The organism is Paraburkholderia dilworthii (genome assembly GCF_000472525.1).
GTDB lineage: Bacteria > Pseudomonadota > Gammaproteobacteria > Burkholderiales > Burkholderiaceae > Paraburkholderia > Paraburkholderia dilworthii.
In genome coordinates this window covers 399,188-455,738 of sequence record NZ_AWZT01000002.1, presented here as the reverse complement: position 1 = coordinate 455,738, position 56,551 = coordinate 399,188, and the positions used below count along the sequence as shown (strand labels likewise).

The 56,551-nt window shown below is 61.2% G+C and carries 53 protein-coding genes and 3 pseudogenes (2 of these 56 cut by a window edge); 40 read left to right on the top strand and 16 right to left on the bottom strand.

Translation table 11 applies throughout. The features are described from left to right. From F759_RS0105870 to F759_RS45400, 3 genes and pseudogenes are all read left to right on the top strand, one after another. Positions 1-586, top strand: the 3' portion of a protein-coding gene (locus tag F759_RS0105870) for a lactonase family protein (RefSeq protein ID WP_036023585.1). Its footprint begins 476 nt before the window's first position; only the last 586 of its 1,062 coding nucleotides appear in the window; its start codon lies off the left edge, out of view; the stop codon is at positions 584-586. 66 nt (positions 587-652) lie between these two features. After that, positions 653-1,462: an MFS transporter gene (locus F759_RS37290; RefSeq protein WP_244438787.1), complete on the top strand. Its 810-nt coding sequence runs from the start codon at positions 653-655 to the stop codon at positions 1,460-1,462. A 137-nt stretch (positions 1,463-1,599) separates the two neighbouring features. Beyond that, positions 1,600-1,832: pseudogene (locus F759_RS45400) on the top strand (hypothetical protein); the annotation flags it as partial. Between the two features lie 339 nt (positions 1,833-2,171). On the opposite strand, the gene F759_RS0105855 reads toward F759_RS45400, so the two are convergent. Together F759_RS0105855 and F759_RS0105850 are read right to left on the bottom strand one after the other, a co-directional pair. Continuing rightward, a complete protein-coding gene (locus tag F759_RS0105855; protein WP_027799034.1) occupies positions 2,172-3,380 on the bottom strand; it encodes an acetyl-CoA C-acyltransferase in 1,209 nt (402 codons plus the stop codon). 164 nt (positions 3,381-3,544) lie between these two features. Next, entirely contained in the window at positions 3,545-4,312 is a 768-nt protein-coding gene (locus tag F759_RS0105850; protein WP_027799033.1) for a 3-hydroxyacyl-CoA dehydrogenase, read from the bottom strand. A 363-nt stretch (positions 4,313-4,675) separates the two neighbouring features. On the opposite strand from F759_RS0105850, the gene F759_RS0105845 reads away from it, so the two are divergent. Both F759_RS0105845 and F759_RS0105840 read left to right on the top strand, forming a co-directional pair. Continuing rightward, on the top strand, positions 4,676-5,698 hold the full coding sequence (locus tag F759_RS0105845) for an AraC family transcriptional regulator (protein ID WP_027799032.1): 1,023 nt from the start codon (positions 4,676-4,678) through the stop codon (positions 5,696-5,698). A gap of 550 nt (positions 5,699-6,248) precedes the next feature. After that, complete coding sequence (locus F759_RS0105840; protein ID WP_084534205.1) at positions 6,249-8,171, top strand: tannase/feruloyl esterase family alpha/beta hydrolase; 1,923 nt, start codon at positions 6,249-6,251, stop codon at positions 8,169-8,171. A 17-nt stretch (positions 8,172-8,188) separates the two neighbouring features. Here the strand turns inward: F759_RS0105840 and F759_RS0105835 are convergent, their stop codons facing one another. Further along, the gene (locus F759_RS0105835) at positions 8,189-8,383 is read right to left on the bottom strand and encodes a helix-turn-helix domain-containing protein (RefSeq protein WP_027799030.1); all 195 of its coding nucleotides are present in this window, start codon (positions 8,381-8,383) and stop codon (positions 8,189-8,191) included. Positions 8,384-8,857: 474 nt separating this feature from the next. On the opposite strand from F759_RS0105835, the gene F759_RS0105830 reads away from it, so the two are divergent. The 4 genes from F759_RS0105830 to F759_RS0105815 all read left to right on the top strand — a co-directional run bounded on the left by F759_RS0105830 (position 8,858) and on the right by F759_RS0105815 (position 13,845). Then, positions 8,858-10,216, top strand: coding sequence for an MFS transporter (locus F759_RS0105830; protein WP_027799029.1), 1,359 nt, complete (start codon positions 8,858-8,860; stop codon positions 10,214-10,216). Between the two features lie 125 nt (positions 10,217-10,341). After that, complete coding sequence (locus tag F759_RS0105825) at positions 10,342-11,067, top strand: nitroreductase (protein ID WP_027799028.1); 726 nt, start codon at positions 10,342-10,344, stop codon at positions 11,065-11,067. 14 nt (positions 11,068-11,081) lie between these two features. Then, positions 11,082-12,734: an acyl-CoA synthetase gene (locus tag F759_RS0105820; protein WP_027799027.1), complete on the top strand. Its 1,653-nt coding sequence runs from the start codon at positions 11,082-11,084 to the stop codon at positions 12,732-12,734. A gap of 112 nt (positions 12,735-12,846) precedes the next feature. Then, a complete protein-coding gene (locus F759_RS0105815) occupies positions 12,847-13,845 on the top strand; it encodes an NADPH:quinone oxidoreductase family protein (protein WP_027799026.1) in 999 nt (332 codons plus the stop codon). A gap of 422 nt (positions 13,846-14,267) precedes the next feature. Here the strand turns inward: F759_RS0105815 and F759_RS0105810 are convergent, their stop codons facing one another. Both F759_RS0105810 and F759_RS37280 read right to left on the bottom strand, forming a co-directional pair. Further along, positions 14,268-16,520 (bottom strand): two-partner secretion domain-containing protein, encoded by a 2,253-nt coding sequence (locus F759_RS0105810; RefSeq protein ID WP_027799025.1) that lies wholly within the window; start codon positions 16,518-16,520, stop codon positions 14,268-14,270. A gap of 1,014 nt (positions 16,521-17,534) precedes the next feature. Continuing rightward, entirely contained in the window at positions 17,535-18,080 is a 546-nt protein-coding gene (locus F759_RS37280; RefSeq protein WP_051377118.1) for a nucleoside 2-deoxyribosyltransferase, read from the bottom strand. A 224-nt stretch (positions 18,081-18,304) separates the two neighbouring features. Between F759_RS37280 and F759_RS37275 the strand changes: the two are divergent. After that, a pseudogene (locus F759_RS37275) lies at positions 18,305-18,741 on the top strand (SET domain-containing protein). 858 nt (positions 18,742-19,599) lie between these two features. Further along, the gene (locus tag F759_RS0105790) at positions 19,600-20,829 is read left to right on the top strand and encodes an NAD(P)/FAD-dependent oxidoreductase (protein WP_027799023.1); all 1,230 of its coding nucleotides are present in this window, start codon (positions 19,600-19,602) and stop codon (positions 20,827-20,829) included. 234 nt (positions 20,830-21,063) lie between these two features. Here the strand turns inward: F759_RS0105790 and F759_RS42980 are convergent. Both F759_RS42980 and F759_RS0105785 read right to left on the bottom strand, forming a co-directional pair. Then, a pseudogene (locus F759_RS42980) lies at positions 21,064-21,318 on the bottom strand (hypothetical protein); the annotation flags it as partial. A gap of 170 nt (positions 21,319-21,488) precedes the next feature. After that, entirely contained in the window at positions 21,489-21,866 is a 378-nt protein-coding gene (locus F759_RS0105785; protein ID WP_027799022.1) for a DUF3022 domain-containing protein, read from the bottom strand. A 725-nt stretch (positions 21,867-22,591) separates the two neighbouring features. Here F759_RS0105785 and F759_RS0105780 point away from each other — a divergent pair. From F759_RS0105780 to phnE, 4 genes are all read left to right on the top strand, one after another. Further along, a complete protein-coding gene (locus tag F759_RS0105780; RefSeq protein WP_027799021.1) occupies positions 22,592-24,037 on the top strand; it encodes a DEAD/DEAH box helicase in 1,446 nt (481 codons plus the stop codon). 980 nt (positions 24,038-25,017) lie between these two features. Beyond that, positions 25,018-25,929: a phosphonate ABC transporter ATP-binding protein gene (gene phnC / locus F759_RS0105775; protein ID WP_027799020.1), complete on the top strand. Its 912-nt coding sequence runs from the start codon at positions 25,018-25,020 to the stop codon at positions 25,927-25,929. 41 nt (positions 25,930-25,970) lie between these two features. Beyond that, the gene (phnD, locus tag F759_RS0105770) at positions 25,971-26,942 is read left to right on the top strand and encodes a phosphonate ABC transporter substrate-binding protein (RefSeq protein ID WP_027799019.1); all 972 of its coding nucleotides are present in this window, start codon (positions 25,971-25,973) and stop codon (positions 26,940-26,942) included. A 95-nt stretch (positions 26,943-27,037) separates the two neighbouring features. Then, entirely contained in the window at positions 27,038-27,772 is a 735-nt protein-coding gene (phnE, locus tag F759_RS0105765; protein WP_152530592.1) for a phosphonate ABC transporter, permease protein PhnE, read from the top strand. Positions 27,773-27,827: 55 nt separating this feature from the next. Here the strand turns inward: phnE and phnN are convergent, their stop codons facing one another. The 3 genes from phnN to phnF are packed head-to-tail and all read right to left on the bottom strand — an operon-like array spanning position 27,828 to position 29,859. Next, complete coding sequence (gene phnN / locus F759_RS0105760; protein ID WP_027799017.1) at positions 27,828-28,388, bottom strand: phosphonate metabolism protein/1,5-bisphosphokinase (PRPP-forming) PhnN; 561 nt, start codon at positions 28,386-28,388, stop codon at positions 27,828-27,830. Further along, complete coding sequence (locus F759_RS37270) at positions 28,385-29,104, bottom strand: DUF1045 domain-containing protein (RefSeq protein WP_036023582.1); 720 nt, start codon at positions 29,102-29,104, stop codon at positions 28,385-28,387. Before F759_RS37270 ends, phnN begins: the two co-directional genes overlap by 4 nt. Then, a complete protein-coding gene (gene phnF, locus F759_RS0105750; protein WP_027799016.1) occupies positions 29,101-29,859 on the bottom strand; it encodes a phosphonate metabolism transcriptional regulator PhnF in 759 nt (252 codons plus the stop codon). The genes F759_RS37270 and phnF overlap by 4 nt, the downstream gene beginning before the upstream one ends. A gap of 183 nt (positions 29,860-30,042) precedes the next feature. On the opposite strand from phnF, the gene phnG reads away from it, so the two are divergent. From phnG to F759_RS0105715, 7 genes are read left to right on the top strand one after another with little or no spacing between them, the layout of a single operon-like run. Beyond that, the gene (phnG, locus tag F759_RS0105745; RefSeq protein WP_027799015.1) at positions 30,043-30,534 is read left to right on the top strand and encodes a phosphonate C-P lyase system protein PhnG; all 492 of its coding nucleotides are present in this window, start codon (positions 30,043-30,045) and stop codon (positions 30,532-30,534) included. Continuing rightward, on the top strand, positions 30,534-31,190 hold the full coding sequence (phnH, locus tag F759_RS0105740; RefSeq protein ID WP_036023580.1) for a phosphonate C-P lyase system protein PhnH: 657 nt from the start codon (positions 30,534-30,536) through the stop codon (positions 31,188-31,190). Before phnG ends, phnH begins: the two co-directional genes overlap by 1 nt. After that, positions 31,190-32,287, top strand: coding sequence for a carbon-phosphorus lyase complex subunit PhnI (locus tag F759_RS0105735; RefSeq protein ID WP_027799013.1), 1,098 nt, complete (start codon positions 31,190-31,192; stop codon positions 32,285-32,287). The genes phnH and F759_RS0105735 overlap by 1 nt, the downstream gene beginning before the upstream one ends. Further along, on the top strand, positions 32,284-33,159 hold the full coding sequence (locus F759_RS0105730) for an alpha-D-ribose 1-methylphosphonate 5-phosphate C-P-lyase PhnJ (RefSeq protein ID WP_027799012.1): 876 nt from the start codon (positions 32,284-32,286) through the stop codon (positions 33,157-33,159). The genes F759_RS0105735 and F759_RS0105730 overlap by 4 nt, the downstream gene beginning before the upstream one ends. Beyond that, positions 33,156-33,944, top strand: coding sequence for a phosphonate C-P lyase system protein PhnK (gene phnK, locus F759_RS0105725; protein WP_027799011.1), 789 nt, complete (start codon positions 33,156-33,158; stop codon positions 33,942-33,944). The genes F759_RS0105730 and phnK overlap by 4 nt, the downstream gene beginning before the upstream one ends. A 10-nt stretch (positions 33,945-33,954) precedes the next feature. Beyond that, on the top strand, positions 33,955-34,746 hold the full coding sequence (gene phnL, locus F759_RS0105720; RefSeq protein ID WP_051377116.1) for a phosphonate C-P lyase system protein PhnL: 792 nt from the start codon (positions 33,955-33,957) through the stop codon (positions 34,744-34,746). Continuing rightward, positions 34,740-35,873 carry an alpha-D-ribose 1-methylphosphonate 5-triphosphate diphosphatase gene (locus F759_RS0105715; RefSeq protein WP_027799009.1) on the top strand — a complete coding sequence of 378 codons (1,134 nt, stop codon included), beginning with the start codon at positions 34,740-34,742 and terminating at the stop codon, positions 35,871-35,873. Before phnL ends, F759_RS0105715 begins: the two co-directional genes overlap by 7 nt. A gap of 39 nt (positions 35,874-35,912) precedes the next feature. Here the strand turns inward: F759_RS0105715 and F759_RS0105710 are convergent, their stop codons facing one another. Beyond that, entirely contained in the window at positions 35,913-36,653 is a 741-nt protein-coding gene (locus F759_RS0105710) for a FadR/GntR family transcriptional regulator (protein WP_027799008.1), read from the bottom strand. Between the two features lie 267 nt (positions 36,654-36,920). Between F759_RS0105710 and F759_RS0105705 the strand changes: the two genes are divergently transcribed. From F759_RS0105705 to F759_RS0105675, 6 genes are all read left to right on the top strand, one after another. Then, positions 36,921-38,441 carry a sugar ABC transporter ATP-binding protein gene (locus tag F759_RS0105705; protein ID WP_027799007.1) on the top strand — a complete coding sequence of 507 codons (1,521 nt, stop codon included), beginning with the start codon at positions 36,921-36,923 and terminating at the stop codon, positions 38,439-38,441. Beyond that, a complete protein-coding gene (locus tag F759_RS0105700) occupies positions 38,434-39,462 on the top strand; it encodes an ABC transporter permease (RefSeq protein WP_027799006.1) in 1,029 nt (342 codons plus the stop codon). Before F759_RS0105705 ends, F759_RS0105700 begins: the two co-directional genes overlap by 8 nt. Positions 39,463-39,530: 68 nt before the next feature. Further along, positions 39,531-40,475 (top strand): ABC transporter substrate-binding protein, encoded by a 945-nt coding sequence (locus F759_RS0105695; RefSeq protein ID WP_027799005.1) that lies wholly within the window; start codon positions 39,531-39,533, stop codon positions 40,473-40,475. A gap of 116 nt (positions 40,476-40,591) precedes the next feature. Next, the gene (locus F759_RS0105690) at positions 40,592-41,608 is read left to right on the top strand and encodes an aldo/keto reductase (protein WP_027799004.1); all 1,017 of its coding nucleotides are present in this window, start codon (positions 40,592-40,594) and stop codon (positions 41,606-41,608) included. A 180-nt stretch (positions 41,609-41,788) separates the two neighbouring features. Continuing rightward, entirely contained in the window at positions 41,789-42,118 is a 330-nt protein-coding gene (locus tag F759_RS0105680) for an L-rhamnose mutarotase (protein ID WP_027799003.1), read from the top strand. Positions 42,119-42,232: 114 nt separating this feature from the next. Then, complete coding sequence (locus tag F759_RS0105675) at positions 42,233-43,243, top strand: zinc-binding alcohol dehydrogenase family protein (RefSeq protein ID WP_027799002.1); 1,011 nt, start codon at positions 42,233-42,235, stop codon at positions 43,241-43,243. A 66-nt stretch (positions 43,244-43,309) separates the two neighbouring features. Here the strand turns inward: F759_RS0105675 and F759_RS0105670 are convergent, their stop codons facing one another. Next, on the bottom strand, positions 43,310-43,864 hold the full coding sequence (locus F759_RS0105670; RefSeq protein ID WP_027799001.1) for a hypothetical protein: 555 nt from the start codon (positions 43,862-43,864) through the stop codon (positions 43,310-43,312). Between the two features lie 152 nt (positions 43,865-44,016). Here F759_RS0105670 and F759_RS0105665 point away from each other — a divergent pair, with 152 nt between their 5' ends. From F759_RS0105665 to F759_RS0105630, 7 genes are all read left to right on the top strand, one after another. Further along, a complete protein-coding gene (locus tag F759_RS0105665) occupies positions 44,017-44,946 on the top strand; it encodes a LysR family transcriptional regulator (RefSeq protein WP_027799000.1) in 930 nt (309 codons plus the stop codon). 460 nt (positions 44,947-45,406) lie between these two features. Beyond that, positions 45,407-45,727, top strand: a complete 321-nt coding sequence (locus F759_RS0105660) for a YXWGXW repeat-containing protein (protein ID WP_027798999.1) — start codon at positions 45,407-45,409, stop codon at positions 45,725-45,727. Between the two features lie 223 nt (positions 45,728-45,950). Beyond that, positions 45,951-46,544, top strand: a complete 594-nt coding sequence (locus F759_RS0105650; protein ID WP_084534204.1) for an RNA polymerase sigma factor — start codon at positions 45,951-45,953, stop codon at positions 46,542-46,544. Further along, positions 46,541-46,963, top strand: a complete 423-nt coding sequence (locus F759_RS0105645; RefSeq protein WP_027798996.1) for a hypothetical protein — start codon at positions 46,541-46,543, stop codon at positions 46,961-46,963. Before F759_RS0105650 ends, F759_RS0105645 begins: the two co-directional genes overlap by 4 nt. Beyond that, positions 46,960-47,469, top strand: coding sequence for a periplasmic heavy metal sensor (locus F759_RS0105640; RefSeq protein ID WP_027798995.1), 510 nt, complete (start codon positions 46,960-46,962; stop codon positions 47,467-47,469). The genes F759_RS0105645 and F759_RS0105640 overlap by 4 nt, the downstream gene beginning before the upstream one ends. 72 nt (positions 47,470-47,541) lie before the next feature. After that, positions 47,542-49,056 (top strand): DUF1800 domain-containing protein, encoded by a 1,515-nt coding sequence (locus F759_RS0105635; RefSeq protein ID WP_027798994.1) that lies wholly within the window; start codon positions 47,542-47,544, stop codon positions 49,054-49,056. A 5-nt stretch (positions 49,057-49,061) separates the two neighbouring features. Beyond that, positions 49,062-50,210: a DUF1501 domain-containing protein gene (locus tag F759_RS0105630; RefSeq protein ID WP_027798993.1), complete on the top strand. Its 1,149-nt coding sequence runs from the start codon at positions 49,062-49,064 to the stop codon at positions 50,208-50,210. A gap of 485 nt (positions 50,211-50,695) precedes the next feature. Here F759_RS0105630 and F759_RS42975 read toward each other — a convergent pair whose 3' ends face one another. Together F759_RS42975 and F759_RS0105620 are read right to left on the bottom strand one after the other, a co-directional pair. Further along, the gene (locus F759_RS42975) at positions 50,696-51,505 is read right to left on the bottom strand and encodes a nickel/cobalt transporter (RefSeq protein WP_161633307.1); all 810 of its coding nucleotides are present in this window, start codon (positions 51,503-51,505) and stop codon (positions 50,696-50,698) included. A gap of 308 nt (positions 51,506-51,813) precedes the next feature. After that, entirely contained in the window at positions 51,814-52,446 is a 633-nt protein-coding gene (locus tag F759_RS0105620; RefSeq protein ID WP_084534202.1) for a DUF1007 family protein, read from the bottom strand. On the opposite strand from F759_RS0105620, the gene F759_RS43220 reads away from it, so the two are divergent. Next, on the top strand, positions 52,342-52,560 hold the full coding sequence (locus tag F759_RS43220) for a hypothetical protein (RefSeq protein ID WP_167334005.1): 219 nt from the start codon (positions 52,342-52,344) through the stop codon (positions 52,558-52,560). The genes F759_RS0105620 and F759_RS43220 overlap by 105 nt on opposite strands. On the opposite strand, the gene F759_RS45135 is transcribed toward F759_RS43220, so the two are convergent. Beyond that, entirely contained in the window at positions 52,497-53,030 is a 534-nt protein-coding gene (locus F759_RS45135; RefSeq protein WP_407668517.1) for an aromatic-ring hydroxylase C-terminal domain-containing protein, read from the bottom strand. The two genes, F759_RS43220 and F759_RS45135, sit on opposite strands and share 64 nt — an antisense overlap. Positions 53,031-53,295: 265 nt before the next feature. Between F759_RS45135 and F759_RS0105605 the strand changes: the two genes are divergently transcribed. Next, on the top strand, positions 53,296-54,096 hold the full coding sequence (locus F759_RS0105605) for a DUF72 domain-containing protein (RefSeq protein ID WP_027798991.1): 801 nt from the start codon (positions 53,296-53,298) through the stop codon (positions 54,094-54,096). On the opposite strand, the gene F759_RS44805 is transcribed toward F759_RS0105605, so the two are convergent. Then, a complete protein-coding gene (locus tag F759_RS44805) occupies positions 54,080-54,985 on the bottom strand; it encodes a LysR family transcriptional regulator (RefSeq protein ID WP_027798990.1) in 906 nt (301 codons plus the stop codon). The genes F759_RS0105605 and F759_RS44805 overlap by 17 nt on opposite strands. 98 nt (positions 54,986-55,083) lie before the next feature. Here F759_RS44805 and F759_RS0105595 point away from each other — a divergent pair, with 98 nt between their 5' ends. The 3 genes from F759_RS0105595 to F759_RS0105585 all read left to right on the top strand — a co-directional run. Next, positions 55,084-55,683: an NADPH-dependent F420 reductase gene (locus tag F759_RS0105595; RefSeq protein WP_027798989.1), complete on the top strand. Its 600-nt coding sequence runs from the start codon at positions 55,084-55,086 to the stop codon at positions 55,681-55,683. Positions 55,684-55,757: 74 nt separating this feature from the next. Beyond that, on the top strand, positions 55,758-56,222 hold the full coding sequence (locus tag F759_RS0105590) for an SRPBCC domain-containing protein (protein WP_244438786.1): 465 nt from the start codon (positions 55,758-55,760) through the stop codon (positions 56,220-56,222). Between the two features lie 17 nt (positions 56,223-56,239). Beyond that, a protein-coding gene (locus F759_RS0105585) for an SRPBCC domain-containing protein (protein ID WP_027798987.1) crosses the window boundary here: on the top strand, positions 56,240-56,551 show its 5' portion. It continues 192 nt past the right edge of the window; only the first 312 of its 504 coding nucleotides appear in the window; the start codon lies at positions 56,240-56,242; its stop codon lies off the right edge, out of view.

Here is a 56,551-nt window from a genome sequence, read left to right as displayed (position 1 = left end):
GTTCGTGGTCGTGCCGGATAAGGGGCTCGACCGTGTCTTCACATTCCGTTTCAAGGACGGACAGCTCACGCCCGCCGATCCGGCGTTCGTCGTGTCGCGCGAAACGGCCGGTCCGCGGCACCTCGCGTTTCATCCGAAGGGCGCTCACGCCTACGTCGTCAACGAACTGGATTCGACCGTGACGACCTATCGTTATGCGCCGGCCAACGGCGCATTGACGCCGGTGCAGATAGTGTCGTCGCTGCCCGACACATTCACGGGCAACAGCCGCGCCTCGGAGATCGAAGTCGATCGCACGGGCCACTTCTTGTACGCATCCAATCGCGGTTACGACAGCATTGCCGTATTCCGCATCGACCAGACGACGGGGCATCTCACGTTTGTGCATGCGGAGCCGAGCCAGGGACGCACGCCGCGCTTCATGGCGGCCACGCCCGATGGCCGCTTCATGTACGCGCTGAACGAGGACAGCGACAGCATCGTCGCGTTCTTCATCCATCCGGCCACGGGGCAACTGAAGCCAACTGGCTTTTCCGTCGAGTCGGGCAGTCCGGTTTGCATGGTGTTTTCGGAACACCGCGCGTAATACCGGGCGCAATTCGCCTTGTCGTTTTCAAAGGAACCTGGCGGCGAGCCGCCAGCGGAGAGACACATGCAAGCTACACAAGCCGCAAGGCCCATCGACGAGCGCGTGCTCGTGCGCAAGATCGCCTGGCGCATCATTCCGTTCGTTTTCATCCTGTACATCATTTCGTATCTGGACCGTGCGAACATCGGCTACGCGGCGTTGCAGATGAACCGCGAACTCGCGCTGACGAGCGAGGCGTTCGGTTTCGCGGCGGGCATTTTCTTCATCGGCTACTTTCTGTTCGAGGTACCAAGCAATGTGATGCTTAACAAGCACGGGGCGCGTGTGTGGATTGCGCGCATTCTCGTGACGTGGGGCATCATCTCGATCATTTCGGCGTTCGTGCATAACGCGACGCAGCTCTACGTGCTGCGCTTTCTGCTTGGCGTCGCCGAGGCGGGCTTCTTCCCGGGCATCATTGTCTATCTGACTTACTGGTTCCGCGCAAAAGAACTCGCAACGACGGTCGCACTCTTCACGGCGGCTATTCCTGTTTCGTACATCATCGGCGCACCGTTGAGCACGTGGATCATGGACAACGTGCACTGGATGAACTGGAGCGGCTGGCGCTGGATGCTGGTGCTGGAAGGCGCGCCGGCTCTAATCGGCGGCATCATGTGTTTCCTGTATCTGACCGACCGTCCGGCCGATGCCAAATGGCTCAAGCCCGACGAGCGCGACTGCTGGAACGGAACCCCGATCGGTGAAATTGTGCTCGACGAACTCGGCGCTGAGGATGGGTTTCCAGTTCTGGGTACACAACCGCGTAGCGCGTCATCCGCAAGGCTACCTTTGGGAAGCTGTTCTGGCCACCACGCCGCGCGGCCAGACTGAGCTGCGGATGCCAACCCGGGGCAAAGCTCATCAGCGCACGGCGCGGCTGACTTTGCGTTGCGCGAGCAGTGCGACTGCATTCTCCAAGGGCGCGCGCGAGCCGCCGCTACTTACCCGAGGCGGACGTCTTTGCGATTCATGCAAAGAACGGCAACAAATATCTCGGCCGGGCGTTCATCGAAGCGGCAGCTGGGGCACTTTGTTACCTCCTCAGTCGAGAAGCTTTTATGAGCGGAAGAAGGCCAGCCGCATTCCGGTAGTCGCGATGAAGGCGCTTGCGCACAAGCTGGCGCGTGCGGCCTATTACATGATGCGTGATGGCAAACCCTGCCACCTGGCCAGCATTCGCGTGGACCAGGATGGATACTGATCAGCGTCAGCGCAGATCTGGGGCGGACCATAGATTTACTTCGCTCTGCGAAACCCGAGCGCCAGCTCGCGGGCGTCTTCGCGCTATCCGATTCCTGCCAGTATCTATGTATTGGGGACGACTGTGAAATCGGCCGGAGAGTGCGTCGCCTGCGAGATAAGGCGACGCAACCAGGACGTCATTCAGCCATTTGAGCGCCGTGTGGGCTTCAAGCGCCGACGCCTGGATCAACTTGCTGCCGTTGCCTCGAAACAGTGGCCTGGTGACGCCGTCATGATCCGAATGGCACGACGTAGAGTAGCTGCTATTTGAATCATTCCCGGGTAGCAAGGGTGTCGTTCAGACGACCTCGATCGCCAGGGCTGTGGCCTCGCCGCCGCCGATGCAAAGGCTGGCCACGCCACGCCGGACACCTCGTTGGCGAAGCGCCCCCAGCAACGTCACGATAAGGCGAGCGCCCGTCGCGCCGATCGGATGACCCAGCGCGCAGGCACCACCATGCACATTCACTCGCTCGTGCGGCAGCGACAGTTCGCGCATCGCGGCCATGACCACCACGGCGAATGCCTCATTGATCTCCCACAGTTCTACATCGTCGACCTGCCACCCCACCTTGGCGAGCAGCTTCTGGATCGCGCCCACGGGCGCAGTAGTGAACCGGGCCGGTTCCTGTGAATGCGTGGCGTGCCCACGGATAACAGCCAGCGGTGCCAGGCCACGCTCGTGTGCGGTGGACTCGCGCATCAGCACCAACGCGGCTGCACCATCGGAGATCGAACTGGAGTTGGCCGCCGTGACGGTGCCGTCCTTGCCGAAAGCGGGCTTGAGAGTAGGGATCTTGTCCAGTTGTGCCTTCGCCGGCGCCGCGTCGTTGTCGACGAGTTTTGCGCCGCTGCGGCCCGGCACGGCCACCGGCGCAATCTCCCACCGGAACAGGCCGTCGCGTTGTGCCTGCTGCGCGCGCAGCGTGGAGGTTAAAGCGTAGGCGTCCTGCTCCTCACGCGTGAAACGAAAGTGGCGCGCGCAATCATCGGCGAAGGTGCCCATCAGGCGGCCGTCGGAGGCCGAACCATAGTGATCCTCCAGTCCATCGAAGAACAGGTGGTCCAGCACCTGACCGTGCCCGAGGCGCTGGCCCGAGCGAGCCTTGGGCAGCAGGTACGGCGCGTTGCTCATGGATTCCATGCCACCCGCCACCATCACCCGTTGAGTGCCCGCCAGCAGGAGGTCGTGCGCCAGCATGGCGGCCTTCATGCCGGAGCCGCAGACCTTGTTGACTGTTGCACAGCCCGCCGACAGCGGCAACCCGGCGCCCAGCGCCGCTTGACGTGCGGGCGCTTGGCCCACGCCAGCGGGCAGCACGCAGCCCATCAGTATTTCGTCTACGGCCTCCGGCTGCAGCCCGGCCCGCTGCACAGCGGTACGGATTGCGTTGGCGCCCAGCTGCGGTGCCGTCAGCGAGGCGAAGTCGCCTTGGAAGGCACCCAGCGGCGTGCGGGCGGCACCGACGATGACGACGGGATCGTTGGAAGTACTGGAGGTGGGCATGCGAGTCTCCATCCGCCACTCAAAGGCGGCTTTGCAAGAGGGTGAGGAAAATTTTCGGTGTGGCTGAATCTGGCTGACCACGTTCGAGCCCGGCGACTCAGGTCAACCGCTGCGAGTGGCAACAAGCGGCAACAAGCATCACGATGACTGCTTAGGACGCCGCGTCATCTGGCCGCCATGCGGATGGCCCCATCAAGGCGAATCACCTCGCCGTTGAGGTAGGTGTTTCCGACGATGTGCAGCGCGAGCTCCGCGAATTCGTCGGGTCGTCCGAGGCGCGCGGGAAAAGGCACCATCTTTCCCAGCGCGTCCTGCACTTCCGTGGGCATGCCTTTGAGCATTGGCGTCTCCATGATCCCCGGCGCGATGGCGACCACGCGAATGCCGTGGCGCGCGAGTTCGCGCGTGATGGGCAGCGTCATCGCCACCACGCCACCCTTGGAGGCTGCGTAGGCCGCTTGCCCGATCTGGCCATCGAAGGCCGCGACTGAAGCGGTGCTGATAATGACTCCGCGCTCGCCATCGGCGTCGGGCATGTTCTCGGTCATGCAGGCTGCGGCCAGCCGCACCATGTTGAAGGCGCCGATCAGGTTGATCTGAACGGTGCGCGCGAAACTTTCCAGCCGATGCGGGCCTTCGCGACCAAGCACTTTCTCGGCGGGTGCAATGCCGGCGCAATGGATCAGGCCGTGCAGCCCGCCAAAGGTGTCGCGGAACGCGGCTAATGCATGCTCCACGCTGGCGGCATCGCACACGTCTGCCCTGGTGAAGCGGGCATTGGAGCCGAGTTCCGCCGCGAGCGCGGCACCCGCGTTCTGGTCCAGGTCTACCAGCAGCACTGTGGCGCCGCCCGCGACAAGGCGGCGTGCCGTGGCGGCGCCGAGCCCGGAACCGCCGCCTGTGACGACAAAACCCCTATCCTCAACCTGCATTTCTGTCTCCTGAGTGATGGCCCCGACGCACAGCACACCCGGGCGATACGCGTGCCGGCACGAGTCCGAAGCTCGTGGTGTGCCCGAAGCGATATGTGACATGACTGGCACGTTTCTGCACGGCCTTCGCCGGCAAAATACGTTCGCGATGATCTACTGGCTGGTCATCGTAAGCGGCAGGCGAGAGTTCGCCCATGCCCATAGACATCGTCGTGCATGAGCCTTTTGGACACATCGAAGAGGCCGTCGATCTCGTCAACAATGCAGGTTGGCTCAAGGCTGCCGGCGCTCCGCCCCGTCCCACGTTTCAATTGCGCCTTGCAACGATTAACATCAGGGCACCTCGGTAGGCGGAACCTGACCATGCATGAAGCTCAAGACAAGGGCACGACTTCCATCGGCCTGGTGCGCGAAGCGATTCTCGTCGCTACGCAACGTAATCTGGATGTGCCGGTCGCACTACAGCACGCCGGTATCCCGGCAGAATTGTTGAATGCCCCGAGAGCCCGCGTGCCCGCGCTCGCGTTTTCGCGGTTGTGGGCGGCTTTGGCCGATCTGATGGACGACGAGTTTTTTGGTCTGGACAGCCACCCACTGCGCCGGGGCAGTTACGCGCTCATGTGTCATGCGGTGCTGCACGCTGAAAACCTGGAGCACGCGCTGCGTCGCATGTTGAAGTTTCTGCATGCGGTGCTCGACGACATTCACGGGGAGCTACGCTGCGAAGGCGAGCATGCATTGATCGTCCTGCATGACGATGGGCGCACGCGCCGCCTGTTTGCCTACGGGACGTGGTTCATCCTCGTGCACGGGCTTGCGTGCTGGTTGGCACGCAGACGGATTCCGCTGATCGAGATGAAATTTCGCGCTTCCGCACCAATCGATGACAGCGACTATCGCATGCGGTTTTGCGAGGATGTCACATTCGCCGCAGAGGAGACCCTGATCCGGTTCGATCGCAGTTTCCTCGATCTCAAACTGACGGAGACGGAAACGAGCCTGCGCGCATTCCTGCAGGGCGCACCGGCAAACATCCTGGTGAAGTACCGCAACGAGTCCAGCACTACTGCTCTGATCAGGCGCCGGTTGCGCAACCAGGTTCCCGACGACTGGCCCGACCTCGAGACGCTTTCCCAGTTGCTCAATCAGTCCTCGGCCACGCTGCAGCGCCGCCTGCTGGCCGAGGGCACCAACTACCGGCAACTAAAAGACGAATTGCGCCGGGACATTGCTATCGACCTGTTTTCGAGCAGTTCTCTCACGGTCGCCGAAGTCGCCGCGCGGACTGGATTTCAGGAGGCCAGCGCGTTTCATCGGGCCTTCAGGAAGTGGACCGGGGCCAGCCCGGGAATGTACCGCCATGGCAAGGCGACTTCTTCCGTCTAGAACTGGGAAGGTGGTGGCGATGCAGTTGGCGCGTACAGATGTGCTCGCGGCTGCGATGGGTCGGCAGATCCGAGTGCCATCTTCACACTGTGCGCCGCACAAAAGCCGAGCTGCAGTCTCAGGGCACTCAAGCACAACCAGCCCGCCCCGAACGGACTGGGCATAGCGTGCGGCTCTGAACCCCCCCACTGACACGCACCTGATCCCCAAGGGTGATGGTTCGATCGCGTGCTAACCCCAGGGAGCAGTCTTTCTGTCTACGGGCCTCATTCAGATTGAGGTCGGCGGGCATAGATTGGTGTCCCAACCAGGCTGACACTGCAGTCGTGTTCGGCAAATCCGAATAAGCCTGGCGCCCGGATACGCAATGTAACCGGAGTTGGCTTCATGAGAGCCTCGCACTCGATCGCCATCGCAAAATAAGTGAAGCGTTATCGCTTATTGGGGTAGCAGTTCTCTCGCCAACGCGTCACCGACTCAGCGGCGAGAAAAGAAAAATTGCCATCGATGAGCGGCTCGTTACGGTAGCAAAAAATACACGGAGACGACGATGAGAACCCGCTTAGGAAGCCGCCTACGTTCGGCTATTGTGAGTGCTTTACTTGCAGCATTAGCCGTTGCCGTATCTGGCTGCGGCGGAAATGACGCCGCACTGGCAAACGCGCCCAAGGTCACACTCGCCGAAATGTGCACGCAAGCCTATATGCAACGCATCATGCCTGCGGGAGCAACAGTCAAGGACATACCGAACGCGCTCACGTACCTGCCGGCACAAATGCGAACCACGAAGGGCGGCACGGTGGTGGTGGCGGAGAACGCGCTGGGTGACGGCGCACCTCCCTACTGCGTGGTGACGGGGAGCTTCGTCACCAACAAGGAGTCTGGAAAGACTGCCAACTTTGGCGCTGTCTTCCCTGCACCAGGAAAGTGGAACGGCAAGTATCTGCAATTCGGCTGCGGAGGCAATTGCGGCAGCGTTTTCGAAGCCGGCCCTCCCACGGTGGCGCACATCAACAGTGGCTACGCCATGTGGCATACCGACGATGGCCATGTGGATCGGTCGATTGCCGAAAAGGGAATGTCGGTCGAGGCCGATCCGACCTTCGCAGTGAAGGCGCCGGGCGTGCCAGACACCGATGCATTGGATGATTACCTCTACCGCGCGGTTCATTCCCTGGCTGACCTGGGGAAGCAGGCGACGGCCGCGCTCTACGGCGCCGCGAAGGTGGACCACTCATACTTCCTCGGGTGCTCTGATGGGGGCAGGGAAGCGATGGTCGAGGCAACGCACTATCCGGATGACTTCGACGGCATCGTCGCTGGCGCGCCGTACGACCCACCGGCTGCCCACACCAACTGGATGACGCGGGAGTTGGTTCAATTCCGCAGCCCGGCTGCCGCGCTCAGTGATGCCCAAGTGCAACTTGTAGCAAAGGCAGCCGCGTCGTGCGACACGAGCGACGGCGTGAACGATGGTCTCGACCAGAATCCCAATGCCTGTGCATTCAATGTACGAACGGCGGTGCCGCTATGTGCGGCGGGGCGCGCCAGCGACAGTTGCCTGACCCAGGCGCAGATGGAATCGGTATCGGCCATCCTGTCCGCCGTCAGGGACACGAGCGGCAACACGGTCGCGGCCGGCTGGGCGGCGGCGACGTTAACTTCCAACGAGTCCTTCTTCTATGAGTTCCCCTCGATGCCGGTCACCCTGACGGGCCCGGACCCCTTCGGGCCGGAACCATACTTGTCGATGTTTACTGAGTGGGCTTTCAGCAACTATGTCCTGCGGAATTTCGTGTATGCAGGAGCCTCTGACTACAACGGAACCCGATCGCTGGGCATGTCCTTTGGCCTCGGCGATCCTGCCGACGCTTCGAGTTTTCAAGCCACGATGCCGACAACCACAGTTCAACGCATCACGTCGGCGTTCCAAAAGGGCCTGTGGGACGATCCCGCGGCACTCTCCAGCTTCAGCAGCCGCGGGGCCAAGCTCATCATGTATCACGGCCTGACCGACGCCTTGATGAACGCGAATACGACGATCCGCTACTATCGGGCTCTTGCCGCGGCGAGGGGTGGCTACGGCAACCTCCAGAAGGATGTACGGTTGTTTCTCGCGCCAGGGATGAACCACTGCGTTGGCGGCGACGGGCCGAATGCGTTCTTGAACCAATACAACGCCAAAGGTTGGTTTGCCGGTCCACAGGTTCCGTTCGATACGGACCACGATGCGCTGGCCGCCTTGCAGAACTGGGTCGAAAAAGGCACGCCGCCGAAGAGCATCATCGCCTCCAAGTATGCAGACGACGACGCAAGCAAGAGCGTGCAACGCACCATGCCGCTGTGTCCATTCCCGAGCAAGGCGCACTACAACGGTTCGGGCGCGATCAACGACGCTTCCAATTGGTCATGTCCGGAGAGTGACACCTCGATGCTCGACATCGGCGCTGCTGGAGTACGCGCGGGGATGTGAGCCGTGGGCATGCCGGGCTAGACCTTGCGCGAGTACGCGTGCAGCCCTTCGAGGTCCAGCACTTCGATGGCTCCGTACCGGATGCGCACGAGCCCGGTCTGTTCGAGATCGTGCAGCGCACGGTTGGTGTTCTGTCTCGACGGTCCGGCAATGCGCCCGATCTCGTCCTGGGAAATCGGCAGTCGCGCCTCAGTGGTGCAAATGCGCCGCAAAGGCTCCTCGCCGACTACCTAGGACTAGCCAAACATATTTGAAAGAAATAGCGGCCGCTTCACGGGTGTTGGCAGTACCCGGAGTACACGAGTCGGGCGACCAGGACGCAGCGTCCAGCTTCACGCGCGTACGCAGACGAATAGCCAGTTCGCTGTGGACAGTCGCGACGGCCGTCATGGTTTGTTCGAGGGGCTCCTTCAATCCGTCGTCACGAGAACCGATCTCTCCAAATGGAAGTTGGTGTCCTTGCCTGACGGATTTAGGCTCCCGCCAGTGGCGCAACGCCGCAAACGCGGGTGTTCGGCGACCTCATCCAAGTTGAAGTTGATGGACATGGACTGCCGGTGTCGTCCGGCTGAAACTGCTTACAGCACAGACCAACGGCCAATCGAGTCGCGACAAGACCGCCCCACTGAGGGCGCCGTTGGAGCCCGCGTGGACTTCGCCCACGACGTTAAACCAAAGGAGACAAGATGAACCAGATAGACGTGCACTCACTCGCGGGTGAGGCAAGATTCAATGGCTTTCACACCCTGGTCCTGTTCTGGTGTCTATTGATGCTGATACTCGACGGCTACGATCTTGCCGTCGTGGGTGCAGCGCTGCCATCAATCATGAAGGACATGGGCATCGACGCAACCAGCGCTGGCGTCATGGCCGGATCGGCACTATTTGGCGTGATGCTCGGAGCCATTTTCCTTGGCACGCTGGCTGACCGTTTCGGCCGACCCATGATGATCTGTGTTTGCGTCGCGCTGTTCAGTCTTTTCACCGCAGCGGCTGGGTTGACCAGCGATCCCATCGCCTTCAGCGTGACGCGATTCATCGCTGGTCTCGGCATTGGCGGAGTCTTGCCAATTGTCACCGCGCAGATGGGGGAGTTTTCGCCGAACGCCCTGCGCACGCGGTTGGTGACGCTGGTGTTCGCGGGGTATTCCATTGGCGGAATTCTCGTGGCGCTGACTGCAAAGCAGCTTATCGGCAGCTACGGCTGGCAATCCGTCTTTTTTGCCGCAGGCCTGCCTGTCCTGCTGATTCCGTTCATCATCAAAACGATGCCCCATTCGATGTCCTTCCTGATTAAAAGCGGCCGGCACGAAGAACTGCGCGCGGTGGTGAAGCGGTTGATCCCCAACTATCCGATGAGCGGTCAGGAGCACTTTGCCGGATCGTCGGCGGACAAAGGCAAGGACGCCTCGGTGCGACGCCTCTTTCAGGATGGGCGGGGCTTCAGTACGACGATGATCTGGGTCGCGTTCATGACTGGCCTTTTCATGGTCTACGCACTCAGTTCCTGGTTGACCAAGCTGATGGCAATGGCTGGATTCAGCCTCGGTTCAGCTTTGAACTTCGTGATCGTCTTCAACGTCGGTGCCATCGCCGGTGCGATTTTCGGTGGTTGGCTCAGCGACAAGGTCAACATCAAGAGGGTGCTGATTGCGTTTTACGTCGTCGGGGCGGTTGCGCTGTCGCTGATGGGCTACACGAAGTCGACCGCGTCGTTGTTTGCCGTCGTATTCGTTGTCGGCGCATCGACGCTTGGTACGCAACTGCTTGCCTATGCTTATGCGGGTGACTTCTATCCCCATGGGATCCGATCTACCGGTGTTGGCTTTGCTTCTGGCGTGGGCCGGATCGGCGCCATCGTGGCACCGGTGCTCATCGGTTGGCTCGTCTCCTTGAAGCTGCCGCTTGAACAGAACTTCATGGCAATCGGTCTGGCTGGCCTCATTGGTGCGGCGGCGGTGACGCTCATCAATCAGACACGTGCTGACTCATGCCGCTCAGCCGGCGCGCCTGTCGCCATAGTTCAGGGTAGCGCAGGGCGCTGAGGTCTCTACCGCACGCGGCTTCATGGCCGGGGTTCGTTCGCGTGAGGAGTGCGGCAGTTACGGAACTCTGCACTCGAAAAAACACCACGTCCAGGTCGCAGCAAATTTTCAACATGCCGAGAAAAATGGACCGTCTATCTCCTCCTCCTTTCAGTTCGTTTGCCGACGTGAGTCGAGCCGTCGACTGGGCACTCGTCACCCGGCGCAGCGTCCGTGCTTTCCTGCCCATACCGGTTCCCCGCGAGGAAGTGGAGTCCATCCTCAACGTTGCGCGCTTCAGCGCAACCGGCGTCAACATCCAGCCCTGGCATGTGCATGTTGTGACAGGCCCGTTGAAGTCCCGCCTGTCTGCTGCCATCAACGAGATCAATGATGATCCTGCACGAAGTTCCGACCTGGAAGAGCCCTACGATTACTACCCACGCGAATGGATCACGCCGTATGTGGACCGTCGGCGGGAGGTCGGTTGGAATCTGTACGGCCTGCTGGGCATTCAGAAGGGGGACAAGGAGCGGATGCATGTCCAGCACGGCCGCAACTACAGCTTCTTTGATGCGCCCGTAGGCCTGTTTTTCACGGTTGACCGGGTCATGCGTGAAGGAAGTTTTCTGGACACCGGCATGTTCCTGCAAAGCGTCATGATTGCTGCCCGGGCGCGGGGCCTCGACACCTGCCCGCAGGCGGCTTTCAACAAGTTTCACCGTGTCATCGCCAACGAACTATCCATTCCCGACAATCACATGTTGGTCTGCGGGATGAGTCTGGGTTATGCGGATCCCAGTTGCATCGAGAACTCGCTGGTAACGGAGCGCAGCCCGGTTGGCGAATTCACTACTTTCTACGAAAAATGAATGGAGACAAAGTCATGAGTGCAAAGGCCTACTCTCAAGGACTTGAGAAGAACGCGGCAAACCACGTTCCATTGACGCCATTGACCTTCCTGGATCGAACCGCCGACGTCTATCCGGATCGGACCGCGATCATTCATGGCGACTTCCGCCAGACGTGGGCCGAAACCCGCGAGCGTTGCTATCGTCTCGCGTCGGCGCTCGTTCAGTTGGGGATCGAACCAGGCGATACCGTGTCGATCATCGCGCCGAACACCCCGGCCATGCTTGAGGCTCACTTTGGGGTACCGCTGTCCGGTGCCGTGCTCAACGCCGTCAATTGCCGCCTCGATGCTGACGGCGTCGCATTCATACTGCGCCACGGCGAATCCAGGCTCGTGCTGGTGGACCGCGAGTTTGCTCCGCTGGTCGAGAAAGCGCTGCAGTCAGTCCCCAACCCGCCGCGCGTGATCGACATCAACGATCAGGAAGCGCCAGACGGCCCCGCCATAGGGGAAACTGATTACGAGTCGCTGCTGGCGAGCGGCGATCCCGCATTTGCCGGTCACCACCCGGTCGATGAGTGGACGCCCATTGCCCTGAATTACACGTCGGGTACAACCGGAGATCCGAAGGGCGTCGTTCCCAGTCACCGCGGCACTTATCTGATGAGCCTGTTGCAGATGACGAACTGGCCGCTCCCGCGCGCGCCGGTTTATTTGTGGACGCTTCCCATGTTCCATGCGAATGGCTGGTGCTTCACATGGGCGATTACTGCGGCGGCCGGAACACATGTGTGTCTGCGTAAGGTGAATGCTGCCAATGTTCTTTCGGCCATCGTCAGACAGGGCGTAGATCACTTTTGTGCGGCGCCAATCGTCCTGTCAGGCCTCGCAAGCGTGCCTCATTCAGAACGGCAGCCGCTGCCGCGCCGGGTGCGGGTTCTAACTGCCGGCTCGCCGGCGCCAGCCGCTGTTCTCGAGGCCGTTGGCGCAATGGGTTTCGATGTTGACCACGTCTTTGGGATCACTGAGATTTCCGGCACTCCGATCAGCTGTGCATGGCATGACGAGTGGGATGCGTTGCCGCCGGAGCAGCAAGGGAAATTGAAAGCGCGGCAAGGTGTACGTGCGGCAGCGTTCGAAAAAATGTCGGTCGCCGATCCTGAGACGCTCGAGACGGTATTGGCCGACAGCAAGTCTTGCGGTGAGGTCCTGGTTCGGGGGAATACGGTGATGATGGGATATCTCAAGAATCCTGACGCAACGGCAAAAGCTTTCGCCGGCGGCTGGTTCCATACCGGAGATCTGGCCGTCGTCCATTCCGACGGCTATATCCAGATCACAGACCGCTCGAAGGACGTGATCATCTCCGGCGGAGAGAACATTTCGTCTGTCGAAGTCGAGGAGGTTATATACCGTATGTCAGGCATCCTGAACGCTGCCGTAGTCGCGCAGCCTGACGACAAATGGGGCGAGACGCCTTGCGCATTTATCGAACTGAGGCCCGATGCCCCGGGCATCACGGAGGAGGAGGTAATCTCTTTCTGTCGGGAGCGACTGGCGCATTTTAAGTGCCCGCGTCGTGTGATCTTCGGCGAACTGCCCAAAACCGCTACCGGGAAGATCCAGAAGTTCCGCTTGCGGGAGCAAGCGGGCAGCCGCGCAGCGATTACGAGACTGGCGGGGTGAGGCTGCTGGTCTACCGAACGCGCCACGCGCTGTGAAGTGCGAATACGGTCAAATGCGATGTAGTACTGGTATTCGCGCGGGCTAGTCACGGTGCTCGAAATGGAGGTAAAGCATGCAAAGCTTCTCAGGGAGAGGTTTCGACCTGGACTCCTATGCGTTGATTGACGAGCCGTTGCCAGAGCCTGAAAACGGGCAACTGCGAATTCGTATCGAAGCAACGGCTCTTGGTTTCGTTGACGGGCTGATGATGCAAGGCCGCTATCAGGTCAAGCCGCGCTTGCCTTACGTCCCAGGCGGAGAAATTGCTGGCGTGGTTGACGCCGTCGGGTCCGGCGTGACGGAGCTACTTGTCGGTGAGCGTGTCGTCACATGGCAGCTTGGCGGAGGCCTGGCGGAATATGTAGTGGTTGATGCCGCTGACGTCGACATTGTCCCGGGCGGGCTGCCAATGCCCATTGCCGCAGCCATGCTGGTCGACTATCAGACGGCACACTATGCGTTGTTCGATCAGGGACGATTGACGGCCGCCGATACGTTGCTGGTGCTTGGCGCGGGCGGTGCGGTGGCGTCCGCCGCCATTCAGCTTGCCGTGCACGCCGGGGCTCGTGTGATTGCCGCGGCTTCGAGCGAACTCAAGCGCAAAGCCGCATGCGAGCTAGGCGCAGTGGCCGCGGTCGACTACACCCTTCCGGATTGGCGTGATGCCCTCAAGAAGGTGGCGCCGGAAGGCGTTGACGTCGTGCTCGACCCTGTCGGCGCGAACATGCTTGAGCCAGCGTTCCGCTCGCTGTGCAAAGGCGGCCGCTATCTCGTGATTGGATTCGCGGGTGGAGCCATTCCGTCGCTCCCGGTCAACCTGGCGCTTCTCAAGAACGCCACACTGCACGGAGTCGACATACGGTATTTCCTGGCCAACCGGCCGGAACAGGCGCGGCGTGTACGCACGGCGCTGCTTTCGATGGTTGCCCGCGGCTATCTTCAACCGCCTGCATCCATTACGTTCCCTCTCGCGAACGCAATGGACGCTGTGCTGGCAACCTTCGACCGTGCCAGGCGCGGGAAAATTGTTGTGCTGCCCGGACCGGACGTTGGTCTCAGTTACGCTCGTTGACCCATGCGTAATACCCATGATTTGTCTATCGAACGCCAGTAACCGCGAGAGTCGGTCCTGAAGATTGCCAGTCAGCGATCACGGACCGCTGACTGGCAGGGCGAACAATTGTCGAACCCAACGCTGGTTTTCCGCAGGCCTCCATGAAACCGCGCCATCCAGGTGTACGGGGCGTTCTGGTGCTGGTGACTGCAGCGTCGCGTCCGAATGCCTCATATCGGCGTGACAACGGATCGATAGGATCGCTAACCAAGTGACTCAAACGGGTCGGGTCCGGAAGTTCGGGCCGCGGTCGCCGGGGATGCGCGGCGCTCTAACTGCGATCTTCGGCAACCGGCCAGATACGGTCATTGAACCAACGCCCCTAGGTTGGCGACAACCTCGCGTACTGTGTGAATGCAGCAGCCGATCGCATCTTTCGCTCAATGCTCGACCTGCCAACGCAGCACCGGATGCGTCGCGCCCGCCGGCATCACCCAGGCGCCATCGCTGCCGAAGTTCCAGCCGACAAAGCTCGTCGAGTCACTCATCTGCGCGGTGGTCAGACCGTTCGACGCCGGAAGATTGCCGCCGCTCCTGGCTTGGCCCGTCGTTTCGGTATTCCAGTAGACGTCGCTGCCGAGTCCGGTGCAGTAGTCGCAGATCCCGCCGACCGTTACGAGATTGAACGCAGAGACCTGGCCGGTCGCGAACGACTCCGTAACCGTGCCGTTACCCTGGTGGATAAGGCCGCCCGACGAGCCGCGCGACTCATTCGCCGCGACGATGCCGGTAGCGTATGACTGAGTGATCGTCCCCTCGTTGTCGTAGACCAGGCCGCCACCGCCGGAGTCGGCTTGGACGGTTGCGTTACTGCCGGAACGCGCGATTGTTCCGTAATTCGTCCCGACGAGTCCGCCGATTCTCGCGCCCGACGCGTTGCTGTACCCCGACACGTAGCCCGACGTGAACGTATTGACGATCAGGCCGTAGTTGCTCATGGCCAGAATGCCGTCTGGTTTGTACGACGGCGCGTAAGTGCCGGACACCGCATCGAGGATATTTACGTCCCGCACCACGCCGTTTGCGGCGATGTCGCTGAAGACCGCGTCAGTGTCGGGTTTAATGTGCGACACGCTGTGCCACATGCCGTCGAACTGCCCGCTGAACGCCACTTTGCTGGCGAAGCCCAGCGTCTTGAACGCGTAGCCCGTCGCGTCGATATCGCGGCCCAGCGCGTAGTTGCCGCTCATATCGTTCGCGATGTTTTGCAGGTCATCGACCATGTTGACGAGTTTGTAGCCGGTGATCTGCGTGAGTAGGCCGCTGTATTGCGGCGCGACCCACGCACTGTTCGCGAGCATGATGCCCGCGGTATAGCTGCCGGTCATGTCATACAGCGCGCTGACCGTGCCGGTGCTTCGCGACCAGTCGATCGTGCCGTAGTTGATGACGCTGCCGCCGTTGTTCACGGCCGCCGCGTCTGCGCGCAGCGTCAGCGCGCCGCTGCCCTGGTTGCTCAATGTGACGCCGGGGCTGACCGTCAAGCTACGCGCCGCGTTCAGGGCGAGCGATGCGCCGCCCGTCCATTGAATGCTCTGGTCGGCGTTGATGTCGCCGCTTTGTCCGTTCGCGCCGGTAGTCGTCATCGAAACCGATGTGCCGTCGTTGAGGCTGCGCGTGAAGGAGCGCGCCGCGCCGTTGTCAAACGTGTAGGCGGGCAGCGTGACGTTCCACTGGCCCGCGACGACTTTCGCAAAGTCGCCCCAGAATGTGAAGAGTCCGGTGTCCACGTCGACCGTGCCGCCTTTGCCGCCCGCGTTTCTCGCGGCGATGTTGCCCGCGAGAATGACCTGTCCTTTCGGACCTGCGACGAGCCACACGTGACCGTCGCGCACCGCCGTACCCGTTGCGCGTAAAATATCCGCATTGCCGGCGAGCGCATAGATGTTGCCGTCGACGGCTTGCAGGTTCACCTGCGCCGCTTCGACGGCGCCCGTATTGACGATTGCGCCGCCGCTCGCCGTCTGCACGAACATCTGCTGCGAGCTCGACGAGTCCTGCAACAGCACCTTGTTGCCGACCGCGATCTCGGCCGTGCCGTTCGGCGCGCTGATGTTGCCGTAGTTGTCGACTTCGCTCGCGGCAATCAGCAGCACGTCGCCGTTGGTCGAGCCGATGTTGCCGAGATTGACCACACGCTCCGTGGACTGGCCGGAAAACGTGAGCGGACCGCCGGCCATGAACGACGCGTTGTCGGTATCGAGCGTGGACGCAACGAAGCGCCCGCCCGTCGTCACTACGCCTTGTGGACCGATTACCACGCCCTGCGGATTGATCAGGTAGACGCTGCCCGTTGCGTTGAGCTTGCCGAGAATCATCGACGGCGCGCCGCCTGTCACGCGATTGAGCGTCGCGCCGTTGCCGTTGTTGATGTTGACCGTGTTGTTGTGGCCGATCGAGAAGCGGTTCCAGTCGACCACGCCGCGTGTGGAGCCCGGCTGGGTGACGGTCAGCGTATCGCCGGAAGTAGCGATGGAGCCGCTACCGCTCACATAGGCGCCGCCTCGAGGCAGGACGCCCGCCGCGAGCGCCGGTGCGGCGCACGAAAGACTCAGGAGCGAAACGATGATGGAGACAGCAGGTAGCCTGCGCTCACCATCAGGCGCGCGCAGTGAGAACGTATCGAGCGACATACTTTCCTCTTCTATGCAGGATTGGCATGCCACTCGGCCCGGAGATTTTTTTAGGGCGTGGCCAGAGGAGCATAGACATAAACTGCGCACTCAACGAAGAGCGAACTATCAGCGTTTTGCGACGTGATTCACTGCTTTTGCGCCCACGCAAAGAACTGCCGGACCGGGAGCGCGCAAAGGTGAGGGGCGAGCGGCATAAAGGGCGCAATACTTGCGTGACGTTCGTCGACGCGCCCTTAGGGCGGATCGACGGCGCTCGTTTCATAAATCATCGCTTGCACGCATTGCCAGAAGTCGCATTGGTGCCCGCGCGTGAAATCACAACAGCGGCGGCCGCAGGTTGGAGTGGCGAAATGCAACGACTGCTGGTCAACGTTTGGTGAAACGCGTTCGGGGCGTGCGCCCCGTTCGGGAACCCGTACCTGCGGCCGTATGCCGTCTATAAAAATATCGCGCCAGCGCGCCGCGAAGTTCGGCCGCGGTGAGTCCCGCGCCGAGTAGCAGCGCAACTACCGCCCGGTTGCGGCGCAGGCGGAAATCGTCGCCAGCGTCGGGCTGGGCGTAGGCCTGCAACGCAGCGACTGCGGGCCGGATCGAGGAAGAGCGGTTCTAGCTCATCCTCTGGCCGGGCGGCCGACAGCGCGAAAGGTGCCGCCGGATTGCTGTCACGCAGCCCGACGCCGACAAGATGGCGACACAGCCGGTCGATCAGCTTGAAGTAGAGCGCAGGCGCGTGGTCGTACCCGGCGCACAGCGGTTTTCGATGTCCCCAAAGAATGATGCAAGGTGCTCGGACCCAAACGTCGCGAGTGCCATGCCTCGGGCGACGAGATGGCGAAGGAACAGGTCGAACATCGCTTTGTGCTGCACGATCGAGCGTTGGGAGAACCGGCGGCGATCTGCACCGGCCGCTTCCGTAGTCTGCCATTGCAGATGAGCGGTGTGCGGCGCGGCTGTCCAGAAATGAGACTCGTTGATCACGCGCAGTACTTTATATACTGGATTAGCGTCGCCCTAACACCTTGCGAATCTGCAATTCGCCAACCCGTCTATAGGGAGAGGGGGCATCCCCTTGCGCTGTGCGTCGGCGATCGCGTGCAGACAGGCGAAAGGGCCGCTCTCGACGATCTGCGCCGCGCACGCGAGCATCAGGTTGACTGGAAGTCCGAAGTGCTCGACTAGATAGCCGCGCTCGCAAACATTGCGGAGCGCTGTCGCAATGCACGGCACGCGCTTACGCAGTGGGCTCAGATCGTCGCGATATGCCCATATGGGCTTTCCCAGCGCGGCGGCAAAGCCGATCTCGAACGCGGTGCCAGTATCCGGCTCGCCAACGCCGCGAAAGTCAGCCACATTGGCCGTGACGATATCGGCGCGGCGAATCGCGGCCACGTTGGCGTGGTAGATCCACGTGGCCGTGTCGTGAGGCGACAGGTTCGCCGGCGCGACCGCCTCGAGCGGGTAAAGCCCCTCGGATCCCGGAGTGGCGCAAAGTCGCTGCGGCGAACGACCGTATTCCTGTGCGTCGGCGCGAAAGACGTCGAAAGCCGCGAGATAAATCCGCGCCCCTCGGGCGCCGTCATCAATTTTTCAAGCTTCTCTTTTCCGCGAGCAGTTCCTTGTATCGTGCCATCGACTTGAATTTCCGTTGTGGATGATGGACGATTCTACAGGCGCGAATCGCTGTCAAGTGCCCATCCCTGACTCGCAGGCGGAGATGCGATGTTCGTTCCGGTCCTCGCCAGCGGTAGCTGAACCTCCCACATTCGCAATACCGACTATCGATGAAAAGAATCTCTGTCCGCCGATCGAGCGTTCATGTCGCGGCGTCTTTGCGCTGCGGCCGCTGTGCGCCGGCGAGCTCATCCTCGAGTACACCGGCACGGTTATGAGCTGGAAGCGCGCGATAAGTCGCCATCGCCGGTTCGGGAGCGAGGGCCATACGTTCCTCTTTGGACTTGCCGACGGACGGGTCATTGACGGTTCGCTCGGCGGCAACAGCGCGCGTTGGCTCAACCATGCCTGCGTCGCCAATTGTGAGGCCGTCGAGGATGACGGCAGGGTCTACATTCAGGCGGTGTTGGATATCCAGCCCGGAGAGGAACTGTTCATCGCATACGGTCTTGTGACAGAGAGCCGCGCCTCGGCAGCAGTGCGCGCGCAGTATGCGTGCCGCTGCGGCCACAGGCGATGTCGCGGAACGATGCTCGCCGGTACGTGAGGGTTCGCCGCGACTATCCGTGCAATGGATTGTGTGCAGGGAGTCGGTAGTTGTTGTCGATCCACTGCCTCGCCCATTCGATTCCGCGTTCGTAGGCTTGGGATATGTAGACGCGGTTGCCGAGGTCGGTGAAGACGAACCGCCCGTCACCACGCGAGACGATCACGCCCGAGACAAGGGCCGTTGATTTACCAGAACGGTCGTTGACGCCTCGATCTTCCAGCCTTGGTATCCGCGAACTGGTTCACGCGTTTCATGGCAACCTCCGACTGCTGGAATTGCGTTTTCCTACGTATTCGCGCGCTCGCGCCCTTTCAAGAGGGTCTCGTCTCTCGTTTGTCATACTGGACACTTCCAGTTTTCCGATCAGGTTTGCCGCGCGATCAGCCAGCCATCATGCGGCTCTTTGCAAACTCAGTGCAATCGAAACCAACGTGCAACAACGCGATCGTCGTCATTGGCGCTATCGCATTCGTTGCGATACGCGCGACTGGAATTGCTGCATTTGCCGGGCTATTGCCCGGAATCGGAAAACGTAGCTGTCACAGTGACTGCAACACCGTTGGCAGATCCGCAGCCTCAAGTTAAACAAACTATTGCGAGTCCATGATTCGAAAACCGCGAGAAGCACCGATTGCATGTCTACCGACTCGCGACCAGTGGTTACCGTTCAGCCATATTCTTCGCATTTCCGTTTCGATGTCCTACCATATCAACTGCGATAGGTCCGCACGCATCGGGCTGCCCCGCCTTCATATCTTGCTTCGTGTCCGGTCGCTTTCTGCGAATCTCATCCGCGTTGCCGCGCCGCTTCATCAGGCAAATCGGCCGCGCAAACATCTCTGGTCAGGAGCGGCCATGAAACGAATCGTCGTGATCGGCGGTGGCTTTGCGGGCTTGTGGAGCGCCATCGGCGCGGCCCGTAAGCTTGATGAGCAACGTGCGAGCAATCAGGTCGAAGTCGTCATGGTCAACCCTCACGCCCACCACAGCATCCGGGTGCGCAACTACGAAGCGGATCTCGCGGCGACGCTCGTACCGTTGAGCAATGTGCTAGACCCCGTCGGCGTGCAATGGATCCAGGGCGCAGCCACGGACATCGATGTCGCCGGCAAACAGGTCACGGTGAGCGTCCGCGGACGCACCATGCCGCTATCTTTCGACAAGCTCGTGCTGGCATCGGGAAGCCACCTTGTCGATGCGCCGATTCGGGGGCTTGCGGACCATGCGTTCGACGTCGATACATACGAAGGCGCCGAACGCCTCGAACGACGGCTCCTAAGAATGGTGCGTTCACATGGTGCTGGAAGCCTGACCTTCGTCGTTATCGGCTCAGGTCTCACGGGCGTGGAGGTCGCCTCCGAGTTGCCGCACCGTGTGCGCGACCTCCTGGCAGCTAGCGGTGAGCGCCTACGTGAGCGCGAGCTTCGCGTCATGCTAATCGAGCGTGCGCCGCGGATCGCAATGGCGATGGGCGGCGCGCAACCGGTCATCGAGCAGGCATTGATGCAACTCGGCATCGAGATGATGACCGGCGTTGAGATCGAGCAGATCGACGACACGGGGATGACGCTCGCGGGCGGCAAGCGCATCGACGCATCGACAATTATCTGGTGTGGCGGCATGCATGCGAGTCCGTTGACACGCTGCATCCCCGTCGAGCGCGATGCGCTTGGGCGGGTGCCGGTCGACAAAAACCTGCGCGTAGAAGGTGTCCCCGACGTCTTCGCAGCCGGCGACGTGGCGCGTGCGCTGTTCGAAGACGGCAGGCACGAGTCCGTCATGTCCTGCCAGCACAGCAGGCCGATGGGGCGTTTCGCGGGACACAACGTCGTCTGCGATTTGCTCGGTCTGCCGATGCTGCCGCTCGACATCAACTGGTACACGACCATTCTCGACCTCGGCCCTTGGGGCGCGGTCTACACCGAAGGCTGGGAGCGCAGGCTCGCGGCACAGGGGCAGCAAGCAAAAAACGTCAAACGCGTCATCAACACTGAGCGGATCTATCCGCCCCGCACAGGCAACCGCGCCGATCTTTTCAACGCGGCGGCTCCGGTTGTGCAGGCGCCGCCGCCGATCGGCGGGTGACACGGCACCGGTCCGCCATGAGACGAAAATTCGTCGGTAACGATCAATCCGGATGGTACGCGGTACCGCAAACGAAAAGCGCAGAACGCGGAGTAGTACAGGTGAATGGCATCGCCGTTCCTCTTATGTTCAAGAACGGCGCCGTGCGACGCCGCATTTCCGCACGCGGCCCCTTGCTGCCGTTCGACTTTGAGGTCCGAACCGTCGGTAATCGGTGCTTGCTGTCGGCGAAATTCAATATGGCCCTATGTGATTCGTCAAGCAGTAGGGGGATTTTGGTTGGTAGATCGTGCCGTCGCGCAGCACGGCGAACAATTCGTCGCAGCGTCGTCGAGCGAGAGCGATGCGCCTCATTGTGACGCTTGGCTCGATAAGCCTTGGGCAGGAATGGCGCTTTTTTGAGCACCTTGTTACCCGGTCTGGACGGATGTTCGCCCCGGACGGGTGAGTCCCACTGGCGACTGACCGGGCAAGGCCGCGGTAGGCAGCGCACGGGTCGATATGGAGCCGCCCATCTTATAAGGGCAACTCTACTACGGAGAAAAAGCCGATAAGCCGTCCAATGCAACGGTGTTTCGGGACAAACCCTGCTTTGTTGCCGGAAGAGACGGGCTAGATTCCGGAAAGAGTTTGTCTTCGTTCGCTCACCGGGCGGTCGACTAGGGCTCATCCGGCAGCTTGAGCAGACTGTCGTCGACGGTCACCTCGATCGCACAGTCGCCCTGGCGCGCTGGCGGGCTTTGCAATTCGCCGAAGCGCTTCATCACGGTGGCGACGAGCCGTTGTTGCGCTATCAGGCGTTTTGCGGTGTCCATCTGCGCATACGAGTCGATCTGGGTCTGCGAAAAGCGAAGTGTCACGACGCAACGTGCATCGAGGGTCGTATCGCCGTGTGATTCCAGCACCCACGACAACTGGACATAGAGCGTGGCGCCTTCGTCATAGGTCGTGACAGTCGGTGATTTCGGTGATTCGAAGGCGCTTGCAAGTGCCAACTGGATCTCTTCAATGCGCTGCAGCCTGTCCGTCTTGCGCATGACTGACATCTCCTTATCGTGTGCGATGGCGAAAAGGCATCGCCTAGTCGCCGTCGCCTCATCGTTTGACCGGGTTCAGATGATGATTGCATTGCCGCTATGCGTTGCCATACTCGAGCTGAAATGCAAGTTGCAAGCAATGAACCCGCTGCACCCGCGTATCGGCAACCAAACCCCGGCGGCTCTTCCGGCCAGAGCGGCGCACAAGCCGTTCCTACCGCCGGTTTTTACACGCGATTGCAACATTTATAAGGTTTCGCCAAGTCCAACGATTTCTGTCCTGATGCTTGCTTCCCGAACGAGGCGCGTGCCGTCACGAACCTGATCGGCGACGGTGTGGCGACCATTGTGGTTTGCTCGAGTTTAACGACGAGGCGCCGGCACGCCAGATGCCTGCGGAAAACGCCGTTGTTCGGCCCCACGCTCATTGAGCTGATTCCGGCGCGGCTGCGCGTCCGATCGAGGACATGCGAACGTATGAGCAGCGCAGTAAGGGCGTTGAGTGGTCTCGCTAAGAGGCCGTTTTACGCCTTGAAGCGGTAGACATCTAGTGCGTGACCACCGGCTGTTGAAGGTGGGTTTCGCGACACCGCTATTAGTCGCACGCTGAATCACGACCGCCATCCATCGACCGACGGTGGCCACGAAACGCCTGGGCGTCTAACTCCTCCATTGCCGCCCCAACGACAACCGCTAGAATTGCGGTTTCAGCCCGGAATACGCCCATGTCTTTTGCCTCGCTTGGCCTGATCGATCCCTTGCTGCGTAATGTGCAGGACCTCAATTACGACACACCTACGCCGGTGCAGGCCAAGGCGATTCCTGCTGTGCTCAATGGCCGCGACGTCAGGGCTGCGGCACAGACCGGCACAGGCAAAACGGCGGGTTTTGCGCTGCCGCTGTTGCAACGGCTAGTGCAACACGGTCCGGCGGTGTCCAGCAACCGCGCGCGTGTCCTGGTGCTGGTGCCCACGCGTGAACTGGCCGAACAGGTGTTGCAGAGCTTCATCGGATACGGCAAAGGCCTCGACTTACGATTTCTGGCCGCCTACGGCGGTGTAAGTATCAATCCGCAGATGATGAAGTTGCGCAAAGGCGTGGATGTGCTTGTTGCCACGCCAGGCCGTTTGCTCGATCTCAATCGACAGAACGCGGTGCAGTTCGATCAGGTACAAACGCTGGTGCTGGATGAAGCCGACCGCATGCTGGATCTGGGCTTCGCTCGCGAACTCAACGCGGTCTTTGCTGCGTTACCGGCTCAGCGCCAGACCCTGCTGTTCTCCGCCACGTTTACCGATGATATCCGCGCGATGGCGGCAGGCATTCTGCGCGACCCGGTCAACATCAGCGTCAGCCCGCCCAATGCCACGGCAAGCAGGATCAAGCAGTGGGTGGTGCCGGTGGATAAAAGGAACAAGCCTGAGCTCTTCATGCACCTGGTGGCTGAGAACAACTGGGAGCACGCGCTCGTGTTCGTCAAAACCCGCAATGGTGTTGATTACCTGGCGGCCATGCTGGAAGAGGCGGGCTATGCGGTCGACACCATCCACGGGGACAAACCGCAACCCGCGCGCCTGCGCGCACTGGAGCACTTCAAGACGGGCGAAGTACAGATGCTGGTAGCCACCGATGTGGCTGCGCGCGGGCTGGATATCGACGACCTGCCGCTGGTGATCAACGTTGATTTGCCGATCGTGGCGCAAGACTATGTGCATCGTATCGGCCGTACCGGCCGCGCGGGCGCGAGCGGCATGGCGGTGTCCCTCGTGTGTGCCGATGAAGCGCCGCAACTGGCCGCGATAGAAGCGCTGATCCGGCAAACGCTGCCCCGTGAAGAAGAGCCGGGTTTTGAAGCCGAACATCGCGTGCCGCAAACCAGCGCGACAGGCCAGATCATCAAGAAACCCAAAAAGCCCAAGACGCCCAAAGTGCCGCAAGCTGCACCGGGCATCACGCATGTACTCAGCAAAAAACCGCGCCTGCACAGTGGCGAAAGCAAGCACAAGCCTGCGGCGCAGCGCGCTGTGGCCGCGGGCAAAGGAACGAGCTTGTCCAGCGGTAAGCCATTCAGCGTACAAGAGCCGCGCAGCAAGCCCGCCAGCAAGCCAGATGTGGGTTCGCGCTGGCCGGCTGACAGACCCGCACGTGGCCGCGGCAAACGCCAACCCTGATCCGTGGGGATGAGCGCATAACCTGATGCTCAGCCATTTCTACGGCCGCGTAATCACCTTACTTGCGCGAACACGTCACCAACAATACCTACGAAACATCGCATATTCAGGCGATGCGAATGATCTGGCATTAAAACGCGGCTCGAGCAACACTCGGCCGTTTGTCGTGCTATCCGCACGCGCCCTCCCGATGCGGCGTCTCCGGCGATGCATGCGCACACCGCTCTTGTCCGCAAGCAATTCGCGCAGCGGTGGGGGCGTCGCGCCGTCCAGGCAGTTGCGTGACGGTGGCATGCTCGTCAAGGACAGGCCGTCGCGCGCTACTCAATTGCTTATCGAGGTACCTCTATCTCGAAGTGAGTTCGTCATGGTCATGGACGATGATCCCTTTCCAGAAGATCATGATCAAGCCCGCTCGCCTCGGGCATGATGATGCGCGACCCGTCCACTTCTAAACAGGCGAGTTCGCTGCCTTCGATTGGCCCGTATCAACTGCAGGCCAACGCCGAGCTTCTGCTCCGACACAACTACGCTGAAAAGGCGATTCGCGCGATCTATGGTAGGAACTACTTTCGTAGTGCTGCGTATGTGTGCGGTGCGGGTAAGGCGAGGAAACGAAGCAGCGACGATGAACGGGCAAGCGGCATCAGCAAACGAGGTTATCCGGTGTTTGAATCTGGCGAAGGGTGCGGCGCCTCTTGTTGTGTCGAACTTCGCCACGCGCTCAGACGCTAGCCGTCGACCCGGATCAGCGCGCCATCGCTGCGCGAATGATGCTCACCGACGGCCACTAAGACCCGTTCCGCCCCCAATCGCTGCGAATTATTTGAATGACGTTGGAATCAACTGAACCGCCGGCCGTCTCGGGCGCAATCACTTGTGTATTCATCTAGACGACTTGCTATCGTCACTGCGCCGTCATGTTGCATTCCTAGAATCCATACGACGCTGTAGTTCTCGCGCGTCATAGTGAGGACATCATGGATGCAATCCACATCGAACGTCTATGCAAGACGTTCAACAATGGTCGCAAGGCGCTCGACTCCGTCAACCTCAAGGTAGGCGAGGGCGAAATGGTCGCGCTGATCGGCGCATCCGGCTCGGGCAAGTCGACGCTACTGCGGCACATTGCAGGATTCACTGCTTCCGACCCGGCACCCTCGCACGTAACGCTGCTCGGGCGGCCCATTCAGGAGAATGGCAAGGTGGCGCGCGAAGTCCGCAGGATTCGTCGCGACGTCGCTTTTGTGTTCCAGCAATTCAATCTGGTGGGGCGCCTTACGGTCCGCACGAATGTGTTGATCGGCGCGTTGTCGCGTGTGCCGTTGTGGCGGCGCTTGATTGGCCGGTTCCCACGCGCCGAGCAGGAACTTGCGGCGGCCTCGCTGTCGGCCATGGGCATTGCCGACCATATCAATGAACGCGCCAGCACGTTATCGGGCGGCCAGCAGCAGCGCGCTGCGCTTGCACGCGCGCTGGTCCAGCGGGCACGCATTGTCCTCGCCGATGAACCGATCGCATCGCTTGATCCCGAGTCTTCGCGGCGCGTGATGGGACTGCTCCAGTCGCTGAACGAAGATCACGGCCTGACGGTGGTCGTGTCGCTCCATCAGATCGACATTGCGATGAAGTACTGTGCTAGAGCGGTCGCGCTGCGTAACGGTTGTGTAGTGTACGACGGCCCTTCCGCGAGCCTGACACCGGCGTTGTTGCGCGAGCTCTATGGTGCGGCGGCCGAAGAATTGCTGACCGATGCCACTATCGACAGCGATACCGATGCCGACTCAGGCCCGGCCCAGCACACCCGGGTTCGCCACCTCGAACGCGCGGCAGCGCATGTCGAAGCCGCATCGACTCGAGCAGCGGCATTCGCGTCGGCCGCAAGCTCGTGATCAGACAACGTTTTGTTTTCTTCTAAACCTGGATCCATTCGATGAAATCAGCCCGTTTCCTTCTGGCCGCCGCGGCGTGTGCTGCGTGTCTCGTATCCCAGGCAGCGCTTGCCGAAACGATCAACTTCGGCATTATCTCGACCGATAATTCCGCTGTGCTAAAACAGCGCTGGCAACCGCTTATCGACGACCTCAACAAGCAGACCGGTCTCGAGGTGAAGCCGTTCTTCGCGACGGACTATGCCGGCATTATCGAAGGCATGCGTTTCAATAAGGTTCAGATCGGCTACTTTGGCAATGCATCGGCCATTGAAGCAGTGGATCGTGGTAACGGCGAAGTGTTTGCGAAAGTGAAGTACAAAAGCGGTGAGGCGGGGTACTACTCGCTGCTGATCACGAACGTGAACAGCAAGTGGAAAACCGTTGATCAGGTGCTGAAAAATACGCACGACATCAACCTCGGTTTCGGCGATCCGAACTCGACCTCCGGCACGCTCGTACCGTCGTATTACCTGTTCGCCAAAAACGGCATCTCGGTGCGCAACGACTTCAAGAGCGTGCTGCCGTCGAGCCATGAAGCGAACATGCTGGCCGTCGTGAACAATCGCGTCGATGTTGCGACCAACAACACCGACATGGTGGAAACATTGCGGCAACAGCATCCCGAGTTGCTGCAGCGCGTGCGCATATTGTGGAAGTCGCCGCTGATTCCGTCGGATCCGATGGTGTGGCGCCGTGACTTGCCGCAAGCCACGAAGGACAAGCTGCGCAATTTCTTCGATCACTACGCGCAGACCGACCCGCGCGAGAAAGCGATCATGGAAGGCATCACGGGCTTGTCGGGCTTCACCGATTCCACCGACGCGCAGCTGATTCCTATCCGTCAAATGGCCTTGTTCCAGAAGAAGGAACAGATCCAGAACGACGCCCATCTGTCTGACGAAGACAGGAAAGCGCAGATCGCCGCGCTCGACCAGAAACTGGCGCAACTGGATAAGGTGGCGGCAAAGTGAAGCACACCGTCGACGCTTATTCGTTCGACGGCGCCGGCGCACGCCCGCAAGCCATCAAGCCCGGGCCGCATGTACTCAAACGCAGCTGGTTGTCGATGCTCGGCTGGATCGCGATCCTAGCCGTCCTCGGGCTGTCGTGGCACAACGCCGACATGCGTCCGCTCGACCTGTTCGCCGATCCCGGCAACATGGTGCAGTTCGGCAAGGACTTTTTCCCACCGGATTTTCACGACTGGCGTACCTACGTTCACGAGATGATCGTGACGCTTGCGGTAGCGGTGTGGGGCACGGCGCTGTCGCTAGTTTTCGCGGTGCCGTGCGGATTGTTATCGGCTTATAACATTGCGCCGGTGTGGGTCGTCCAGCCCGTGCGACGCTTGATGGACGCCTGCCGCGCGATCAACGAGATGGTCTTCGCGATGCTGTTTATTGTGGCGGTCGGGCTCGGCCCGTTCGCGGGCGTGCTCGCGCTTTGGGTGCATACCACGGGTGTGCTTGCCAAGCTCTTCGCGGAAGCCGTTGAAGCAATCGACGCCCGTCCCGCCGAGGGCGTGCGCGCCACCGGAGCAAGCAGTCTGGACGAGGTGCTTTACGGCGTGCTGCCGCAGGTTTTGCCGTTATGGATATCGTTCGCGTTGTACCGGTTCGAATCGAACGTGCGCTCGGCGATGGTCGTTGGCATGGTGGGCGCCGGAGGCATTGGTGTGGTGCTGTACGAGGCAATTCGCTCGTTCAACTATGCACAGACCGCAGCCGTATTGCTCATGGTTATCGTGATCGTGAGTCTGATCGATCTTGGCTCGGCGTGGCTGCGGGAGCGCGTAATCTAGGGCTCTTGATTGTGAAAATATCGGCCGGTGCCAACCCTGAAAACCGGCGACGTTTTTAGAGAGCCAGTTTCAGCGGCTGATTGATCGCAGCGAGGAGTTGTTCTCCGGCATCGGCCAGCAGGCCCGAGTTAATAGTTGTGATCTGCGCCTCGTGCGGCAACACAAGCGCAGGACGGCGCGCTAGACGCGCCTCCATCTGCTGCGAATCTTCGCGGCCCCGCCGTTCCAGACGCGCGGCAAGTACGGTCTGATTCGCGTGGATGTGAACGAACTGCGTGTGCGGATAACGTTCGAGCGCAGCAGGCGCGTGTTCACGCGAGCCGTTCACGACTACCATCAAGCCACGCGCGAGCCACGCATCGATCTCCACGCCGATCCCATAGTGCAGTCCGTGGCTCTGCCAATGCATTGAAAACACGCCGCTTGCGAGGCGCGCGGCGAATTCATCGTGCGTGAGTGCAACGTGATTCTCGCCTTCCGAAACAGGCCGCGTGATGTATCGATGAGCAAACAGCACCTGCGACCCGATGCGCTCGCGCATGAAGCCGAGCAGCGAATCCTTGCCTGCGCCTGACGGTCCCATCACATAGATCAATTTGCCCCAATCGGCGTTCATGCGCTTTCTCCTGCATCGCCGAAAGAAAGGCGCTGCGAGAGAGAGAAGGGCGCGCCCCGGTTCTCCTGAACAAAAAGCGCTGCGCCGTGAAAAGGCAGCGGACCGAGTGTTTCGCTGCGTGCTCGCCAGAGCGTCCTGATTGCAGCGCGCAACGGCTCCGAATCGATGGAGTCGGAAAGCGTCATGTGGAAACGAAATTCGTCGAGCACGTAGGGATAGCCCCATTCGTGCAGCAACGCGAGTTGCCGGGCGTTCAGACCCGCCGCAAGGCGCCGCTGCGTGTCTTCATGCGATGGGCGGGCGCGTAGCGAAGCAAGGGCATGCAAGGCGCTTGCTGCGATGTCGCGGATGACTTCATCGTGCTCGGGTTGCGCGGCTCGAAGTGCCACGAAACGGTCCATTTCCGCAGCCTGCATTGGGACATTGAATGGCGAAATTTTCTTCGCCCATGCTTTTGCAGCGGCGACCACTTGGTCCCGCGTGCAACCCTCGGCGATGTGGAACGGTGGTACAAGCGTGCCGTGCCATCCGTATCGGCGTGGTGCCACGGTCAACGACGCAACGGGCTGCGCAAGCGCGGGAACACGAGGCGGCTCTATGGACTGGCCGGATTCAGCATCCCGGCCAAGCCATTCGCTGCCCGCCTGCCACCATGCGGACGCGGAGGGCGGTGCGTAGTAAAGCGCGATGCGCGCGTCGTTCGTCCGCGCGCTCATATGCCGTCTTCGACCAGCAGTTGCACGCGGTCCGCCGCGAAATGAGTGATGCCGTATTTGATCGGCACGCCGGCTTCATCCACGTCGACACTTTCTACCCACATGACAGGCTGCTGGCGATTGATCTGTAAACGTCGCGCGACCTCGGAACTCGGCAGAACGCAGCCTATACGGCTCCATTTGCGCGTGTAATCGGTCACGCCGAATTCGGCTAGCGCCGCGCTTACACCTGGCTTGCCCGCCAGCACCGCCGGAAAATCGGCGAAACGCATGGCGGGATACCAGCTCCGAGCGTAGGTCAGCGGTACATCCTCGGAGTCATGGCGCGTCTCGATCTCGTAGACAAGCGTGCCCGCACGAATTCCGAGCGCCCTGGCGGCGACCGGATCGGCCTTGATCTTCGCGCTCGACAACACCACGCCCGCCGATGACTGATTGTGGCGGCGCAGGTTTTCTGTGAACCGCGTGCGCCGTCCGATCTGATAATCGATCGCACCAGGCTGCACAAAAGTGCCACGTCCTTGCTCTACGCTGACCAGTCCCGTCGCAGCAAGTCGCAGCATCGCGCGGCGCACCGTATGGCGGTTGACGTCGAAGCGCCGCGCGAGTTCTGCCTCGCTCGGCAGCCGGCCTTCTTCGCCAAAGCTCTTCGCCGTGATCTCCGCCGAAAGGATCTGCTCGATCTGGCGCCACACGGCTACGCCGGCGCCGCGCTCTACTGCAAGCGTCGGTGTCGCCGTTTCGTTGGATGTCATGGTGGTGTCATTCCTGTCGGTTTGAATGTCGTCACTGGCATTGTAGTGCGCCGCCGGTGATGGAAATGTGAAAGCGGCAACAGAAAACTACTTCGCATCCACGTCTGCAAACGTCTAGACGATTAGATGACAATTCGAGTAGGGCATGGGTTTTACGGCACCATCAAAGACACGAGGTTGACGATGAACATTTCTACGCGGCCGTCCGAATTGACACGGCCAGCCACCCGGCGCGAATGGCTCGCGATCCTGGCGCGTACGCCGCACGCCTGCATGAAGGAAGCAATGGACGCGGCGCTCGGAGCAGACAGTCCGCCGCTGTTCGACTGGCTGCGTGCGCCGGACATCGGCCTCGCAATGGTGCGTGGGCGCATCGGCGGCACGGGCGACACATTCAATCTCGGCGAAGCGACTGTCACGCGCGCAACGCTGCGCGTCCGGTCCGATGACGGGCGCGCAACGGTCGGCATGGCGGTTCATATGGGACGCGACAAGGAGCGGGCAACGCTTGCCGCGTTAGCAGACGCGCTGCTGCAAATGCCGGTGTTCGAAGCGCGCATGCAGCAGCACGTGATTGCACCGCTGGCTGCGCGCATTGCCGAAACCCGTCGGCAAAAGCAGGCGCGCGCGGCGGCTACGAAAGTCGAATTCTTCACGATGGTGAGAGGTGACTGATGCAAAGCAGTAAGCCATCGACAGGCGCACGGGACGCGAGCGCGGGTATCGACCTGTCGACGCTCACGCCCGGTTTCGCCGATACCATCCATGACTCGCAGGGCGTATTTCGCTCGTTGCTGGACGCGTTGTCCCGGCCGGGCAAGATTGTCTCCATTGACGCAGCCGTGCCGAACCTGAGAAACCGGCAGCAGGAAATACATGTGCCGCTCGCGGCTTACGCCGCTCTGCTCTCGCTCGCCGACTATTCGACACCGGTGCTGCTGCAGCATGAACATCGCTCATTGAGCGACGCGCTGCGATTCCATACCGGTGCGCCCGTGACGCGTGATTGTTCGGAAGCTGTATTCGCGTATCTCGACGATGCCTTTTCCATGCCATCGATCGATGAATTTTCGCTCGGTGAACCAGAGACGCCGGAGACGGCCGCGATGTTGTTCATCCGCGTGAACTCGCTGACAAGCGGTGCGCCGACGACGTGGCGCGGTCCTGGAATCCGTGAGGCGGAGACCGTTTGCGTGGAAGGCGTGCCGGCCTCGTTCTGGGGCAAGCGTGCCCAGCTCGCGAGCGATTTCCCGTGCGGCGTCGATTGTTACTTCGTGCATGGTGGGTCGGTGGTCGGCCTGCCGCGTACAACTCGTGTGGAGGTGGCCTGATGTACGTCGCAGTCAAAGGTGGCGAACGGGCGATCGAACGTTCATGGGACCTGCTCGCGGATAAACGCCGTGGCGATCAGGGATTGCCCGAGCTCAGCGTGAGCCAGATCCGCGAGCAGCTCAGGCTTGCAGTCGCGCGTGTGATGACAGAAGGATCGGTCTACGACGAAGAACTCGCCGCCCTCGCGATCAAGCAGGCGGCGGGCGATCTGGTCGAGGCGATCTTTTTGCTGCGCGCTTACCGGACGACCTTGCCGCGATTCGGCTATACGCTTGCAATCGATACAGAAAAGATGTGCGTAGAGCGGCGGATCTCGGCGGCATTCAAGGACATCCCCGGTGGCCAGATGCTGGGTGGAACCTACGATTACACACAGCGCCTTCTGGATTTCAAACTGCTTGCGGAAGGCGCAGCGTCCGATAGCTCGAAGAACATCGCTCAACTAGCGAAGCAAGACCCCATGCCGCGCGTGCTTGCCATGCTCGACAAGGAAGGCCTGATCGAACAGGAAAGAGCGCATGTGGACGCGCCAGAACCCGGCGATATCACGCGCGAACCGCTGACCTATCCCGCCGATCGCACGGTTCGTTTGCAGAACCTCGCACGCGCGGACGAAGGTTTCCTGCTTGCGATGGGCTACGCAACGCAGCGCGGCTATTCGTACTCGCATCCTTTCGCGGGCGAAATCCGCAACGGCGAAGTCGCCGTCGAGATGGACATAGAAGAGCTGGGATTCCCGATTGAGATCGGCGACATGGAAGTCACCGAATGCCAGATGATCAATCAGTTTGCCGGCAGCGGCGACGTGCCGCCGACTTTCACGCAAGGCTACGGACTCGCGTTCGGACACTCGGAGCGCAAGGCAATGGCGATGGCGCTTGTCGACCGCTCGCTGCGCGCGCCGGAACTGGGCGAAACCGTTGCATCGCCGACGCAGGATGCCGAGTTCGTTCTTTCCCACAGCGATAACGTTGAAGCATCGGGCTTCGTGCAGCACCTGAAATTACCGCACTACGTGGACTTCCAGTCGGAGCTGGAGTTGCTGCGGCGGCTTCGCGCGGACCGGGAGAAAGAACAGCTGGAGAACGCAGCATGAACGCGCGTACGCAGGAAAGCGCCATTGCGCAAGGCTACAACTTCGCTTACCTCGACGAACAAACGAAGCGCATGATCCGTCGTGCATTGCTGAAAGCCGTTGCAATTCCGGGTCATCAGGTGCCGTTCGCATCGCGCGAAATGCCGTTGCCTTATGGTTGGGGAACGGGCGGATTGCAGGTGACGTCGGCGATCATCGGGCGCAGTGATACGCTGAAGGTGATCGACCAGGGTTCCGATGAAACGACCAACGCGGTCAACATCCGGCGTTTTTTTGCACGTACGGCCGGCATCGCAACGACCACGCGAACGGTGGACGCATCGATCATTCAGACGCGTCATCGGATTCCGGAAACGCCGCTGACGGACGCGCAGATCATTGTGTATCAGGTGCCCATGCCTGAGCCGCTATACCGGCTTGAACCGCGCGTGACTGAGTGCCGCAAGCTTCACTCGCACGCCGACTACGGTCTGATCAACGTGAAGTACTACGAGGACATCGTGCAGCACGGCAGCATCGCGACGACCTACGATTACCCCGTGCTGGTGAACGACCGTTATCTTTCGTCGCCTTCGCCTATCCCGAAGTTCGATAACCCCAAGATGCACATGAATTCCGCGTTGCAGCTTTTCGGCGCTGGCCGCGAGCGGCGCATCTACGCCATTCCGCCCTACACAAAAGTCAGAAGCCTTGATTTCGAGGATCATCCGTTTCGCATCCAGCACTGGGAACACGAGTGCGCGTTGTGCGGGTCGCGTGAAAGTTTTCTGGACGAGATGATTATGGATGACGGAGGCAAACGCATTTTCGTCTGTTCGGACAGTGACTACTGCCAGGAACACCTCAGCGAGAATGATCGGGAGGACGTATGAATTTTCCGGCGCCAGCGCTGCCGTTGCTCAGCGCGCGAGGACTCACCAAACGTTATAACGGACGCGGCGGATGCACCGATGTGGACATCGATATCTATCCGGGCGAGGTGTTGTGCATTGTCGGGGAATCGGGCTCGGGGAAATCGACGTTACTGAACGCACTCGCGCTGCACACGCCGTCGGACGACGGTGCGTTGACGTATCGTACGGCGGAACATGAAGTGCTGGACCTGTTCACGCTGCCGACGCCGCGGAGGCGCATGCTTGCTCGTACCGACTGGGGCTTCGTGCATCAGAATGCTCGCGATGGCTTGCGGCACGGAGTGTCGGCGGGCGCGAATATCGGCGAACCTTTGATGGCCAACGGCGCGCGTCATTACGGCAAGCTTCGCAATATCGCATCCGACTGGATGAGCCAGGTCGAACTGGATGCTGCGCGGATCGATGAGTTGCCGTCCGCGTTCTCAGGCGGCATGCAGCAGCGGCTGCAGATCGCGCGCAATCTCGTAACGAACCCGCGCCTCATTTTCATGGATGAACCAACGGCCGGGCTCGATGTATCCGTGCAGGCGCGCTTGCTGGATCTGTTGCGCACATTGACGGCAAGATTGCACCTCGCCGCGCTGATCGTCACGCACGATATTGGCGTGGCTCGTCTGCTTGCCCACCGCCTGATGGTGATGAAGGATGGCCGCGTGGTCGAAAGCGGACTGACCGATCAGGTGCTTGACGACCCGCAACATCCTTATACGCAGACGCTGGTTGCGTCCGTGCTGCCTGTTTGAGAGCCTTGAAATGAATGCCAATAGCTTCAATGAACTTGCCGACGCCGCTGTTTTTGCTGACCGCAAAAAGCTGATGCTGCGTGCACGCGACGTTGAAAAAACCTTCACGTTGCATCAACAGGGCGGGGTGAGCATCGCGGCGCTCGGCGGTGTATCGCTCGATGTGGAGCGCGGGGAATGCGTGGTGTTGTCGGGGCCCTCGGGGGTCGGAAAAAGCACTTTGCTACGCTGCATGTACGGCAATTATTTGCTGACACGCGGCGTGGTTACGATTCGCGATGAGAGCAGCGCTTCTGGGTTTCTATCTCTATCGGACGCGCAGCCGCACCAAGTGATCCGGCTGCGCCGCACGACCGTGGGTTACGTCAGCCAGTTTCTGCGCGCCATTCCACGAGTTGCATCGATAGATCTCGTCAGCGAACCGCTCGCGTCGCGTGGCATGGATGAAGATGAAGCGCGCGAACGCGCCGGTGCCTTGCTGGAGCGCCTGAACGTGCCGCGCCGATTGTGGACGCTCGCACCGGCCACGTTCTCGGGTGGTGAGCAACAACGTATCAACATCGCCCGTGGGCTGATCGCCGGACAGCCTCTTTTGCTGCTCGACGAACCGACCGCATCGCTCGATGCCGAGAACCGGCAAGTGGTCGCCGATCTCATCGTCGAAGCGCGCGAGCGTGGCACGGCGATCGTCGGTATTTTCCACGACGACGACACGCGTGAACGCGTCGCCACTCGGTTGATTCAACTCAACGCTGCTGCCGGGCACGCGGCCACAACCACGAAGAACTTGCAAACATGCTGATCAAGAACGCACGAATCGTCACTCGCGACGAAGAGTTTACAGGCGTTGTACGCGTCGCCAATGGACGCATTGCTGAAGTCGCGCCGGGTACGACTTCAGCCAGCGATGCAGCAGACTGGGGCGGCGATTACCTGTTGCCAGGTCTCGTGGAACTGCACACGGATAACATCGAAAAACATATCGCACCGCGCCCAGGCGTGCTGTGGAATTCCGAGGCAGCAATCGTGGTGCATGACGCGCAAGTGGCAAGCGCGGGCATTACGACTGTGTTCGATGCGTTGGGCATTGGCTCGCGCAACGGCGTGGGCGTACGCGGCAAGGACCTCCAGACCAGCAACGCGCGCGCCATTGAACGCCTCGCGGCGCAGGGCGTGCTGCGCGTCGATCACTTCCTGCATCTACGCTGTGAGATCGCGGCCGCCGACGTCCTGGAAGTTTTCGATGGCCTGGTTTCACACCGTCTGCTGCGGCTCGTTTCGGTGATGGACCATACGCCGGGCCAACGTCAATGGCACGACCCGGTGCAATGGCGCAAGTACCAGGAACGTCATGGCAAATGGACCGATCAGCAGGCGGACACCATGCTGAACGAACTGACCAGCGACCAGCAGCGTTACGCGCGGTTTCATCGAGCGGAGATTGTCGCCCGCTGCAAAGCGCGTGGCCTTCCGCTCGCAAGTCACGACGATACATCGGTCGAACATGTTCTCGAAGCAGCGGAAAACGGCATTGTGCTGGCTGAATTCCCGACCACTCTCGTTGCGGCGCAAGCAGCGCGCGAACGCGGCATCTCGACGATCATGGGCGCACCCAACATCGTGCGCGGCGGATCGCACTCGGGCAATGTCTCCGCGTTGGAGATGGCGAAGTCGGGGCTGCTCGACATTCTGTCGTCCGACTACGTACCGTCGAGCTTGCTGACGGCCGCGTTCGAGCTGGTCGACAAAGCCGGCTGGTCCTTGCCGCAAGCAATGCGCACGGTGTCGTCGACGCCGGCCAATGCGGCGCGCTTGACGGATCGTGGCGCCATCGCGGTTGGGTTGAGAGCCGACTTCGTACGAGTCGCAATGTCGGATCGGCTGCCTGTTCCGCGCGCGACATTTTTGGGGGGTAACCGGGTCGCGTAGTCAAGCAGAAGCAGCACTCAGACCGGTTGAGTTCACAACTCAACCCAGTCGCACGCGCCCAGCTTTACCCTCCGCATCGTTGGGCGCAACTTTCTTGATGTCGCTTCCGACCCAACGCTCTTCAGAAGCTTTCAGATGCGATCGCATCGCGGCTTCTGCGGCAAGCGGGTCTCCCGCTTGCAAGGCATGCAGGACTTTTTCGTGTTCCTCGACGGCAGCCATCCACGTCGCCGTATTTTCGGCGAGTTCGCTGATCCTCGCGCCGATCGGATCGCGCCTCGCATCAAACAGATCGGCCACGTACCGGCTCAACATCGTGTTGCCGGCTGTTTCCGCGATGATCAGGTGGAATTGCCGGTCCGGTTCCAGAGGGGATTTGCCGGCGGAGGCGAGACGATGCATCGCCTCCACGCTGCGCCGCAACCGGTCAAGAGCGACGGCCGTGAGCCGCGTGCTGGCGAGCACGACGAGACCGCCTTCGATCACAGCCCGTGCCTGCATGATTTCCGTCGGGCTTTCGCCTAATACAGCCAGCGATCCTTCGGTTTCGTTTGCAGTGTCGCGCACGTAGACGCCCGACCCCATGCGCGTCTCGACACTGCCGCCGATTTCCAGCGCGATCAACGCCTCGCGCAGAGACGGGCGCGAAACGCCGAGTTGCTGCGACAACTCGCGCTCAGCCGGCAGTCTCGAGCCCGGAGGGAAATCGCCCCTGTGGATGAGGTCGCGAATCTTGTCGGCAACCAATTGGTAAAGCCGCTTTGGCTCAGTGTGTTTCATTTTGCTGCCGAAGGGAGAAATGGCTCGATCGTCCGTCGACCGGCGATCAAGTCTACCACGCAAGCCCAGCAACGTTTCCCGCACTTTGACCCAAGACGATGCGGGTTTGTACGGGGTAAGGCCAATGGAAATACTGGCTGAATTGGCTTGACCAGACACGCATTTTGTCCTTTAATCTGCGTCAGATTGGCCTGACCAACACAAGAGCCGCATTCAAAGAAGGAGACACGCGTGACAGATTTGAGCGCCGAACTGGCACCGCGCGCGGTGGGCGGCTTCGCTGCACAGGAACCCCAGGAGCTATTGAAACTGAGCGGGCTGGGGAAGCGGTTTCCCGGCGTCGTCGCACTTGAGGATGTGCACTTCGAATTGCGCCGCGGCGAAGTCCACGCGATTTGTGGCGAAAACGGCGCCGGCAAGTCGACCCTGATGAAGATCGTCAGCGGCCAATACCAGCCGGATGCCGGCACGATCGTTTTTCGCGGCATGGAACGGCGGTTCGCATCGTCACTCGACGCACAGGACGCAGGCATTGCAATCATTCACCAGGAACTGAACCTGGTGCCGCATCTGTCGATTGCGGAAAACATCTATCTGGCACGCGAGCCCAAACGCGGACCGTTCATCGATCGCGCACGACTGAATGGCAACGCCCAGCGCGCGCTCGCCCGCATTGGATTGTCGTTGCCGCCCACCAGGCTGGTGGGGACGCTGTCGATCGCCCAGCAACAGATGGTCGAAATCGCCAAGGCTCTCTCGCTCGACGCCCAGGTGTTGATCATGGACGAACCCACTTCGTCGCTCACCGAATCCGAAACCATGCACCTGTTCCGGATCATCAAGGAGTTGCGCGAGAGCGGCGTTGGCATTGTCTACATCTCTCATCGTCTGGACGAAATGAAGCAGATCGTCGACCGCGTGACGGTGCTGCGCGACGGACATCACATTTCAACCGACGACTTCGCGGCGACCAGCATGGATGAGATCGTTGCGCGGATGGTGGGCCGGGCATTGAACGATGCGTACCCGCCGCGCCGCTCGGTCCCGACGCCGGACGTGCTGCTGCGTGTCGAAAATATGTCGCGTGCACCGGCATTCGGGCCGGTTTCGTTCGAACTGAGGCGAGGCGAGATCCTCGGCTTCGCCGGCTTGATGGGCGCAGGGCGGACCGAAGTGGCACGGGCGATTTTCGGCGCTGACCAGCCCGACGGTGGCGAGATTCATATCGGGAGCGAGCGCGTGTCGATCCGCTCGCCTATCGACGCGATTCGCCACGGCATCGCGTATCTGTCGGAAGACCGCAAGAGCGACGGCCTCGCGCTGAAGATGCCGGTCGCGACCAACATCACTCTGGCCAACATCGAGGCGGTGTCGGGTCGCGCGGGCTTCATCCGCTTCGCAGAAGAAGCGGCCACCGCACAGCGTTACGTCGAAACGCTCGGCATCCGCACGCCGACGGTCCATCAACTTACGCGCAACCTGTCCGGCGGCAATCAGCAGAAGGTTGTCATCGGCAAATGGCTGTTTCGCGAATCGAAGATTCTGTTTTTCGACGAACCCACGCGCGGGATCGATGTCGGCGCGAAATACGCGATCTATACGCTGATGGATCAGCTCGCCGCGCAGGGCATCGGCGTTGTGCTGATCAGTTCGGAATTGCCCGAGATTCTCGGCATGTCCGATCGCGTCGCGGTATTCCACGAAGGCCGGATCGCCACGATCCTGGAGACGCGCCACACCAATCAGGAAGAAATCATGCACTTCGCATCGGGACGAAATCATGCTTGAAATAACATCCGAACAGACCACTACTGTCGACACCAGCGCGAAGCTCCGGCGTCGCGACCTGATTCAGAAATTCGCGGCGCTCGGCAGTTTGATCATGCTGGTGCTCGTTTTTTCAGCGACCAGTTCCGCTTTCTTCTCGGTCGGAAACGGCATGACGGTCGCCTTGCAGGTGACGTCGATTGCCTATCTCGGTGTGGCGGCAACCTGCGTGATCATTACGGGTGGAATCGACCTGTCCGTGGGTTCCGTACTCGCGCTGTCCGGTGTGGTCGCGGCGTTGCTCGTCAAGGCTGGCGTGCCGATTCCTCTCGGCATGCTCGGCGGCATCGTGGTCGGCGGCCTGTGCGGACTCGTTAATGGCCTGTGCGTCACGCGCATGGGTCTGCCGCCTTTTATCGCCACGCTCGGCATGATGCTGGTCGCGCGTGGTCTCGCGCTTCAGATCACGGGTGCGCGCCCGGTTTCCGGACTCGGCGACGCTTTTGGCGAACTCGGAAATGGCGCGTTGTTCCGCATCTCGCATATCGGAGCAGACGGATTCCCCGATACGGTATTTCCGGGGATTCCGTATCCCGTGATCATTATGGTCGTGCTGGCAGTGGCCGTGTCGATCATGCTCACGCGCACCTCGCTTGGCCGCCACATCTATGCAGTCGGATCGAATGCCGAAGCTGCGCGCCTCTCCGGCGTCAATGTCCGGCGCGTCACGTTGTTTACCTATGTGCTGTCCGGCGTGCTCGCCGGTCTGACGGGTTGCGTGCTGATGTCGCGCCTCGTCACGGCGCAACCCAACGAAGGCGTCATGTACGAGCTCGATGCAATCGCCAGCGCCGTGATTGGCGGGACGTCCCTGATGGGCGGTGTGGGCACGATCTCCGGTACGGCCATCGGTGCGTTCGTCATCGGCGTGCTGCGCAATGGCCTGAACATGAACGGCGTATCGAGTTTCGTTCAGCAAATCATTATCGGCCTGGTCATTCTCGGCACGGTCTGGATCGACCAGGTCAGAAACCGCCGATAAAGCACATCGAATGATGCCATTCGAGAAGTCCAACAAAGCAGTGCAATCACCAACCCAAGGAGTGAGACATGAGGAAGACGTATCTGGCATTGGCCGCCGCACTTTTGACCGCAGTGACGGCGCACGCGAATGCGGCGGGCGGAGAGATCGCCGTTATCGTCAAGACGGCCAACTCGAATTATTGGCAGAACGTGCAAAAGGGTGCAACGGAGGGCATGAAAGGGCTGAACGGCTACACGATGACGTTTCAGGGACCGGCGACCGAATCAGCCGTGGCCGACGAGGTCAATATGGTCGAGAACGCGGTGAACCGGCATGTCGCGGCGATCGTGCTCGCGCCGTCCGATCCCGACGCACTGGTCCCCGCAATGAAGAAGGCCTGGGAGGCAAAAATTCCAGTTGTCCTGATCGATTCGCTCGTGTCCGATTCGGGCAAGCAGTATTACCAGTCGTTTCTCTCGACCGATAACGCCAAGGCCGGTGAGTTGTGCGCGAAAGCGATGATCGACCGTGTTGGACAGACAGGGAAGGTCGCTGTGATGTCATACGTCGCCGGAGCAGGTTCCGAGATTGGCCGCGTGGGTGGGTTCCGCAAATATCTTGCGCAGCACTCGAAGCTGCAGATTGTCGGACCGTTCTACTCGCAGTCGCAAATGGCGACGGCGCTCAATCAGACGACCGACGTGCTGTCGGCCAATCCGGATCTGAAGGGTATCTTCGGTGCGAATGAACCGACTGCCGTGGGGATGGGGCGCGCGTTGGCGCAGTCCGGCAAAGCCGGCAAGATCGTCGCGATTGGCTTTGACGGCAACCAGGACCTCCAGGGCTTCGTCAAGGACGGAACCATCCAGGCCATCGCTGTTCAGGGCTCGTATCAGATGGGCTACAAAGGCGTGAAAACGGCCGTGGAGGTCATCGAACACAAGCCGGTTGTGAAGCAACTGGATACGGGTGTCGTGATGGTCGAGAAGGACAACATCGATCGGCCTGTCGCGAAGAACGTGTTGTATTGAAGCGCAGCGCGGACGACGCCTCGACGGCGTTGTCCGCCCTTAAGGACTGCGCCCGTTCAGGACGCACTGTATGTCGTTGAACATCGTGCAACGAATCCCTCGAAACGGAATTCCTGATGAAAGCAAGTGACCTGCACGGTCTATCGTGCGGCGCAGTGCAACTGAGTGCACTTGGTATGGGGTGCTCGCAACTGGGCGGCCTGTATCGCTCGATGTCGCCGGAACAGGCACGCACGCTGATGGACGAAGCATGGTCGCTCGGTCTGCGCTATTTCGACACTGCGCCGTTCTACGGGTACACGCTTTCGGAGCGCCGCGTCGGCGATGCGTTGTCGGCGCGGCCACGCGACGAGTTCGTGCTGAGTACGAAAGTCGGCAGGCTTCTTCGGCCCGATGTCACTGTTCAATGCGGCGACGACGGCTGGGCCGAGCCGCTTCCTTTCCGGCCGCATTACAACTACAGCTTCGATGGCGTCATGCGGTCTTTCGAAGACAGCCAGCAGCGTCTCGGCATTGCGCAGATCGATCTGCTGTATGTGCATGACATCGGTCGAGTGACACATGGGGATGCAAACGCCGAATTCTGGAAACAGCTGACAGCGGGAGGCGGCTTTCGCGCACTCGACGCGCTGCGTAGTGCAGGGCAGGTCAAAGCCATCGGCCTTGGAGTGAATGAATGGCAGGTCGTGCATGAAGCCATGCAGGAGATACAGCTCGATGTGACGTTACTCGCGGGCCGTTATACGCTCCTCGAACAGGATTGTCTTTCACCGTTTCTCGACGACTGCGTACGGCATGGGAATTCGATCGTGGCCGGTGGTGTGTTCAATTCCGGCGTGCTGGCAGGTAACGGCAAGTTCAATTACGGGGACGCCCCTGCTGCCGTCGTGTCGCGCGTCCACCGGCTGGCTGAGGTTTGTCGCGAATTCGAGGTTCCACTACCCGCCGCGGCGCTGCAGTTTCCGCTTGCGCACCCTGCGGTGGTGTCGTGCGTGGTGGGCGCGCGCAGCGTCGAACAACTCCGGCAGAACGTCGCGTGGTTCGAGCAGACGCTGCCGGCCGGATTGTGGCAGGAGCTGAAGTCGAATGGTCTGATTGCAGACGCTGCACCTGTACCCGAGGCGCTCCAGTGAGCCTGCGTATCGACGCACATCATCATCTCTGGCACCTCGCGGCGCGTATGGGGCATTGGCCGCCTGCCAGCTTGGAAGCGATCCATCGAGGCTTTGGGACGGTCGATTTTGAACCCCTCGTCCAGTCGTTACCGGACAGCAACGACAGCGGATTCCTTCTCGAAGAATAGGGAGAGTGTGATGCAACGAATGGGAATGGTCATCGGTATCGATCCAAAGTACATCGATGAATACAAGCGCTTGCATGCGCAGGTGTGGCCGACAGTGCTCGATCGACTGAAACGCTCGAACGTCACCCGCTATTCGATTTTCCTGCGGGAGCCCGAGAACCTGTTGTTCGGTTACTGGGAATACGTTGGGACGGACTATGAAAGCGATATGGCCGAGATTGCGAGCGACCCGGAAACACAGCGTTGGTGGAGCCTGTGCGGTCCATGCCAGACACCGTTGCCGAGTCGTGCGCCGTCGGAACACTGGGCACAGATGCAAGAGGTCTTTTACCTCGAATAGGTGTCGTCGCGACATCGCACTCGTTTGACCCCGCCATCAAGAGACAAATGAACCGGGCCCGCATCGAAGCCGCATCATGGCTTCGCGGGTTGTGTACCTGAAAAAGGAAACGTCATGCTCACCGTTATCTGTGAAACTCCCGGCGTATTACGCGCTGAGACGCGCTCAAGGCCATTACGCGACCGCGGACAAGTGTTGCTACGCGTTCGACGTGTCGGCGTGTGCGGCACCGACCTGCACATTTTTACCGGCAATCAGCCATTTCTCGCGTACCCCCGCGTGATGGGACACGAACTGTCGGGGACCGTCGAAGAAGCCGAAGCGGATTCCGGCCTGGCCGTCGGCGACCCGGTTTACGTGATGCCCTACCTGTCATGCGGCCAATGCATTGCGTGCAGGAACGGAAAAACGAACTGCTGCGTGAACATTCAGGTTCTGGGCGTGCATCGTGATGGCGCATTGACGGAGTATCTAACGGTGCCGCGTCAGTTCGTTCACAAGGCTGAAGGAATCACGCTTGATCAGGCGGCAATGATCGAGTTTCTTGCCATTGGCGCGCATGCGGTTCGTCGCGCAGACATTCAGGCGGGACAGCGCGTGCTAGTAGTCGGTGCAGGTCCGATCGGTATGGCGGCGATGATCTTTTCACGCCTGCGCGGGGCCACGGTGACGGCACTCGATACACGAGTCGATCGTCTGAACTTCTGCGCTGAAAAAATCGGGGTGGCGGCTACCGTGCAAATCGGCGACGCGGACGTCGACGAGCTGGCGACACTTACCGACGGCGAGTTCTTCGACGTGGTCTTCGATGCGACGGGTAATCCGGCTGCTATGGAGCGTGGCTTTGAGTTTATTGCGCACGGCGGAAAATACGTGCTGATTTCCGTGGTGCGAGACAAGATCACTTTCTCCGATCCGGAGTTCCACAAACGTGAAGCCACCTTGATCGGAAGCCGCAATGCGACAGCGGAGGATTTCGACACTGTGCTTCGGGCCATGCGTGCCGGAGATGTGCCCGATGCGGCACTCAACACACACCGGATGAAGCTTGCCGATGTCCCCGCGGAATTTTCGAAACTGCTGGAGCCGTCCGCGGGCGTAGTGAAGGCTATCATCGAATGCTGATGACGACGCGTATCGGATGTTTGCGATGAGCCAGCCAATTCTGCAGTCTGGCTCTAGTCGCTTTCTTCAGGAGCACGTCGGCCTGTTTGTTTCGGAGCTATGACGCGGGATGACGCGCTCGGCGGCATCGCGGTCTTGCAGTAACGAGCGCAGCAGCAAATAGAAGGCGGCAACGTGCGTAATCATCAACAGAGGCACGTAGATGACCGCAATTGCGTACGTGGCGCCCAACTCTCCCGCGCGCGCAGGCAGATCGGACTGGATAGCGTGGTAGTAGTCGACGATGAGGTCGGTCGCTCCCACGAGATTGAAGGCTACGGTGAACAACCAGAAGAGCGGGCGTACTCGTCCCATGAGTAGTGCGAGTATCGCCAGAATCCCCGTTGCGAAGTCACCATACGCGGCGAACACGGCGAAGCTGGCAGGCAGACCCGGACTAACGACGCCCGGCAGAATGAAAACCAGCCCGAAGAAGCGGAAGCCGTGCAAGGTGGCGATGGCGCGTTGCGCGTCAAATGGGTCCATCGACTTGAGCCTGGGCCAGACGTATGTGCGGAAGCAAAGGAGCCAGGCGACATACCCCAGAACGAGGTGCAATTGGAAGAGAAGTGCTGGCGACACGTTGCCTCCTTCAGGTATTGTCCGGCTCATTCGAGGGTGAGAACGAGCAGTTGCCCGGGCTTGCGAGCCAAGGTCGGCGCGACTGCCTGTCTGCAGGCGTAGGTGTACCATGACCCTTCGTGAGCGACTATTCATCACAATGTTGACGCGCTATGAAGCAGAACTTCACAGTCAGGCAGGGCGCGCTTGATGGCGTGGAGGTGTTCCTGAGCGTTGCCCAGCATCGTAGTTTTCGACGGGCAGCGGCAAAACTAGGGGTGACGCCGTCGGCCGTCAGTCAGACGGTGCGCGCGCTTGAAGCGCGCATCGGCGCAGCGCTCTTCATGCGCACCACGCGTAGCGTCGGTCTCACCGAAGCTGGCGAACGGTTTCTTTCGTGCGCCAAGCCGGCCTTCGAGGAACTTGTCGCCGCTAGTGAGGTTGCACGCGGACTGGGACAGCGGCCAGCCGGGTTGCTGCGTCTTTCGGTGCCGCGCGCGGTGGTGCCGCTCCTGCTTGAACCACTGATTGCATCGTTTTGCCAGGCTTATCCCGAGGTGGAAGTGGAGATCGCCGCAAGCAAGGAACTGATCGATCTCGCAGCGGAAGGATTCGATGCCGGTATCCGGCTGGGCCAGTTCGTCGACGCCGACATGGTCGCCGTACCGCTGACGCCGCCGCTTCGTCTGATCGTCGTTGGTAGCCCTACCTACTTCGCAGGGCGCAGCCGGCCAACGCACACGGACGATCTGCGCCAGCATGCATGCTTGAGATGGCGGCGATCCAGCGGTGCGCTCGCGCTGTGGTCATTCAACGACAACGGCCAGGCGATTGAGATCGCCGTATCCGGTCCCCTCATCGCCAATGATTTTTCGACGATGCTTGGCGCCGCAGTGGAAGGCATGGGCCTCGCCCAGGTACCCGAGCCGATGGCCACTGAAGGGTTGAAAGCGGAAAGACTGGTGCATGTGCTGCAACCCTACGCACCGGTGATACCGGGCGTCTTTCTGTACTATCCGAGCCGCCGGCAGATGATGCCGAAGCTGCGCGCTTTCGTCGATCACATCAGGTTACGGTCTCGCCCGGAAGACACTCGGCGTTGATTGTCAGCGAATCCACCGGCTACGTCGAATGACCGCTTTTTGCAGGCGCTCACCACCTCGCATCGATCGGCGCAACGCAACCCGCGTCTGCCCTCTGACCCGAGGCGATCGCCCGGGCGGCTTCCATGAAAGGAACCGCCATTGGCCGAGTTCTTTCCACCGCAGGTTTCGGCGGAACTGGTGAGGCGGGCAGGGAGCAATGAACTCGCCGTCACATTCGAGGCGGCGTCCTCCCACCATCTCCGCGTTCAATCCCGGCGGCCACGCATCATTTGGGACTTTTAGCGCGCGGGTTCGCCCAGCCCTTTCGAGACCCGGCGGGCCAAGGGCGGTTTGCCTCGCCCAACACCCACTCTCTCGACCACGTTGAACTATCAGCGACGGATTTTCACCGCTGCTGCGTTCAAGAAGAAACGAAGCCGTGCCGCGCTTCGATACTGAGTGAATGGGAGAAGCCAATATGACATCGAGAAAGCCGCTTCGCGTTGGAAGCTACATGCTTTCCGTCGCGCTGACCTGCATCGCCGCGCTGACAGCGGCACCCGCCATCGCGCAGGCAGTGATCATCGCGCCTGTCGCGCCGCCGCCGCCCCGCGCTGAAGTCATGCCCGCGCCCCGCACGGGCTATGTCTGGGATCAGGGCCGCTGGCGTTGGCATCATGGTCGCTATGAATGGGTACCCGGCCACTGGCAGCCGGTTCGCGGCGGTTATCACTGGGTACCTGGGCACTGGGTGCAGCGCGGTCCGAAGTGGCGTTGGGTCGAAGGTCACTGGGCGTGAAGGGCTCGCATGACTTGGGAGACAACTGCTATGAAAACGCTGGTGATACTGCTGCTCGCGGCGTCGCTCGCCGGTTGTGTGGTCTACCCGGCGCGGCCGGTCTACTATCGCCCAGCAGTCGTCGTATATTAAGCAAACCGCGTAAGCAAACCGCAGTCCGCCTTTCATTCATCGATCGAATAATGCTCGCGCAACGAACTTGTGACGATGGAGCCGGCGTGACATGCATTGCACATGTGCCGCGGAGCGCCGTGCCTTGAGCGAACGCGATCCCGACGTGGAGTTGCTCGAGCAGGTCGGCCGGCACGATCCGGCCGCCGTGCGCACACTCGTTGCGCGCAAGCTGCCGCGTCTGCTTGCGCTAGCCACGCGCATGCTGGGCGATCGCATGGACGCGGAAGACGTCGCGCAGGAAGTGTTCGTGCGGATCTGGAAACAGGCCTCGCGCTGGCGAGAAGGCGAGGCGAAATTCGACACGTGGATTCATCGCGTCGCGCTCAATCTTTGCTACGACCGCCTGCGCGGCCGGCGCGAAGATCCTCGTGAAGACATGCCCGACGAGGTCGATCCCGCAGCCCTGCCGGATGTGCGGCTCGAAGCGCGCACCCGCGACGAACGCGTGCGCGAAGCACTCGCCGCCTTGCCCGCGCGGCAACGCGAGGCACTGGTGCTGAGCTATTACCAGGAGATGTCGAACACCGACGCCGCAGCACTGATGGGCGTCACCGTCGACGCACTGGAAAGCCTGCTGGCACGCGCGCGCCGCAATCTGCGCGCTCAACTGGCCGGCAGCGGCCTTAGCAAGGACAAGTCATGACGCCAGAAAGATTCCATCAGATCGTCGAAGCCTATGGCGCCGATCCGCGCCGCTGGCCGCAACAGGAGCGCGCAGCGGGGCAGGCGTGGGCGGAACTGCATCGCGCGCAAGCGGATGCGTGCCTCGCCGAAGCAGCCGCACTCGACGCATGGCTGGCCGCCGACCGTGTTGCACCACCGGACGCGGCGTTGCAGCAGCGCGTCATCGGCGGCGCGCCGGTGCGGCGGCGGCCTGCTTTGCAGCGGCGCGCGTTATGGTGGTCAGGCGCGGCGGTCGCGGGCGTCGGCTTGCTCGGCGGCGCGGTCGGCGCGCTGGCCGTGTCGTTTTTCGTATTGACTGAAGCGGTGCCGCCCGTTCACGAGTCATCTTATTTGACGTCGAGTTTCGGTGGCTCATCCGCCGATTGGAGCGGTGAATGAACAACCGGTCATGGAAAATCGTGCTCGCGGTCTCGCTCGCGCTCAATGTGTTCCTGGTGGGCGCAATTGCCGGTGGTGTCTATCAATGGTTTGCGGCGCGCGGCCCCGCGGCTGCGCTCGTCGCGCAGCCTCGCGCGCTGCGCTTTGCCGCGCAGACGCTGTCAACTGAGCGGCAGAAAGACTTTGCCGACAGCCTTAAACGTGCCCGTCGTGAGGGACGTCAGTTCGCGCGAGAGGGTCGCGATGAGCGCCGCGAGGTGTTGCGCCTGCTTGCCGCGCCGCAGTTCGATCGCGCGGCGCTCGACGCCGCCCTGGCCCGCACGCGCGCGGCCGACAGCAATCTGCGCGCGCAAGTGGAAAGCAATGTGGCGGACTTCGCGGCGAGGTTATCGTCCGAGGAACGGGTCAAATTCGCCGACAGCCTCCGCTTGCACGGACAGTGGCGCGAACCGCTGTCGGGCGCGAATGTCGCCAGGCCGGCTAATCCCGCGTCCGCGGGTGATTAAAAAGTCGGACGGGCGCGACGGATATTTATCGCGCCGCACGTTCAAGCTCTATCTAACGCCGACGAGGATGGCATGGCCACGCCACCGAACCTGACTGCCGCTGCCATTGCGCTGAACCGTTTCGGCCTGGGCGCCCGTGCGGACGATGCGCCGCCCGCCGATCCAAGAGCATGGCTGCTTGCCCAGTTCGACCAATATGAGCCGAGGCCGGCTGCGTGGGCGAGCCAGCCGGACTCGCTGGCGCTATCGAGCGAACTCGAGCAGCAGCGCATGCAGTTACGTCAGCAGAGTCAGCGCAATCCGGGCGATGCCAGCATGCCTGCACAAACCCATGCTCAAGCCGGCGAGCAAACGGCGTCACAGAGCAACGCGCGCAAAGATAAGGAAGCCGAACGAAAAGCCATTCGCACGGAAATACGCGACACCTACCGTTCGTCCGTGGATGCACGCGTGACTAGCGCATTGGTCACACAGACCCCCTTCGTCGAGCGGCTGGTTCATTTCTGGGCGAATCACTTCGCCGTGTCGGTGGAAAAACCCGCTGTAGCCGCGCTCGCCGGCGCATTCGAAGCCGAAGCGATCCGGCCACACGTGCTCGGCCGTTTCGAAGACATGCTGGTGGCTGTCGAACGTCATCCGGCCATGCAACTGTTCCTCGATCAGACGCGTTCGGTAGGACCGGACAGCGTGGCGGCGATGCGAGCCGCGCAGCGCAATCCGGAGCGCAAACGCGGCCTGAACGAAAATCTCGCACGCGAAATCATGGAACTGCATACGCTCGGCGTGCGCAGTGGCTATAACCAGGAAGACGTCACCGAATTCGCCCGCGCGCTGACCGGCTGGAGCCTGGCTGCGAGCCCCGGTGACTCCGTTCGTGCCGCCAGCGCAGGCAGGCCGGCAAGTCCGCTGGCGCAGCAGGCGGCGCCAGGCAGTTTCGTGTTTCGCGAGGCACTGCATGAGCCAGGTTCGCGGACTATCATGGGCCGCCGCTACGATCAGCGAGGCGAACAGCAGGCGCTCGCGATCTTGCATGATCTCGCGAGCGCGCCGGCGACGGCGCAGCACATCGGCTCGAAGCTGGCTCGTCATTTCATAGCCGACAACCCGCCGCCCGGCATGAGCGAGCGGCTCGCGAGCGTGTTCGAGCGCAGCGGCGGCGATCTGCCGTCCGTCTACCGCGCGTTGCTCGACGCGCCGCAAGCGTGGTCGCCCGCGGCCGTGAAGTTCAAGACGCCTTGGGAATGGGCGATTTCGGCGATGCGCGGCCTCGGCTGGCAAGATCTCGGCAATCTGCAGACAGCTCCGATCCTCGCGCAACTCGGTCAACCGGTGTGGCGGCCAGGCTCGCCTGCAGGTTACGACGATATTGCTGCAAGCTGGGCCGCGCCCGACGCACTGGTACGCCGCGTCGAAGTGGCGCAGCGCTTCGCTGCGCGCGTCGGCGACCGGCTCGACGCCCGCTCGCTGGGGCAAGTCCTGCTTGCCGGCTCGCTGAGCGCGCCGAGCGCAGCGGCCGTTTCGCGTGCCGAAAGCGCATCCACGGCCATCGCGCTGTTGCTGGTCTCACCGGATTTTCAACGGAGATGAACGCCATGTCGTCACGCCGTCAATTTCTGCAATTTGCTGCTGCCGGTGCAGGTGCGATTCTCGTATCGCCGCGCATTGCTTTCGCGAATGTCGTCACGGATCGCCGTTTCGTGTTCGTGATTCAGCGCGGTGCGGCCGATGGTCTGAACATCGTCGTGCCATATGCCGAGCCCGCTTACGCATCCTTGCGCGGCGCGCTTGCTGTAGATACGTCGAACGCGCGTCGCCTGGACGGCACCTTCGCGCTCCATCCCGCGCTCGTTCAGATCGGCGCCATGTACGCGGAGCGCGAGGCGCTATTCGTGCACGCGGTCGCATCGCCGTATCGCGACCGCTCGCATTTCGACGGACAAAACGTGCTGGAGACAGGCGGCGCGTCGCCGTATCAGGTGAAGGACGGCTGGCTGAACCGGCTCGCCGCGCTGCTGCCGTCCGTGCGTGAAAGCGCGATTGCGTTCGCGCCGACGGTGCCAATGGCGTTGCGTGGTAACGCCGAGGTGACTTCGTACGCGCCTTCCGCATTGCCGCAAGCGCCAGACGATCTGCTGATGCGCGTCTCGCAGCTATACGACGAGGACGCGCAGTTGCGTCCGCTGTGGGAATCGGCAATGACGGCTCGCGGCCTCGCGGGCGACGCCGGCGCGCGCCAGGACCCCGCGAGCCTCGGCAAGCTGGCCGCAGGCTTCCTGTCGCGCGACGACGGTCCGCGTATCGCGATGATCGAAACCGGCGGCTGGGACACGCACAGTGCGCAGAACGCGCGCCTCGCCAACCAGTTGAAAGCGCTCGACGGCATGCTGGGGGCATTGCGTGACAATATGGGCCCGGCGTGGAGCAAAACCACGGTACTGGTCGCAACGGAGTTCGGCAGAACGGCGGCCGCGAACGGCACAGGCGGCACGGACCACGGCACCGGTTCGGTGGCAATGATATTCGGTGGGGCGGTCGCGGGCGGACAGGTTATCGCTGACTGGCCCGGTCTGGCACCTCGCGATCTTTACCAGGCGCGCGACCTCAAACCGACCACGTCGCTCGACGCGCTGATTGCCGGCGTCGCGAGCGAAAGCCTAGGCCTCGATGCTCAGCGAACGGCTCGCGCGTTGTTCGGCGAGACGGTTGGGGCCAAGCCGCTAACCGGTATCGTGCGCACATAGTGTGGTGCGTTCGACAGTTGACCTGGCTTTGGCGGCTCGGATGCCAATAGTGCCACGACAAGCGGTTGAAGAGTCGGGCATCGCCGAATGGCGTCGACAAACAGAAACTGCGAATTCTGCTTGGGGCAACTTGCGGCACTGCCGGCGAGCTTGCAGATTGTGGCTCTTCATCGTCGGCGATGAATACGCACTGAACAGGCAGGCGAGGAGGTGCGCGCGGGGCCAGCAAGCGGCAGTTGTGATACCCCCGCGTTGCACGAGTTCGTCGGGCGAGATTGCGGGAGGCGATTGGTCCGGTACTCAGCCATACATGACGTTCGGCGATAACCGGTGGTGCGTCGGCTGCACGTTGGATTGCCGTCATTCGCAAACCGGCGTCGGCGAATGGGACTTCTCACTGTAAATGAATGAGTATTCCCGACCCGAAACGGCCTTCCAACTTTCCACACAACGGACCTTCGCTGTCTGTCAACGCTGGAGGACCGTCAGGCGAGCGTGGCCAGTTGCCAGCCAGACAGCAACGCGACTACCCGCCATGCAGCAAACAGCGTGATGACCAGTGCACCTGCGAGCGCCAGGCGCTTGCGGATCATTTGCAGCACCTGCCTGCGAGCGAGGCTACGACCGGAGACCAGCCGGTTGACGCCGAGGCTTGCCAGACCAATCGTCAATACCGTTATCGACACCCCCGCGGCCATAGCGAACGCCGACAATACACCCACCATAAAAATGCCGTTGGCGAGGGCGCCAATCAGAACAAAGATCGCGCCGACACATGGTCGCACGCCCACCGCCAGCCCCGTCATAACAATCTGCCGCGCGATCCAGACGTTCCCGGCCTTCTCGTCCACGCGCGTCCAGTCCCGCGCGCGCCGGCTCGCCAGCGAGCTAGCATTAAGGTAACGGCCGTGCTGAACGTCGTCATTGTTACGCCTCGCCGCAAACAAGCCCGTGCGGCGTTTAGGGATGAGTGTTATGCGCCCGTCGTCGCAGCAGTCGCGACGCGTGACGATCGACCAGACGGTTACGAGGCCGACGCAGAGAAGTGAGATGTAGCTGACAAGATCAAGCGTCGCCGCTCGCGTGAGCACGCCGCCTAGTCCCTCACGCGCGAGCCACGCCGCACTGCCAACAAGGAAAATCGCCGAGATTGCCTGCACGCAGGCGCTCCATACACTGAGCGCAATGGCATGCCCAACGCGAGCACGATGTGACATCAGATACGTGCTCACGACCATCTTGCCATGTCCCGGTCCCAGCGCATGCAGGACGCCGTATCCGAACGACAGCAGCATGAGAGTCCAGCCGGCCAGCACGCTCGCGCCATTGCGCTGCGCGACGAGTTGGTCCTGAAGCTGAACGTTCAGGCGTCCCTGGAGGACGACGCCTGCTGCAATCGCGCGTCGCACAGGGCCCAGCATTGCGACGTGCGGCTCAACGTCATTCTGCGGCGTCGGCGCCTGTACATTGCCTTCGCCTGGCGCCCCCGACGATGTCCTTCCGAAGACGTCGACCGTCTGAGCTCCTGTTGGGTGCATGGCGTTGATCATGAGGAAGACGAGCGCAAACGCGCTACGGCGAATTCTGTAGCGCCCCGCAGGGGTCAACATGAGAGCCTCGTGGAAAGCGGAAAAATGGCACCGCCAAATATGGCGTGAACCTTGTCTTCGAACGCTTGGGCGGTGCAGGTCTTTTCCGCTGTCGCATCGAAAACGATGGGAGCGCCGCTTTTGGACAGCGCCTGAAAATCGACGAAGAAAGTTTCGTCCCATATGCCGAGTTGCACCTGCGCGCGCTTCAGGTCGACTTTATCCGCGAGCGGCAGCACGAACGTATAGACAATCCGGCCGCCTTCGATAGAGACGGCGAAGTCGCGGACCTCGCCGAAGTGCGCAGCCTTGCCGTCCACGAAGACATGTGTAAAGTAGCCGGTCCCCTTCAGTGAATCAAACGCCTGCTGCCTGAAGATGCGAGTGTACTTCGGACTGAGCGGTCCAGATTTCGGCATGCCCGTCAGGTCGCCGACAACTGATACCGGAAATCCCTGCGAGAAAGTCCACTTCTCCTGCACAGCGCTCAATGCCGACCCATCCATCCGCGCAACGCTTGCGTACGTGATCCAGACATGTGGATGAGCGGCGAGCGGCGCTGCGGCAACCGAGAAGCACGCAGCAGCGACGGCGCGGATGAAAGGGAGGACGCGCTCATGGAGAGCGCGCGTAACACGATTTCGCATGGATATCCGCCCGGAACACTACATGTCATTGAATTGGACGCGATTGTCGGCTATGTAGGCGACGCCGTCGAGTGTCCCTTTATGGCCGCGCACGCGCTGAACGATGATGCGTAAAGCGGTCGCTGGCGACGACGACCTGTTTTCACCTGCTGCTTACGGTGAAGTGGGTCGAATGCGTACAACCGGCCATCATGGAACATTCGTTCGGGCGACAGAAGCAACATGCAGACGGCCGCTGTGCTCACACAGGCGGCGCTTTCGATGTTGCAATCAACTAGGCGGATCAACGCCATCCTCAGGTTCGCCAAACCATCGCAATAAGGCCCGGTAATCTCCTCATCGTCAGGTGTGGCTTCACTTGCCCAGGCGACGAACCCATCAGGGCGCACCAGTACAGCGCGCAAACCGAGCCGATTCCTGACGTCGCCTGCGACATAGGTGACCCGGCCTCTCCAACGGCCCGTAAGCGCCCTAAGCGATGCGTCTTTATCGAAGTCCAGCAAGAGACCTTTCCCTTCGCGCAGAAGACTACCAACCTTAGTTCCGCCGACCAGTTCGAAATCAAAAACGCTACGGCCTATCAACGGGTGTTCGCCGCCAAGGTCTTAGCGAAGCGAACCCCCCATACGTGCTCGGCGAGAGATCTTATGCACGAAGCCAAAGACCAGAGCTTTCGTTACCGAAAGGACTTGGGCTTACCAAACCAAGTCTGCCTTTTCCGACACAGCGTTATAGCACTGTGACGATGAGGCTGCCAATAAGCAGCGGCGGCGCTCTTGTTCGCACTAGCCGATAGTCGAGCGGCACCGAAAAAGCCGCATGGGCCCAGACTTTGCTCCGCCTGCACGCATGACCCATGCGACGCATCGCGACAAGCCTCCCACCGCATCACCGCTACATATCGGCTGCGCCGGCTGGGCGTTGTCGTCCAACGTAGCGGCGCGGTTTCCTTCGCAGGGCAGCCATCTCGAGCGATATGCGCGAATCTTCCCTGCTGTGGAAATCAACTCGTCGTTCTATCGCTCGCACCAGCCGAAAACCTACGCCCGCTGGTCAGAAAGCGTATCCGATGCATTCCGGTTCTCCGTCAAGATTCCGCAGACGGTCTCGCACGAACTCAGGTTGCGCGACGCCGATGCCGCAATGAGCGCATTCGTGGCGGAGATCGCACCGTTGGGCGAAAAATTGGCCTGTCTGTTGCTGCAACTGCCCCCGAGCCTTGCATTTGAAAAATCCGCCGCACACGAGTTCTTTGCGCTAGTTTGCGGCCTCACAAACACACGTGTCGTCTGCGAACCGCGCCATGCGACCTGGTTCACCGACGAGGCTGCGCAAACGCTAATAGATGGCGGGGTCGCCTGCGTGCGCGCCCATCCACCCCCCGTCGCCGGCGTGGAACCGGTGGGCGATCCGCGCACTTTGTACATCCGTTTGCACGGCTCGCCTCGAATCTACTATTCGGCCTACGACGAGCCGTTCATCGAAGCGGTGGCGGCGCGGATTGTCGAAGCCCGAAATTCCGGGGCCGACGTCTGGTGTATTTTCGACAACACCGCGCACGGCGAGGCGCTTCCCAACGCCTTGATGCTGATGGAAAAGCTGGAGAAAGCGGCTGGCTCACCCGCGGCCGTTGTCATTGCGTCGCAATGAAAGGCGGCGCGATGCGTAGCGAGAGTGTCGTCGCAAAGAAATCCGTAACACGTCGCACACGTGTTGGCACGAACCGGCGCTTCGGCCAGACAAGGCTGACGTCCTTGGGCTCGCTGACGAACTCATCAAGAACCGTAATCACGTCGGAGTGCTGAAACTCTCTCACAAGAGAGGCCCGATGAAACATGCCGATGCCCACGCCGGCCAGTACGCCCGCCAAGATCGTCTCGACGCTGTTGGACGAAAGATTGCCGCTGACCGGCACGCTGAACCTACCTTGCGGCCCCGTGAACGGCCACTCCATCATGTCGCCATAGACGAGGCAATTGTGATCCGCGAGTTCGGCAGGCGTCTGCGGAATGCGGTGTTGCGCGAAGTAGCGGCGAGAGCCAGCGCAGACGAGCGACGTATCGGCCACGCGGCGCACGACGGAGTCAGGGTCGTTGACGGGACTCACGCGGATTGCCAGATCGATCCGGTCCTCCACCATGTCCCTCACGGCATCCGACAGCACCAGATCGACCCGCAGCCCTGGGTGGCGCGACAACAATTCGGGAATCAGCGGCAGCACGTGTAAGCGGCCGAACGTCGAAGGTGCAGCGATTCTGACAAGGCCTGAGACATCTTGCGTGCTGCTGGTCAGTTCGCTGTCCGCCACATGGATTTCGTCAACAAGCGGTTTTGTGCGCTCGTAATACCTCAGTCCCTGATCGGTCAGCGTCACTTTCCGCGTGCTGCGATGGAGCAGCGCTACTCCGAGGCGCTTTTCCAGCGCGCTCACAGCCTTGCTGATCGCAGACTGCGACTCGCCGGTCTTGCGCGCCGCGGCGGAAAAGCCGCCAGTCTCGACTACGGCGATGAAGACGTTCAGTTCGCGAAAACGATCCATTCTGTTTTGGAATCAGTTTTATGATGAATCGCATTATTATCGTTTGGCAGTACATTAATTACCATCCTTCTCACGCAATTTCGAGAAGGAGCGATTTCATGAGTTATTCGATCATCGGTTTCGGCGAAGTGGGCCAAGCCCTCGCTCGCGCCTTCGCCCGTATGGGTATGGAAGTGGCTGTCGCCAGCCGTCGTCCTCCCACGGCGCTGGCACCGCAGGCGCGGGCGATTGGCCCGACAATCATCCCCGGGACGTTGCAGGAAGCCCTTCAGGCCGACGTCATCTTTCTCGCGGTGCCGTTTCGGGAACACGCAACCGTCGCCAGCGTGTTGGCCAATTGGCAAGGCAAGACGATCATCGACGCAACCAACGCGTATGGCGTGCCCGTCGAAGAACTGGGTGGCCTACAGTCGTCCGCCGTCGTGGCCAAGGCGTTTGCCGGCGCCAAATTCGTGAAGGGATTCAACCATCTGCCCGCTGGTTTGCTGGCCGCCGATCCTAACGTTGAAGGCGGACGCCGCGTCGTGTTTTTAGCCAGCGACGACGACAGCGTAGTGCCACTCGCGGCGACTCTCGCCGAACGCCTCGGTTTCGCGCCGGTGTGGCTCGGCAAGCTCGCCGAAGGCGGCGCGCTTGTAGAAGCGCGCGGACGCACCTGGGCACCGCTGATCTTTCAGGACCTCGTCAAGGCCAACTGAGCCGACGCGAGTCGTCACCGCAATCACACAGACATCAAAAAACCATGCACGAAACCGTCAAATGGCCCGACGAGATGAAACCGAGCCGATCCCCGATTCACTTCACCAACGAGCTTGACGTTGCGGCCTCGGTCGAGACAATCTGGTCGCTGCTCACCGATCCGGCAGCGTGGTCGAGCTTCTATCCCGGCGTCCAGCGCGTGCAGTTGCTCGACGGGCACACGCGCTTGTGCGCCGGTACGCGTTTCGAGACCAATCTGGCCGGGCAGGACGTCTACGCGTCCGTGCAGGAATTCGAGCCGATGACGCGGATAGCCTGGGGTGGCTATCCGAAGGTCGCTGAGCATTCCAGGGCGTATCACGCGTGGATCATCACGCCCACGACCACCGGCTGTCATCTGTGGACGGAAGAAACAATGCAAGGCCGACACTGGATCGACCTGGCCAGGCAGGCGCCGGACGTTTTCTGGCTCGCCCACGAGAAACTGTTGAAGGATCTCGCTGAAGTCGCGGTCGGCCGCGAGAAATCGCAGAACTGAACACCGGAGAGACGAACATGATCGACAAAGTGATTTGGCCCGAGCGTTACGGTCCGCAAATCTCGGCCATCTATGCGCTCAACGACATTGACGTGAAAGCGCCGCCGGAAGTGGTGTGGAAACTGCTGGTCGATGCGCAGCATTGGTCGCGCTACTTTCCCGCCGAAGATCAGGTGAGAATTTTGTCCGGCGAATCTGAACTGGCGCTGGACACGCGCTACCACCGGGTGACGGTCGGTTATCCGATGAGTCTAACCGTAACCGAGTGCGTACCGAACCGTCGGCTCGCGTGGGCAACGACCGTCGATGGCGACGACACCGGTTCCAGC

Excerpts from the sequence above, each read along its gene's own strand:
- F759_RS0105690 (WP_027799004.1), top strand. The coding sequence starts at position 40,592 with ATGAAAGCAAGTGACCTGCACGGTCTATCGTGCGGCGCAGTGCAACTG.
- phnL (WP_051377116.1), top strand. The coding sequence starts at position 33,955 with ATGAATGCCAATAGCTTCAATGAACTTGCCGACGCCGCTGTTTTTGCT.
- F759_RS0105850 (WP_027799033.1), bottom strand. The coding sequence starts at position 4,312 with ATGCAGGTTGAGGATAGGGGTTTTGTCGTCACAGGCGGCGGTTCCGGG.
- F759_RS0105715 (WP_027799009.1), top strand. The coding sequence starts at position 34,740 with ATGCTGATCAAGAACGCACGAATCGTCACTCGCGACGAAGAGTTTACA.
- F759_RS0105840 (WP_084534205.1), top strand. The coding sequence starts at position 6,249 with ATGAGAACCCGCTTAGGAAGCCGCCTACGTTCGGCTATTGTGAGTGCT.
- F759_RS42975 (WP_161633307.1), bottom strand. The coding sequence starts at position 51,505 with ATGCTGCTGTCGTTCGGATACGGCGTCCTGCATGCGCTGGGACCGGGA.
- F759_RS0105825 (WP_027799028.1), top strand. The coding sequence starts at position 10,342 with ATGGACCGTCTATCTCCTCCTCCTTTCAGTTCGTTTGCCGACGTGAGT.
- F759_RS0105695 (WP_027799005.1), top strand. The coding sequence starts at position 39,531 with ATGAGGAAGACGTATCTGGCATTGGCCGCCGCACTTTTGACCGCAGTG.
- F759_RS0105790 (WP_027799023.1), top strand. The coding sequence starts at position 19,600 with ATGAAACGAATCGTCGTGATCGGCGGTGGCTTTGCGGGCTTGTGGAGC.
- F759_RS0105660 (WP_027798999.1), top strand. The coding sequence starts at position 45,407 with ATGACATCGAGAAAGCCGCTTCGCGTTGGAAGCTACATGCTTTCCGTC.
- F759_RS0105815 (WP_027799026.1), top strand. The coding sequence starts at position 12,847 with ATGCAAAGCTTCTCAGGGAGAGGTTTCGACCTGGACTCCTATGCGTTG.
- phnD (WP_027799019.1), top strand. The coding sequence starts at position 25,971 with ATGAAATCAGCCCGTTTCCTTCTGGCCGCCGCGGCGTGTGCTGCGTGT.
- F759_RS0105635 (WP_027798994.1), top strand. The coding sequence starts at position 47,542 with ATGGCCACGCCACCGAACCTGACTGCCGCTGCCATTGCGCTGAACCGT.
- F759_RS0105665 (WP_027799000.1), top strand. The coding sequence starts at position 44,017 with ATGAAGCAGAACTTCACAGTCAGGCAGGGCGCGCTTGATGGCGTGGAG.
- F759_RS0105605 (WP_027798991.1), top strand. The coding sequence starts at position 53,296 with ATGACCCATGCGACGCATCGCGACAAGCCTCCCACCGCATCACCGCTA.
- F759_RS0105595 (WP_027798989.1), top strand. The coding sequence starts at position 55,084 with ATGAGTTATTCGATCATCGGTTTCGGCGAAGTGGGCCAAGCCCTCGCT.
- F759_RS0105620 (WP_084534202.1), bottom strand. The coding sequence starts at position 52,446 with ATGCGAAATCGTGTTACGCGCGCTCTCCATGAGCGCGTCCTCCCTTTC.
- F759_RS37270 (WP_036023582.1), bottom strand. The coding sequence starts at position 29,104 with ATGAGCGCGCGGACGAACGACGCGCGCATCGCGCTTTACTACGCACCG.
- F759_RS0105780 (WP_027799021.1), top strand. The coding sequence starts at position 22,592 with ATGTCTTTTGCCTCGCTTGGCCTGATCGATCCCTTGCTGCGTAATGTG.
- F759_RS0105810 (WP_027799025.1), bottom strand. The coding sequence starts at position 16,520 with ATGTCGCTCGATACGTTCTCACTGCGCGCGCCTGATGGTGAGCGCAGG.
- F759_RS0105785 (WP_027799022.1), bottom strand. The coding sequence starts at position 21,866 with ATGCGCAAGACGGACAGGCTGCAGCGCATTGAAGAGATCCAGTTGGCA.
- F759_RS0105700 (WP_027799006.1), top strand. The coding sequence starts at position 38,434 with ATGCTTGAAATAACATCCGAACAGACCACTACTGTCGACACCAGCGCG.
- F759_RS44805 (WP_027798990.1), bottom strand. The coding sequence starts at position 54,985 with ATGGATCGTTTTCGCGAACTGAACGTCTTCATCGCCGTAGTCGAGACT.
- F759_RS0105645 (WP_027798996.1), top strand. The coding sequence starts at position 46,541 with ATGACGCCAGAAAGATTCCATCAGATCGTCGAAGCCTATGGCGCCGAT.
- F759_RS0105590 (WP_244438786.1), top strand. The coding sequence starts at position 55,758 with ATGAAACCGAGCCGATCCCCGATTCACTTCACCAACGAGCTTGACGTT.
- F759_RS0105830 (WP_027799029.1), top strand. The coding sequence starts at position 8,858 with ATGAACCAGATAGACGTGCACTCACTCGCGGGTGAGGCAAGATTCAAT.
- phnN (WP_027799017.1), bottom strand. The coding sequence starts at position 28,388 with ATGAACGCCGATTGGGGCAAATTGATCTATGTGATGGGACCGTCAGGC.
- phnF (WP_027799016.1), bottom strand. The coding sequence starts at position 29,859 with ATGACATCCAACGAAACGGCGACACCGACGCTTGCAGTAGAGCGCGGC.
- phnE (WP_152530592.1), top strand. The coding sequence starts at position 27,038 with ATGCTCGGCTGGATCGCGATCCTAGCCGTCCTCGGGCTGTCGTGGCAC.
- F759_RS0105735 (WP_027799013.1), top strand. The coding sequence starts at position 31,190 with ATGTACGTCGCAGTCAAAGGTGGCGAACGGGCGATCGAACGTTCATGG.
- F759_RS0105640 (WP_027798995.1), top strand. The coding sequence starts at position 46,960 with ATGAACAACCGGTCATGGAAAATCGTGCTCGCGGTCTCGCTCGCGCTC.
- F759_RS0105680 (WP_027799003.1), top strand. The coding sequence starts at position 41,789 with ATGCAACGAATGGGAATGGTCATCGGTATCGATCCAAAGTACATCGAT.
- F759_RS0105730 (WP_027799012.1), top strand. The coding sequence starts at position 32,284 with ATGAACGCGCGTACGCAGGAAAGCGCCATTGCGCAAGGCTACAACTTC.
- F759_RS0105845 (WP_027799032.1), top strand. The coding sequence starts at position 4,676 with ATGCATGAAGCTCAAGACAAGGGCACGACTTCCATCGGCCTGGTGCGC.
- F759_RS0105710 (WP_027799008.1), bottom strand. The coding sequence starts at position 36,653 with ATGAAACACACTGAGCCAAAGCGGCTTTACCAATTGGTTGCCGACAAG.
- phnG (WP_027799015.1), top strand. The coding sequence starts at position 30,043 with ATGAACATTTCTACGCGGCCGTCCGAATTGACACGGCCAGCCACCCGG.
- phnH (WP_036023580.1), top strand. The coding sequence starts at position 30,534 with ATGCAAAGCAGTAAGCCATCGACAGGCGCACGGGACGCGAGCGCGGGT.
- F759_RS0105820 (WP_027799027.1), top strand. The coding sequence starts at position 11,082 with ATGAGTGCAAAGGCCTACTCTCAAGGACTTGAGAAGAACGCGGCAAAC.
- F759_RS0105855 (WP_027799034.1), bottom strand. The coding sequence starts at position 3,380 with ATGCCCACCTCCAGTACTTCCAACGATCCCGTCGTCATCGTCGGTGCC.
- F759_RS43220 (WP_167334005.1), top strand. The coding sequence starts at position 52,342 with ATGAGCGGCGAGCGGCGCTGCGGCAACCGAGAAGCACGCAGCAGCGAC.
- F759_RS0105650 (WP_084534204.1), top strand. The coding sequence starts at position 45,951 with ATGCATTGCACATGTGCCGCGGAGCGCCGTGCCTTGAGCGAACGCGAT.
- F759_RS0105630 (WP_027798993.1), top strand. The coding sequence starts at position 49,062 with ATGTCGTCACGCCGTCAATTTCTGCAATTTGCTGCTGCCGGTGCAGGT.
- phnK (WP_027799011.1), top strand. The coding sequence starts at position 33,156 with ATGAATTTTCCGGCGCCAGCGCTGCCGTTGCTCAGCGCGCGAGGACTC.
- phnC (WP_027799020.1), top strand. The coding sequence starts at position 25,018 with ATGGATGCAATCCACATCGAACGTCTATGCAAGACGTTCAACAATGGT.
- F759_RS37290 (WP_244438787.1), top strand. The coding sequence starts at position 653 with ATGCAAGCTACACAAGCCGCAAGGCCCATCGACGAGCGCGTGCTCGTG.
- F759_RS0105675 (WP_027799002.1), top strand. The coding sequence starts at position 42,233 with ATGCTCACCGTTATCTGTGAAACTCCCGGCGTATTACGCGCTGAGACG.